The 53,593-nt window shown below is 63.5% G+C and carries 46 protein-coding genes; 22 read left to right on the top strand and 24 right to left on the bottom strand.

What is annotated here, in order from left to right; translation table 11 throughout:
* Positions 1 to 248: 248 nt before the first annotated feature.
* The 6 genes from ACE3OO_RS19530 to ACE3OO_RS19555 are packed head-to-tail and all read right to left on the bottom strand — an operon-like array spanning position 249 to position 5,906.
* Positions 249 to 857, bottom strand: a complete 609-nt coding sequence (locus ACE3OO_RS19530) for an ABC-type transport auxiliary lipoprotein family protein (protein WP_374305612.1) — start codon at positions 855 to 857, stop codon at positions 249 to 251.
* Positions 854 to 1,873 carry an MlaD family protein gene (locus ACE3OO_RS19535; protein ID WP_374305614.1) on the bottom strand — a complete coding sequence of 340 codons (1,020 nt, stop codon included), beginning with the start codon at positions 1,871 to 1,873 and terminating at the stop codon, positions 854 to 856. Before ACE3OO_RS19535 ends, ACE3OO_RS19530 begins: the two co-directional genes overlap by 4 nt.
* 23 nt (positions 1,874 to 1,896) lie before the next feature.
* Positions 1,897 to 2,754, bottom strand: a complete 858-nt coding sequence (locus ACE3OO_RS19540) for an ABC transporter ATP-binding protein (protein WP_374305616.1) — start codon at positions 2,752 to 2,754, stop codon at positions 1,897 to 1,899.
* A gap of 3 nt (positions 2,755 to 2,757) precedes the next feature.
* Positions 2,758 to 3,567, bottom strand: coding sequence for an MlaE family ABC transporter permease (locus ACE3OO_RS19545; RefSeq protein WP_374305618.1), 810 nt, complete (start codon positions 3,565 to 3,567; stop codon positions 2,758 to 2,760).
* Positions 3,568 to 3,596: 29 nt separating this feature from the next.
* Positions 3,597 to 3,932 carry an STAS domain-containing protein gene (locus ACE3OO_RS19550; protein ID WP_374305620.1) on the bottom strand — a complete coding sequence of 112 codons (336 nt, stop codon included), beginning with the start codon at positions 3,930 to 3,932 and terminating at the stop codon, positions 3,597 to 3,599.
* A 3-nt stretch (positions 3,933 to 3,935) separates the two neighbouring features.
* Positions 3,936 to 5,906, bottom strand: a complete 1,971-nt coding sequence (locus ACE3OO_RS19555) for a SpoIIE family protein phosphatase (RefSeq protein WP_374305622.1) — start codon at positions 5,904 to 5,906, stop codon at positions 3,936 to 3,938.
* A gap of 131 nt (positions 5,907 to 6,037) precedes the next feature.
* Here ACE3OO_RS19555 and ACE3OO_RS19560 point away from each other — a divergent pair, with 131 nt between their 5' ends.
* A complete protein-coding gene (locus tag ACE3OO_RS19560; RefSeq protein ID WP_374305624.1) occupies positions 6,038 to 6,763 on the top strand; it encodes a response regulator transcription factor in 726 nt (241 codons plus the stop codon).
* Here the strand turns inward: ACE3OO_RS19560 and ACE3OO_RS19565 are convergent, their stop codons facing one another.
* On the bottom strand, positions 6,764 to 7,216 hold the full coding sequence (locus ACE3OO_RS19565; RefSeq protein ID WP_374305626.1) for a MarR family winged helix-turn-helix transcriptional regulator: 453 nt from the start codon (positions 7,214 to 7,216) through the stop codon (positions 6,764 to 6,766).
* A gap of 221 nt (positions 7,217 to 7,437) precedes the next feature.
* Here ACE3OO_RS19565 and ACE3OO_RS19570 point away from each other — a divergent pair, with 221 nt between their 5' ends.
* Entirely contained in the window at positions 7,438 to 7,863 is a 426-nt protein-coding gene (locus ACE3OO_RS19570; RefSeq protein ID WP_374305628.1) for an organic hydroperoxide resistance protein, read from the top strand.
* A gap of 122 nt (positions 7,864 to 7,985) precedes the next feature.
* Here the strand turns inward: ACE3OO_RS19570 and ACE3OO_RS19575 are convergent, their stop codons facing one another.
* Positions 7,986 to 8,864: a sugar phosphate isomerase/epimerase family protein gene (locus ACE3OO_RS19575; RefSeq protein WP_374305630.1), complete on the bottom strand. Its 879-nt coding sequence runs from the start codon at positions 8,862 to 8,864 to the stop codon at positions 7,986 to 7,988.
* A 295-nt stretch (positions 8,865 to 9,159) separates the two neighbouring features.
* Between ACE3OO_RS19575 and ACE3OO_RS19580 the strand changes: the two genes are divergently transcribed.
* Positions 9,160 to 9,471 (top strand): hypothetical protein, encoded by a 312-nt coding sequence (locus tag ACE3OO_RS19580; protein ID WP_374305632.1) that lies wholly within the window; start codon positions 9,160 to 9,162, stop codon positions 9,469 to 9,471.
* 28 nt (positions 9,472 to 9,499) lie between these two features.
* Here the strand turns inward: ACE3OO_RS19580 and ACE3OO_RS19585 are convergent, their stop codons facing one another.
* Positions 9,500 to 13,261: a PAS domain-containing protein gene (locus ACE3OO_RS19585; RefSeq protein ID WP_374305634.1), complete on the bottom strand. Its 3,762-nt coding sequence runs from the start codon at positions 13,259 to 13,261 to the stop codon at positions 9,500 to 9,502.
* A 243-nt stretch (positions 13,262 to 13,504) separates the two neighbouring features.
* On the opposite strand from ACE3OO_RS19585, the gene ACE3OO_RS19590 reads away from it, so the two are divergent.
* Complete coding sequence (locus ACE3OO_RS19590) at positions 13,505 to 15,172, top strand: MFS transporter (RefSeq protein ID WP_374305636.1); 1,668 nt, start codon at positions 13,505 to 13,507, stop codon at positions 15,170 to 15,172.
* A gap of 129 nt (positions 15,173 to 15,301) precedes the next feature.
* Here ACE3OO_RS19590 and ACE3OO_RS19595 read toward each other — a convergent pair whose 3' ends face one another.
* From ACE3OO_RS19595 to ACE3OO_RS19615, 5 genes are all read right to left on the bottom strand, one after another.
* The gene (locus tag ACE3OO_RS19595) at positions 15,302 to 16,114 is read right to left on the bottom strand and encodes an isocitrate lyase/phosphoenolpyruvate mutase family protein (RefSeq protein WP_374305638.1); all 813 of its coding nucleotides are present in this window, start codon (positions 16,112 to 16,114) and stop codon (positions 15,302 to 15,304) included.
* A 14-nt stretch (positions 16,115 to 16,128) separates the two neighbouring features.
* On the bottom strand, positions 16,129 to 16,656 hold the full coding sequence (gene ogt / locus ACE3OO_RS19600; protein WP_374305640.1) for a methylated-DNA--[protein]-cysteine S-methyltransferase: 528 nt from the start codon (positions 16,654 to 16,656) through the stop codon (positions 16,129 to 16,131).
* Positions 16,643 to 18,220 carry a DNA-3-methyladenine glycosylase 2 family protein gene (locus ACE3OO_RS19605; protein WP_374305642.1) on the bottom strand — a complete coding sequence of 526 codons (1,578 nt, stop codon included), beginning with the start codon at positions 18,218 to 18,220 and terminating at the stop codon, positions 16,643 to 16,645. The genes ogt and ACE3OO_RS19605 overlap by 14 nt, the downstream gene beginning before the upstream one ends.
* Positions 18,221 to 18,288: 68 nt before the next feature.
* The gene (locus ACE3OO_RS19610; protein WP_374305644.1) at positions 18,289 to 18,669 is read right to left on the bottom strand and encodes a hypothetical protein; all 381 of its coding nucleotides are present in this window, start codon (positions 18,667 to 18,669) and stop codon (positions 18,289 to 18,291) included.
* A 73-nt stretch (positions 18,670 to 18,742) separates the two neighbouring features.
* The gene (locus tag ACE3OO_RS19615) at positions 18,743 to 19,648 is read right to left on the bottom strand and encodes a DMT family transporter (RefSeq protein ID WP_374305647.1); all 906 of its coding nucleotides are present in this window, start codon (positions 19,646 to 19,648) and stop codon (positions 18,743 to 18,745) included.
* A gap of 234 nt (positions 19,649 to 19,882) precedes the next feature.
* On the opposite strand from ACE3OO_RS19615, the gene ACE3OO_RS19620 reads away from it, so the two are divergent.
* From ACE3OO_RS19620 to ACE3OO_RS19640, 5 genes are all read left to right on the top strand, one after another.
* Positions 19,883 to 21,079: a hypothetical protein gene (locus ACE3OO_RS19620; RefSeq protein WP_374305649.1), complete on the top strand. Its 1,197-nt coding sequence runs from the start codon at positions 19,883 to 19,885 to the stop codon at positions 21,077 to 21,079.
* A gap of 111 nt (positions 21,080 to 21,190) precedes the next feature.
* On the top strand, positions 21,191 to 22,867 hold the full coding sequence (gene ettA / locus ACE3OO_RS19625) for an energy-dependent translational throttle protein EttA (RefSeq protein WP_374305651.1): 1,677 nt from the start codon (positions 21,191 to 21,193) through the stop codon (positions 22,865 to 22,867).
* Positions 22,868 to 22,975: 108 nt separating this feature from the next.
* Positions 22,976 to 24,001: an HlyD family secretion protein gene (locus tag ACE3OO_RS19630; protein ID WP_374305653.1), complete on the top strand. Its 1,026-nt coding sequence runs from the start codon at positions 22,976 to 22,978 to the stop codon at positions 23,999 to 24,001.
* On the top strand, positions 23,998 to 26,739 hold the full coding sequence (rbbA, locus tag ACE3OO_RS19635; protein WP_374305654.1) for a ribosome-associated ATPase/putative transporter RbbA: 2,742 nt from the start codon (positions 23,998 to 24,000) through the stop codon (positions 26,737 to 26,739). The genes ACE3OO_RS19630 and rbbA overlap by 4 nt, the downstream gene beginning before the upstream one ends.
* 3 nt (positions 26,740 to 26,742) lie before the next feature.
* Positions 26,743 to 27,885 carry an ABC transporter permease gene (locus ACE3OO_RS19640; protein ID WP_374305655.1) on the top strand — a complete coding sequence of 381 codons (1,143 nt, stop codon included), beginning with the start codon at positions 26,743 to 26,745 and terminating at the stop codon, positions 27,883 to 27,885.
* Positions 27,886 to 27,888: 3 nt separating this feature from the next.
* Here the strand turns inward: ACE3OO_RS19640 and uvrB are convergent, their stop codons facing one another.
* Positions 27,889 to 30,078, bottom strand: a complete 2,190-nt coding sequence (gene uvrB / locus ACE3OO_RS19645) for an excinuclease ABC subunit UvrB (protein ID WP_374305657.1) — start codon at positions 30,076 to 30,078, stop codon at positions 27,889 to 27,891.
* A gap of 72 nt (positions 30,079 to 30,150) precedes the next feature.
* Positions 30,151 to 30,912 carry a glutathione S-transferase family protein gene (locus tag ACE3OO_RS19650; RefSeq protein ID WP_374305659.1) on the bottom strand — a complete coding sequence of 254 codons (762 nt, stop codon included), beginning with the start codon at positions 30,910 to 30,912 and terminating at the stop codon, positions 30,151 to 30,153.
* Positions 30,913 to 31,011: 99 nt separating this feature from the next.
* Here ACE3OO_RS19650 and ACE3OO_RS19655 point away from each other — a divergent pair, with 99 nt between their 5' ends.
* On the top strand, positions 31,012 to 31,713 hold the full coding sequence (locus ACE3OO_RS19655) for a helix-turn-helix transcriptional regulator (RefSeq protein ID WP_374305661.1): 702 nt from the start codon (positions 31,012 to 31,014) through the stop codon (positions 31,711 to 31,713).
* A 104-nt stretch (positions 31,714 to 31,817) separates the two neighbouring features.
* Entirely contained in the window at positions 31,818 to 33,557 is a 1,740-nt protein-coding gene (locus tag ACE3OO_RS19660) for a SulP family inorganic anion transporter (RefSeq protein ID WP_374305663.1), read from the top strand.
* Here ACE3OO_RS19660 and ACE3OO_RS19665 read toward each other — a convergent pair.
* On the bottom strand, positions 33,541 to 34,416 hold the full coding sequence (locus ACE3OO_RS19665) for a DUF2189 domain-containing protein (RefSeq protein ID WP_374305665.1): 876 nt from the start codon (positions 34,414 to 34,416) through the stop codon (positions 33,541 to 33,543). The genes ACE3OO_RS19660 and ACE3OO_RS19665 overlap by 17 nt on opposite strands.
* A 295-nt stretch (positions 34,417 to 34,711) precedes the next feature.
* On the opposite strand from ACE3OO_RS19665, the gene ACE3OO_RS19670 reads away from it, so the two are divergent.
* Positions 34,712 to 35,452, top strand: coding sequence for a TerC family protein (locus ACE3OO_RS19670; protein ID WP_374305667.1), 741 nt, complete (start codon positions 34,712 to 34,714; stop codon positions 35,450 to 35,452).
* Between the two features lie 106 nt (positions 35,453 to 35,558).
* On the opposite strand, the gene ACE3OO_RS19675 is transcribed toward ACE3OO_RS19670, so the two are convergent.
* The 3 genes from ACE3OO_RS19675 to ACE3OO_RS19685 form a co-directional block, all read right to left on the bottom strand.
* Entirely contained in the window at positions 35,559 to 36,629 is a 1,071-nt protein-coding gene (locus ACE3OO_RS19675; protein ID WP_374305670.1) for a patatin-like phospholipase family protein, read from the bottom strand.
* 104 nt (positions 36,630 to 36,733) lie between these two features.
* Positions 36,734 to 37,651 carry an EAL domain-containing protein gene (locus ACE3OO_RS19680; protein WP_374305673.1) on the bottom strand — a complete coding sequence of 306 codons (918 nt, stop codon included), beginning with the start codon at positions 37,649 to 37,651 and terminating at the stop codon, positions 36,734 to 36,736.
* A 156-nt stretch (positions 37,652 to 37,807) separates the two neighbouring features.
* Entirely contained in the window at positions 37,808 to 39,238 is a 1,431-nt protein-coding gene (locus tag ACE3OO_RS19685; RefSeq protein ID WP_374305676.1) for a PLP-dependent aminotransferase family protein, read from the bottom strand.
* Positions 39,239 to 39,360: 122 nt separating this feature from the next.
* Between ACE3OO_RS19685 and ACE3OO_RS19690 the strand changes: the two genes are divergently transcribed.
* From ACE3OO_RS19690 to msrP, 4 genes are all read left to right on the top strand, one after another.
* Positions 39,361 to 40,254 (top strand): DMT family transporter, encoded by an 894-nt coding sequence (locus ACE3OO_RS19690; protein WP_374305678.1) that lies wholly within the window; start codon positions 39,361 to 39,363, stop codon positions 40,252 to 40,254.
* Positions 40,255 to 40,389: 135 nt separating this feature from the next.
* Complete coding sequence (locus ACE3OO_RS19695) at positions 40,390 to 41,592, top strand: pyridoxal phosphate-dependent aminotransferase (RefSeq protein ID WP_374305681.1); 1,203 nt, start codon at positions 40,390 to 40,392, stop codon at positions 41,590 to 41,592.
* Between the two features lie 140 nt (positions 41,593 to 41,732).
* Positions 41,733 to 42,203 (top strand): Dps family protein, encoded by a 471-nt coding sequence (locus tag ACE3OO_RS19700; RefSeq protein WP_374305683.1) that lies wholly within the window; start codon positions 41,733 to 41,735, stop codon positions 42,201 to 42,203.
* 148 nt (positions 42,204 to 42,351) lie between these two features.
* Positions 42,352 to 43,326 (top strand): protein-methionine-sulfoxide reductase catalytic subunit MsrP, encoded by a 975-nt coding sequence (msrP, locus tag ACE3OO_RS19705; protein WP_374305686.1) that lies wholly within the window; start codon positions 42,352 to 42,354, stop codon positions 43,324 to 43,326.
* On the opposite strand, the gene ACE3OO_RS19710 is transcribed toward msrP, so the two are convergent.
* The gene (locus ACE3OO_RS19710) at positions 43,323 to 44,354 is read right to left on the bottom strand and encodes a LacI family DNA-binding transcriptional regulator (RefSeq protein ID WP_374305688.1); all 1,032 of its coding nucleotides are present in this window, start codon (positions 44,352 to 44,354) and stop codon (positions 43,323 to 43,325) included. The two genes, msrP and ACE3OO_RS19710, sit on opposite strands and share 4 nt — an antisense overlap.
* 114 nt (positions 44,355 to 44,468) lie before the next feature.
* On the opposite strand from ACE3OO_RS19710, the gene ACE3OO_RS19715 reads away from it, so the two are divergent.
* From ACE3OO_RS19715 to ACE3OO_RS19730, 4 genes are read left to right on the top strand one after another with little or no spacing between them, the layout of a single operon-like run.
* The gene (locus ACE3OO_RS19715; protein WP_374305690.1) at positions 44,469 to 45,479 is read left to right on the top strand and encodes a sugar ABC transporter substrate-binding protein; all 1,011 of its coding nucleotides are present in this window, start codon (positions 44,469 to 44,471) and stop codon (positions 45,477 to 45,479) included.
* 30 nt (positions 45,480 to 45,509) lie between these two features.
* A complete protein-coding gene (locus ACE3OO_RS19720; protein ID WP_374305692.1) occupies positions 45,510 to 47,069 on the top strand; it encodes a sugar ABC transporter ATP-binding protein in 1,560 nt (519 codons plus the stop codon).
* Positions 47,066 to 48,061, top strand: a complete 996-nt coding sequence (locus tag ACE3OO_RS19725) for an ABC transporter permease (RefSeq protein ID WP_374305694.1) — start codon at positions 47,066 to 47,068, stop codon at positions 48,059 to 48,061. The genes ACE3OO_RS19720 and ACE3OO_RS19725 overlap by 4 nt, the downstream gene beginning before the upstream one ends.
* Positions 48,062 to 48,070: 9 nt before the next feature.
* The gene (locus tag ACE3OO_RS19730; RefSeq protein ID WP_374305696.1) at positions 48,071 to 48,907 is read left to right on the top strand and encodes an N-acyl homoserine lactonase family protein; all 837 of its coding nucleotides are present in this window, start codon (positions 48,071 to 48,073) and stop codon (positions 48,905 to 48,907) included.
* Positions 48,908 to 48,973: 66 nt separating this feature from the next.
* On the opposite strand, the gene bioD is transcribed toward ACE3OO_RS19730, so the two are convergent.
* Positions 48,974 to 49,759: a dethiobiotin synthase gene (gene bioD, locus ACE3OO_RS19735; RefSeq protein WP_374305698.1), complete on the bottom strand. Its 786-nt coding sequence runs from the start codon at positions 49,757 to 49,759 to the stop codon at positions 48,974 to 48,976.
* Here bioD and bioB point away from each other — a divergent pair.
* Complete coding sequence (gene bioB / locus ACE3OO_RS19740) at positions 49,758 to 50,738, top strand: biotin synthase BioB (RefSeq protein ID WP_374305701.1); 981 nt, start codon at positions 49,758 to 49,760, stop codon at positions 50,736 to 50,738. The two genes, bioD and bioB, sit on opposite strands and share 2 nt — an antisense overlap.
* Complete coding sequence (locus ACE3OO_RS19745; RefSeq protein WP_374305704.1) at positions 50,731 to 52,020, top strand: adenosylmethionine--8-amino-7-oxononanoate transaminase; 1,290 nt, start codon at positions 50,731 to 50,733, stop codon at positions 52,018 to 52,020. The genes bioB and ACE3OO_RS19745 overlap by 8 nt, the downstream gene beginning before the upstream one ends.
* A gap of 13 nt (positions 52,021 to 52,033) precedes the next feature.
* Here the strand turns inward: ACE3OO_RS19745 and ACE3OO_RS19750 are convergent, their stop codons facing one another.
* Both ACE3OO_RS19750 and ACE3OO_RS19755 read right to left on the bottom strand, forming a co-directional pair.
* Complete coding sequence (locus ACE3OO_RS19750; RefSeq protein ID WP_374305706.1) at positions 52,034 to 52,402, bottom strand: hypothetical protein; 369 nt, start codon at positions 52,400 to 52,402, stop codon at positions 52,034 to 52,036.
* Between the two features lie 133 nt (positions 52,403 to 52,535).
* On the bottom strand, positions 52,536 to 53,593 hold a 1,058-nt coding region (locus tag ACE3OO_RS19755; protein ID WP_374305708.1), incomplete at its 5' end, for a glycosyltransferase.

Here is a 53,593-nt window from a genome sequence, read left to right on the forward strand (position 1 = left end):
ATTTCCAGCTTCATGTCGCCCTTGGTCGTCGAGATGGTGCAGTGTTTCAGGCTCTTGATCTTTTCGGGTGAGAGATCGTGCACCTTGAGGTCGCCGCGGGACATGGTCTTCTATTCCTTTCAGGACAGTCCGCCACCCCTTTGGGGCAGCCTTTGGAGCCGAAGCATTGCCGGTGGGCAATTGGATAATGCCGGGCCTATCTATGGCGATTGGCGCCTCAATTCAACTGCCCAATTCAACTACCCAATTCAACTACGCTGAGCGAGGTCGACGGCGAATTTGGCGAAGATCTCGTTGAGCCCGGCATTGAGAGCGTGGACGGCATCATCGATATTGGGCCCGCTCGCATCCTTGGCAACCTCATAGATGCCCGAGGCGACGATGGCGTCGGTGGATTTGTCGATCAGCGCCAATTCCAGAGCGATGCTGCCGCCGTTCTTGGCGCCGTCCAGCTGCTCCAGCCGCTTGATGCGGCCTTCGACCCGGAATTGCGCATTGACGCGCAATTCGCTGGGCACCACATCGCCGGCCGCCTTGGCCGCGCGCAGATAGGCTACCAGCTGATCGCGCAGCATGGCCGGGGGCGGGTCGGTCCAATAGGCATAATTGCGCTGCTCGAGCTTCATGCCGTTGTCCTTGGTGAACAGCAGCGGCCGTTCGCCCATGACGCCCTCGGCCTGGAACAGCGGAATCTCGACCACGCCATCGATCGGCTTTTCGACCACCGCCGGCTCGGCGCTGGCGATGAGGCGGAAATACTGCTCCTTGGGCACCGGCGGGGCGGAACCGAAGCAGCCGCTCAAGGAAAGAGCGAGGCCCAGGACCAGGGCCGCGCGCGAAAACATCTTCAGGCTCATTGTTCGTCCCCGCTGCTGGGCTTCAGGCCCTTATCCGCTTCCGGATTGCTGCCCGAAAGCAGCAGGCCCGGATTCTGCCGGATAAGGCGGCTGAACTCGTTCATGTTGCGTGTGGTTCCGTCGAGATTGTTGGTGATCGAATCGATGTTCTGCGCCACCGCGCGCAGGATGTATTCGAGATCGGCCACGGATTTGTCGACGCCTTTGCGGTTGTCGGCGACCATGCCCTTGATCTCGTCGGCCACCGCGGTGATGCGGGTGCCCAGCGACTTCAGGTCCTCGCTTGCTACCTCGGCATTGGCCGTCGCCTTCTCGATATGCGAAAGCGAGTTGTCGATGGCGCCGATATTCTTGTCGGAGAGCAGCTTGTCGACCTTGGCCATCTCGGCATTGATCTGGGTGGTGAAGGTCTCGACATTGCTGACGATGGTCGGCGTCTTGTTGTTCACTTCGCTGGCGATGGAATTCAGCGATCCCATCAGCTGCTGCAGATTGGTTTCGGTCGTGTTGCCGATGCGGTCGATGATCTCGCCGATGCGGGCGACCAGGGGTTTGAGCGAGGATTTGGAAAGATCGCCGATCTCGCCGGCCACCTGGGCCATCAGCGAGAACATGTCAGCAGCCTGGCCACCGGCGATCTCGCCGCCCGGCGCGATGGTGCTGGCGGCCAAGCCGCCATTGATCTCCAGCGTCTTGCCGGCGAGGAAGCTCGAAGCGGCGACGCGGGCGATGGAATCCTGCCGGAATTTCCAGCCTTCCTTCACGGCGATGTGGAGGCGGAAGCGGTACTTGCCGTCGTTATATTCCGGCGTGATCTCCTCCACCTGGCCGATGGGGAAGCCGGCAAAGCGCACGACGGTACCGTATTTGACGTCGGTCACATCGTCGAGCACGACCGAATAGCTGTCGGTGGGTCCGGTCCGGCCGGCCAGCATGGACAGGCTGACCACCAGGGCCACGATCATCGCGGACACAAAAATGCCGACGGCCGTGTAATTGAGGAAGTGATTACGCATGGGTCTTCAATCTCCCGGAAATCTCAATCGCCGGCAAGGCGGCGCAAATATTCGGTTGGATCTATCTCGGCCTGCTCGGACCGGCGGTGCAGCAGGTTCTGCACCCGTTCATTGGTCGAATTTCTGACGGCATCGACCCGGTCCGAGATCAGGATATGGCCCTTGTCGAGGATGGTGATGCGGTCGGCGATCTTATAGGCGCTCTCGACGTCGTGGCTCACCACCACGACCGAGATGTCCATGGCATCGCGTAATTTGAGAATGAGGTCGTCGAGGGCCGAGGAAACGACGGGATCGAGGCCGGAGGACGGTTCGTCGAGAAAAATGAGCTTGGGGTCCATGACGATGGCGCGCGCGATCGAGGCGCGCTTCATCATGCCGCCCGATAGATCGGCCGGCATCAGATGGCCGAAACCGGAGAGGTTGCACACCTCCAGCTTCATATTGGCCATGATGTCCATGGTCCGCTCTTCAAGGTCGGTGAGTTCGCGCAAGGGCAGCTTGACGTTCTCGGCGACACTCATCGAGGAAAAGAGGGCGCCGAACTGAAAGGCGACGCCGATGCGGCGCTTGAGATCGAGCAGCTGCATGCGCGAAAGCGCACCCATGTCCTTGCCGAGCAGCTTGATCTTGCCGGGCAGCGGCGGCATCAGGCCGACCAGATGACGCAAAAGCGTGGTCTTGCCGGAGCCGGACCCGCCCATGATCACCATGATCTCGCCTTCGCGCACGTCGAGATTGATGTCGAAGAGGACCTGGCGCGCGCCGAAGGACCAGTCGAGCTTGTCGACCTCGATCACTTTCTTGCGCGCGGCGATCTCCTCGGCGCTGGGGCGGTTGGCCTGGTTGACGGCTTCGGCTGAGAGGGCTTGGTTCGTCATGGGCTATTGCGTCGTCATATAGGCGAAGATCATGTCGGCAACGACGATGAGCGTGATGGAAATGACCACCGAGCGCGTCGTCACCTTGCCGACCCCTTCGGCGCCGCCCTGCACCATCGACCCGTTCACCACGCCGACAAGCGCGATGATGATGCCAAAAAGCGTCGCCTTGCCCAGGCCATGCCAGATGTCGCCGGTCTTCAGCACATCGATCGTATCGTTGAGATAGGCACCGAAAGATTGGTTGAGTTCGGCCGACACATAGAGGCCGGCGGCGAGGATGGAGACAAGATTGGCCCACATGGCCAAGCACGGCATCATCAGCACCAGGGCGATGAGCACCGGTGAAACAAGGAAGCGCACCGGATTGATGCCCATGACCTGCAGCGCATCGACTTCCTGGTTGATGCTCATGGTCGCAAGCTTGGCGGCGATGGCGGAGCCGGAACGGCCGGCGATGAGAATGCCCATGATCATCGGGCTGAATTCGCGCACGACGGAAAGGGCGATGCCGATATAGGCGTAATGCTCGGCACCAAAAAGGCCGAGGGAATAGAGGCTCTGGATCGCCAGCATCAGGCCGATGGTGGCGGCGAGCAATGTGGCGATGGGCAGGGCCGCGACACCGAACTGCATCATGCCAGCGAAGGTCGCGGTGATGCGTACCGGCTGGCGATAGCGCCAGCCTGTCACAGTCCAGTAGATCGCCTCGAAGAAGATCGCCGCGGCATAGCCCATCTCGTCGAGCCCGGCGATGGTGCGCCGGCCGATGCTCTCGAAGATTTTGGCGGGGATCTTGGCGGGATTGGCCATCTGTTGCGATCTCGCTTAACGATTTCCCGTCACGGCCGCGCTGCCAGCGCTGCGGCGACGTCGGCATGGATGGCAAAGACCTTGTCGAGGCGTGCCAGTTCCAGCACGCGCAGGGCGCGCGGGCTCACTGAGACCAGCGACAGCTCGTTCTTCTGCTTCCGGGCGACCTGCAACCCTTCGACCAGGCTGGCGATGCCGGAGGAATCGATATAGGTGACGGCGGAGAGGTCGATGAGCAGGTCTTTCTTCTGCTTCAGGTTGGCAAGCAGGGCCTTCCGCACCTCGCTGGCGTTTTCGAGATCGATTTCCCCTTCCAGGGCAATCACGATCTTACCTTGTTCTTCCTTGATGCTGGCCACCGACATCCCCTATTTCCCACCCTTGCTGCCCGTCGCATTGTCGCCCGTTGCTTCGCTACCGGTCGCATCGTCAACTGCCGCTTCGTCAACCGCCGTATCGTCAACCGCTGGGCGGCGCCGTTTGACAAGTTCCAGCAGGTTCCCCTCGCCATCCGGCAGGGGGATGAAGCTGGCATCGTCCATGATGGCCCGGATGAAATGCGTCCCCAATCCACCGGGTCTGAGCTCGTCGAGCGGCCTAGGTTCTATCTTACCGGTATCGACGCGTGGTGCAAAATCGCGCAAACGGAGCATGATTCCGTCCGGCAGACGATGCACCGCCAGTGTGATTTCGCCCTTTGCCTGCCCGCCATAGGCGTGAACCATGATGTTCTCGATGGCCTCGCCGGCCGCCAGGACCAGATCCTGTATCTCGTCCTCGGCGAACTGGCAGGCCTTGGCGGCGGCCTCCAGGGCCGGGCGCATCAGTTTGAGACGGCTGGGATCGGCCGGAAAGGAGAGGCCGAACAGGAAATCGCCTTCCGCCGGCACCGCCATTTCGGTCGGGTGCTCCCGGTTCCAGGATTTGCCGGCCGATTGGTCGTCGATGGCGAGCAGGGTCAGATCGTCCTTGGCGTGCCACCCGCCCTGGTCGAGTTCCGCCAGCACCATATCGAGGCGCTGCCGCAGGGTGCCGCCATGGGCGTATTCAAGGAGCTGGTTGAGCCCGTCGACGCCCAATTCCTCCTCGCCATAGCGGAACTCGGTCAAGCCGTCGGAAAAGGCGACGAAGAGCCCGCCATTGAGGTTGATCTCATGATCGACGAAATGCGTCTCGCGCAGGATGCCGAGCGGCGGCGCTTCCGGCATGACCGTCTCGTAGAGATGGTCGGGGAATTTGATGAGCGGCGGCAGATGCCCGGCATTAGCAAAGCGCAGCAGGCCGGTCGAGGGCTCATAGAGGCCGGCCACCATGGTCACGAACATGCCGCGGCTGGTCGTTTCGCAGATCTCGCGGTTGAGGATGGAAAGAAGCCGCGCCGGATCGCGGATGGTCTTGCCGAGGCAGCGGAACAGGCTTGCGGTCTTTGCCATCAACAGGGCGGCGTTCATGCCCTTCCCCGACACATCGCCGAGCGCAAAGGCGATGGTCCCGTCGGGGAGTTCGAAATAGTCATAGAAATCGCCGGAAACCTCGCGGATCGGGCGATTGATGCCGCAGATCGGCAGGTCGTCATCTTCGCCGGGGAGCAGGCTGCGCTGGATTTCCGAGGCCAGTTCCAATTCGCGCTTGATGCGTTCCTGTTCCAGCAACTGGTCGGCGAGGCGCGCGTTCGAAATGGCCAGGGCCGCTGCATTGGCCATGACCTGCAGCATGTTGGCGTCCTGGCCGGCTTCCCCGTCGAAGGGCTTGCCGGACCGTTTGTTGAGGACCTGCACCGCGCCGATGAGCTTTTCACCCACCCGCATCGGGGCGCAGAGGATCGAGCGCGTGATGAATCCGGTACGCTGGTCGGCGGCCTTGAAGAAGTTCTTGTCCTCATAGGCGTTCTCGACCACCAGCAGCCGGTCCTCGGCCACCGCGCGGCCGACGATGCCCTGGCCCATGGGGACCTGGAGCCCGTCGATCTTGACCGGGCCGACGCTGGCCCGGCAGACCAGCATGGTCCCGCTCTCGTCGAGCAGGAACAGGGAGCCGGCCTCGGTTTCCAGCAGCTGGATGATGCTGGAAAGCGCCTGTCCCACGGTCGCGTCGACATTGAGCGAGGCGGCAAAGGATCGGGCGAGGCTGGCCGCAAAATTAAGTGCGCCGGTATCGGTCTCGGAACTGCTCATCCCGCCCATGCCCCGTTGACCGGCGGAAATGCCATGCTGATCATCAAACTGCCTATACTGTCGCCGAACCGGCGGAATTTCTTGTGGCCGGCACTCTAGCCCGCGCCCTTCGACCGCAGCAACAGCGCCGCCCCGGCAAAGTGGCCCGGATGAGAGGGCCGTCACACTGTTTGCAAGACGCTTCCCATTTCCATGACGCTTCCGATCCAGGCCGGGATGTGTATGCTGGCCCCATGGAAGGGCACCGCCAGAGTGCCAGATGTTCAAGAAGCTGACGGTTGGGGGGAAACGGCGGCATGGCAGCCAAGCTCCATGATCCGGGATCGGTACCGCAGGAATCAGCATCACCGGGGGCCGGTCTCGCTTTCGTCGTGGCCGACGATCATCCCATGGTGCGTGACGCTCTGGCCTCGGCCCTGAAAGGGGCCTTTCCGGATGCCAGGATCGGCTTTGCCGGGACCCTCGCGGAAACCCAGGCGGCGATCGACGCGGCGCCGGACACCGATCTGGTCATTCTCGATCTCGATATGCCGGGCATGCTGGGGCTCGCCGGTCTTGCCGCCCTGCGCGCCCAGCATCCATCGCTGCCCATCGCCATCGTTTCGGCCACCACCAATTCGGCGGCCATGCGCCAGGCGGTGGAAATGGGGGCGGCCGGCTTCATTCCCAAGCTCGCCGCCGCCGACCGGTTCCTCGATGCCGTGCGGGCCATTCTGGCCGGTGCCGTCTCCCTGCCCGACGAGGCCAAGGACGAGGCGCTGGCCAGCCGCGACCGCGATCTGGCACAGCGTGCCGCGCAGCTGACGCCGCAGCAGCACCGCGTGCTGTCGCTGCTCGCCGAAGGCATGCCCAACAAGCTCATCGCCTATGAAATGCAGATCAGCGAACCGACGGTGAAGGCCCATGTCACGGAAATTCTCCGTAAACTGGGCGTTACCTCGCGCACCCAGGCGGTGATCCTGGCGCAGCGCCTGTCGCTGGAACCGGTCACGAAGCCCTTGCCGGCCGCGACGGAAGAATAATCAGCCGGCGGCAGCGCCGACGCGGTCGCGGATTTCCGTGAGCTGGTCGCGCAGGGCAATAATCTCGGCGATCGGTTCGCCGATCGCCTCGGCGAGGCGCTTGGGGATCCCCTCGGCCTTGGCCCGCAAGGCGCGGCCGGCCTCAGTTAACATCACGCGCACCTGCCGTTCGTCGCCGCTGTCGCGGATGCGGGTGACGAGGCCGGCGGCATCCAGCCGCTTCAGGAGCGGGGTCAGGGTCCCGGAATCGAGCTGCAGCCGGGCGCCGATCTCCTTCACCGTCACGTCATCCTCCTCCCACAGCACCAGCATGACCAGGTATTGGGGATAAGTGAGGTCGAGCGGCGCCAACAGGGGCTTATAGGCCCGGGTGAAGGCATGGCTGGTCGAATAGAGCGCGAAGCAAAGCTGCTTGGAGAGGCGCAGCATGTCTTTGTCATCAGCTTGCTTCATGTCCGGTCCTTGATCCTGTGCCTCCCTAATCTAATTCCCCGCACCGGCGCAGGGAATAGCTTGTGTAAAATTAAATTGCGCAATTCAGGTATGCGGATCGTACATGCAAAATTAAATTGTGCGCAATCGAATTTGTGCCAATATCCCCCTCATCGGCGGCGGGCAATCCAGCCCAGCCGGGGAGCCCGAAAGAAGACAGGGCAGAGGAAAGGAAGCAGATCATGAGCGTCAATGTTCTCTACCGCACCAAGGCGACGGCAACCGGCGGCCGCGACGGCAAGGCTTCGACGGCGGACGGCACCTTTGCCGTGACCCTCGCGACACCCAAGGAGCTGGGCGGCGCCGGCGGTCCCGGCAACAACCCGGAACAGCTCTTCGCCGCCGGCTATTCGGCCTGCTTCATCGGCGCGATGAAGTTCGTCGGCGGCCAGGAAAAGATCAAAGTGCCGGCCGATGCCAGCATCACCGCCGAAGTGGGCATCGGCCCGCGCTCGGAAGGCGGCTTCGGCCTCACTGTGTCACTCGACATCTCGCTGCCCGGTCTCGATAAGGCGACCGCGCTGGCGCTGGTCGAAAAGGCACACCAGGTTTGCCCGTACTCGAATGCCACGCGCGGCAATATCGATGTGAAGCTCAATGTGATTTAAGGCGGCGCACTCCTAATCGTCATCCTCCGCGAAGGCGGAGGACCCACGAGTTGTTTTCTTAATCGGCATAGAAACTCGTGGGTGGTCCGCCGACGCGGACCATGACGATTGGGTGCGATTAATTACCCCCGCCGCGTCTGCGCTTCCTGCGCCGCTTTGAGATTGGCGCGGATGAAGTCGCGGGCATGGGCGGCGAGATCGCTGCTGTCTTCCCAGAGATTGCGCCAGATGGCGAGAATGCCGGAAAGCTGCTTGTTGACCACGGTCGATGAGAAGCTCTCGAAGGTGATCGGGCCTTTGTAGCCGGCACGCGCGAGGCCGCGGAAGATCTTGTCGAAATCCACCGTGCCGGCGCCGAGATAGCCACGATTCGATTCACCGATATGGAAATAGCCCAGATGTTCGCCGGTGGCGACGATGGCCTGCTCGATATCGGCTTCCTCGATGTTCATGTGATAGGTGTCGAGATGCACCTTCACATTGGGTGCGCCGATGCGCTTGCAGAAATCGACCGCCTGCGCCGCCGTGTTGAGGACATTGCTCTCATAGCGGTTGACCACTTCAAGCCCGATGGTGATGTGGCTCTTCGCTGCCTCGGCGCAAATCCGGCGCAGGATTTCGGCCGAGTTTTCCTTGCCCCGCTCGGTGGTGGGGTCGGCGTATTTCATGAAGCCGGAATAAAGAATACCGCACATATGCGTAGCACCCATGTCGCGGGTGACGCCGAGCGCATCGCGCAGCAGCTTCTCGCCACGCTGGATCTTGTCCGGGTCCTCGCTGGAGATATCGGCGCTGCCGTCGAGGCCCAACGAGACGGTGATGCCGAGACCGTTGGCTTCGGCGACCCGCCGGGTATAAGCGGGGTCGATGGTGGTGGGGTCGAGGGCCGGGATTTCGATGATGTCGTAACCCAGGGCCGCCGTGCGCTCGATTGCCCGGCTCGCCTCGGCATGGCTCCAGCCGCCGACCCAGACCAGGGCATGGACGCCGATCTTGTTCATTTCACCATCTCCCCTCGAATCCACAGATTTGCTGGTAACGCCGTGATGGGAAACTAAGCACCCCGTTTGGGCCTGACCAGCCACTATCGCGATTTGCGTAATTTTCTTTCGCCTTTGGGCCGAGATTGGCCAGTTTCGATTTCGAGCTATCTCGCTTTCGCAATGTTGCAATGCGAAAGAAATATTGAAAATCGCACACCATCAGCCATATAGTCGCTACTGCAGTGCAGCAATCGGCGACTTCAGAAACGCCGGAGCACGGGAGGAAGATATCCACGCTTTTAGGAGGTCTTCCATGTGGCCCTATACCGACGATGAAAATGTCTGGCTCACCGAAAAGCCGGCATCCCGGGTGAAAACCCCTACCTTTGACGCCGACCTGCCGGGCTATTACCGGCCTGAAACGGCACTTGCCGACAGCATCGACTATCATCGCCAGCGGGCGCATGAATTGCGCAACGAAGCGATCGGCCATTTCTTCGGTGGCATCGCCGGCGAAGCGGCCGTGATGTTCCGCCAGCTCGGTCAATTGACCAGTGGCCATCATGGCAAGGTCGAGGCAGCGATCAACGAATTGCGGAAGTCCGCGACCCCGCGCAGTGCCTAAGGGATTGGGCGCTTAAGCAATTGGGCGCTTAAGCTACCGAACGCTGCGAGCGCTGAGCGATCAGCGCGCGCAGCCGTGCTGGCTTCACCGGCTTGTGGAGCACGTCGAGACTCAAGGCCTTGGCGCGCGCCATGACGATCGGATCGCGGTTGGCGGTGATGAGGACCGCCGGCAGCGCATCGCCCCAGGCATCGCGCAATTTGGAAATCTCCGTGATGCCGTCCGGCTGGTCGTCGCCCAGATGAAGATCGATCAGTAGCAGGTCCGGCGGGCCATCGCGCCCGGCCGACGCTGTCAGGGCCAGATCCGCACTGGCGGCGGTAATGACATCGCACCCCCAGCTTTTCAGCAGCACATCCATGCCTTCCCGCACCTGCTCCTCGTCATCGACGCAGATGACGAAGGGCGCCCGCTCCATCGTCTGGGCGCCGGCGTGATCGGGCTGCGAATCCTTGAGGCTGGCAAGATCGGCCGCCGCCAGCGGCAGGTCGATGCTGAAGGCGGCTCCCTTGCCCGGCGCCGACACCAGGCCCCGCTTGTGCCCCAGCATGCGCGCGATGCGATCGACGATGGCAAGGCCCAGCCCTAAGCCCCTTTCGCCACCGACGCTGGCGGGCTTCAGGCGGATGAATTCCTGGTAGATGTTGTTCTGCTGGTGCGTAGCGATGCCGGGGCCATTGTCGCAGACTTCGATGCGGATCATGTTGCCGACGCGACGGCAGCCCATCAGCACGCGTGGCCGCGCACCTTCTCCCCGGCCGTAACGGATGGCGTTGGACAGATAGTTCTGCAGGACGCGGCGCAGCAGCGCCGGGTCGGTCGTGACCCAGGCCTTGGCAGGTACGATGCGCAGCGTCATGCCGTTGCGCTCGGCCAAGGGCGCGAAGGCATCGGCCAGGGATTGCAGCAGCGGACCCAAGGGGATGCTGCGCGGTTCCGGCTTGATGGCGCCGGCATCGAGCTTGGCGATGTCGAGGAGCGCGTCGAGCAGCGCTTCGACCGAAGAAAGACCCAGATCGACCTTGGCCACCAGTTCGTCGGCGACATGACGTTCGGCAAGCGCCGCGACGAAGAGGCGCGCCGCGTGCAGCGGCTGCAGCAGATCGTGGCTCGCCGCGGCGATGAAGCGGGTTTTGTCGATATTGGCTTCCTCGGCCCGGGCGCGCGCCGTTTCCAGTTCGGCCGTCCGGGTGGCGACACGGCGCTCCAGGCTTTCATTGGCGATGCGCAAGGCTTCCTCGGCCCGGCGCCGCTCGGTGATGTCGACATAGAGCAGGAAGAAGCCCAGCACATGGCCGCTTTCGTCGAAATGCGGGATATAGGTGCCGCGCGCCACCTCGATCTTGGCGTCGTTGGTGGGGAAGTCGATCTCGAAGACCTGCACATTGCCGGCGAGAACGGCATCGATATGCGGCTTCAATTGCTGATAGCGCGCCTCGCCCAGGACCTCGCGCACATGGCGACCCTCGGTCGCGGCGGCGCCATCCTTCAGCGAGGCCTTGTAGGAGCGGTTGGTGAAGCGATAGGTCTCGTCGCGGTCGATATAGGCGATGAGCACCGGCACATTGTCGGTGACGATGCGGGTGCGCCGCTCGCTGTCGCGGAGCGCTTCTGCTGCGCGCACGCGGGCCGTCACGTCATTGGCGGTGACGATGACACCGCCGCCCGCCAGCGGGTCGACGCGCAGTTCCGTGACCGAGCCGTCGCCGAGCTTGATTTCGCGCAGTGCCACCGGTGCATTTTCGAGCGCTGCCGCCAGCGAAGGGATGTGCGCCGGCAATGTCGCGATGTTGACGCCGACGGCCAGCAGGTCCCGTTCCAACCCGCTGAGGATTGCGAAACGGTCGTTCCAGACTTCGAGCTTCCCCGTCGCGTCGAAGACCGCGAGGCCCAGTCCCATATGATCGAGCGTGCGGCGCAGCAGATCGGCGTTGTAGCGGATGGCGGCTGTCGCCTCGTCGAGCATTTCGCGGATCGAGCCCGGCATCCACAGGCCCTTGCGCCGCGCCGTCGTCACCACGACGCGTGCCGAGGCGGCGCCGATGGTGCCGGAGAGCAGCCGCTCGGTGAATTCGACCGCGGCGGCGCCGGAGAGATTGAGCTCGCCGAAGGCTTCGTCGGCGCGTTCCGGCCCGATGAAGCGCGCCGCCAGCTCCTTCAACTGGTCCAGTTCCGTGCGTGCCTGCGAAACGGGCCTGCTGCGATTTCGCTCGTCGTCGTCGCCGCAGAAGGCCGCCGCCTGTTGCCGGTCGCGCGCCATCGGCTTGGCCAGCAGCGAGCCCACCACCAGCAAGGCGACATTCACAACCATCGCCACCACAAAGCCGCGCAGCAGCGGGTCGAACCAGACCAGGGGCCCGATCGGCGGCAGCGTCGAGGCTTCATGCGGCTGGATGGTCGGCCACAGGATCGCCCAGAACCAGACGGCGAAGCCGCCGAGCAGGCCGGCGATGACGCCATAACGATGCGCGCGCCGCCAATAGAGACCGATGAGCAGCGGCGGCGCGAAGTTCGCAACCGCGCAGAAGGAGATGAGCCCGATCGTCACCAGCGGCAACAGGCCCGCGATGGTGCGGTAATAGGCATAGGCCGCGAGCAGGATGACGATGACGGCGAGGCGCCGGACCAGCAGCCCCAGCTGGCCGAGATTGGCTCCTTCCTCCTGCCGGCGCCGCAGCAGCCAGGGCATTACAAGCTCGTTGCCAACCATGCCTGAGAGCGCCATGCAGGCCACCGCCACCATGCTGGTGGCGGCGGAAAGACCGCCGAGGAAGATGAAGGCGGTGAGCCAGTCCGCGCCAGCCGATTGCGGCAAGGTGAGAACGAAGAAATCGGGCACATGGCTGGCATCCAGGCGGGCCAGGCCCGCCATCGCGATCGGCACCACGAAGATATTGATGGCGACGAGGTAGATCGGAAACATCCAACGCGCGGTCAACAGGCTCCTGGGGTGGTCGTGTTCGACCACGGCGACATGGAACTGGCGCGGCAGGCAGAGAAAGGCAAAGCCGGAAAGGACGGTGAGCGCCAGCCAGTTGGCGTCGATCTCGGGATTGAGGATGTGGCTGGCCGCGGGCAGGCTCCTGGCTTCGGCGAGCAGGGCGCTGGGGCCATCAAAGACGGACCAGACGATGAAGATGCCGCCGGCGAGCAGGGCGCAGAGCTTGACCAGGCTTTCCAGTGCGATGGCCAGCATCATGCCGCGATGCTGTTCGCTGGCCTCGACATGGCGCACGCCGAACAGGATGGTGAAGGCCGCCATCATCAAGGTGATGATGAGGGCGGTGTCCTGCCAGATCGGCACATGCAAGGTGCCGCTGCCGGCAAACTCCCCGGCGCCGACCTTGCCGGACAGCGCTTCGAAACTGAACGAGACCGCCTGCAGTTGCAGCGCTATATAGGGCATGGCGCCGACCACGGCGATCAGGGTGGCAATGACGGCGACGGCGCGCGAGCGGCCATAGCGGGCGCCCAGGATATCGGCGATCGAGGTGACGTTCTGTTGCTTCGCAAGTGCAACAATGCGCGCCATCACCGGCCAGGCGAGGATGATGACGAGGGCCGGTCCCACATAGATGAGCGCAAAATCCAGCCCATTGGTGACGGCACGGCCGACGGAACCGTAAAAAGTCCAGGATGTGCAATAGATCGCCAGCGACAAAGCGTAGATCAGCGGACCCAGCTTGCCGCGCGACCAGTTCGCAGCCTTCCGTTCGCCGGCATGGGCGATCAGGAAGAGCAGGCCGAGATAGGCCAGCGACAGAAGAAGTGTTAGGCTGCTTTGCGACATTTCCAACAATTAATGCATGGGCTTAAGCGGACTGTCCATTGGGCCAAGGTCGCCCATACCAAAGTCTGGGGTCCATTCGATCCCACGAGGGCTTAAGAGCGAACCTGGACTTTGGTGCACAGATGTCTGTCGCGCGTTTCGAGTCGAAGAAACGCGGCGGGCGCATCGAAGACGAACAGCAGGGCTCGCAAGTGAAGCCGGGAAATCGGCACCGGGTCGTAACTTTTATGGGGAGAATGCAGCATGTCAGCAGTCGCTGAATCGGCTGGTCGGGCGGGGAAGGAACCGTCGGACGTCAAGACGGTGGTCTTTGCCTCGTCTCTTGGTACCGTGTTCGAATGGTACGATTTCTATCTTTATGGCTCACTCGCTGCGATCATCTCGAAGCAGTTCTTCTCGGGCGTCAACCCGACAGCGGCCTTCATCTTCGCGTTGATGGCCTTTGCCGCCGGCTTCGCCGTACGTCCCTTCGGCGCCGTCTTCTTCGGTCGCCTCGGCGATATGGTGGGACGCAAATATACCTTCCTGATCACCATCTCGATCATGGGTATCTCGACCTTCATCGTCGGCTTGTTGCCAAGCTATGCCTCGATCGGCATCGCAGCACCCATCATCCTGGTCGGCCTCCGGCTGCTGCAGGGTCTGGCGCTGGGTGGTGAGTATGGCGGTGCCGCGACCTATGTCGCCGAGCATGCGCCGGCCGGCAAGCGCGGCCTGCACACCAGTTGGATCCAGACCACGGCGACCTTGGGCCTGTTCCTGTCGCTGCTGGTGATCCTCGGCACCCGCACCATTATCGGCGAAGAAGAATTCGCCGCCTGGGGCTGGCGCGTGCCGTTCCTCATCTCGCTGCTGCTGCTGCTGATCTCCGTCTGGATCCGCTTGAAGCTCAGCGAATCGCCGACCTTCCAGAAGATGAAGGAAGAAGGCAAGGGCTCGAAGGCGCCGCTGACCGAAAGCTTCGGCAAGTGGAGCAACCTCAAGATCGTGCTGCTCGCTTTGTTCGGCCTGACCGCCGGGCAGGCCGTGGTGTGGTATACGGGCCAGTTCTACGCGCTCTTCTTCCTCACCCAGAGCCTCAAGGTCGATGCGACCACGGCGAATCTGTTGATCGCCGTCTCGCTCGCCATCGGCACGCCGGGCTTCATCCTGTTCGGCTGGCTCTCCGACAAGATCGGCCGCAAGCGCATCATCATGGCGGGCTGTGCCCTGGCCGTGCTGACCTACTTCCCGGTCTTCAAGGCGATCACCCACTACGCGAACCCGGCTCTTGAAGCGGCACAAGCTTCCGCGCCGGTGACCGTCGTGGCCGATCCGGCGAGCTGCTCGTTCCAGTTCAACCCGGTCGGCACGTCGAAGTTCTTGACCTCTTGCGATATCGCCAAGAGCTTCCTCGCCAAGGGTTCGGTGAACTATGCCAATGAAGCCGCCCCGGCCGGTACCGTGGCGCAGATCAAGATCGGCGACACGGTCATTGACAGCTTCGAAGGCAAGGGTCTGCCGGCTGAGGAAATGAAGGCCAAGACCGAAGCCTTCACGGCGGCCATGACGGCAGCGGTGGCGGCGGCGGGCTATCCGGCCAAGGCCGACCCGGCCCAGATCAACCATGTGATGACCACGCTGCTGCTGGTCTATCTGGTGATCCTGGTGACCATGGTCTACGGCCCGATCGCGGCCATGCTGGTCGAACTGTTCCCGACCCGCATCCGCTACACCTCGATGTCGCTGCCCTATCACATCGGCAATGGCTGGTTCGGCGGCTTCCTGCCGACGGTCAGCTTCGCCATGGTGGCGGCGCAGGGCGACATCTATTACGGCCTCTGGTATCCGATCGCCATCGCGGCGATGACCTTCGTGGTTGGCATCTTCTTCATCCACGAAACCAAGGATCACCGCATGGAAGTCTGGTGAGAAATCACCGGAACTAAGTTCCCCCTCCGGGCCCTGCCGCAAGGCGGAGCCCTCTTCTTTTCCGGTGTGCCCTGCCGCAAGGCAGGGCCCTCTCCTTTTCCGGCGCACTCCGCCGCAAGCAGCCTTTGCCTACTTCTTGAAAAGGCCGTTGAGAGTCCCGGAATCAAGCGCCCCCTCGCTGAGCGCGGCCGAATTGCCCTCAGCCAGGAAAGCCGATGCGGCGGCGGCAGCGCGGCCATAGGCGACCTTGGAAAGGCCGGCACCGGCACTGAGGCGCCGCACGCCGAGCGCAGCGAGCTCGGCCGCCGATGGAAGTCCCGGCCAGGCCAGCACATTGAGCGGCCGGTCGATGCCGGCAGCCACCGTCTTGATTTCATCCGCGGCAACGATGGCGGGCACGAAAATGCCGCTGGCGCCGGCATCGCGGTAGATTTTCGCCCGGCGCAGCGATTCCGCGACACGTTCCGCCGGCGGTACCAATTGACGCAGATAGACGTCGACGCGGGCATTGATGAACAGGTCGATGCCGAGGCGCTGGCCGGCCTCCCGTGCCGCGCTGATCTTGGCGGCGAGCAGATCCGGCGGGTTCGAGCCATCTTCGATATTCATGCCGATGGCGCCGGCATCGGCCACCTGTGCCACCGCCTCGGCCACTTCCGCCGCATCGCGGCCGAAGCCGCTTTCCATGTCGACGGTGAGCGGCACGGTGATGGCGCGGGCGATGAGGCGGATGGCGTGGACGAGTTCGGATAGCGGCACCGCATCGCCGTCGGGATAGCCGAGGCCCCAGGCAAAACCTGCACTGGTGGTGGCGATGGCGGTGGCGCCGAGGCTTTCGATCAGCCGCGCCGAACCGGCGTCCCAGGCATTGGCGAGTTTGAGAATCTCGGGGCCGCGATGCAGGGCATGGAATTGCCGCGCGGCGTCGGGTCGGATGGGCATGGAGAGACTTCCTTCTAGCGGATGGAGGTTTCGTGGGCGAGCAGCCAGCGCTTGCGGTGCAGGCCGCCACCATAGCCGGTGAGCGAGCCGTCGGAGCCTATCACCCGGTGGCAGGGCAGGACGATGCTGATTGGGTTGGCGCCGTTGGCAAGCCCGGCCGCGCGGACCGCCTTCGGCCTGCCGATGCGTGCGGCCATGTCGGCATAGGAGATGGTCTTGCCGCAGGGGATGCGGCGCAGCTCCCGCCACACCGATTGCTGGAAGTCGGTGCCGCCGGTATCGACCGGCAGGCGGTCGATGGCATGGAGATCGCCCTTGAAATAGGCGCGGAGTGCTGTGGCAAGGCCGCCCGGGTCGCGCCGCTTCGCCAGCGTATAGCCGGCCTTCCCGCAATAGCGGCCGAGCAATTGCAGCATCCGTGGCTCATGGTCCCGCCAGTCGATGGCGCGCAAGCGGCCCATGGCGTCGGCAATGATGACAAGTTTGCCGATCGGTGTCGCAATGTGGTCGATCTGGAGAGGGAGCGGTTCAGCGGATGGCATGCGCGGCATCCGCTTTCGCGGCCAGGATGGCCTCATCGGCGGCCCATAGATGCTGTGCCGCATAGGCGCGCCAGGGGCGCCAATTCTCTGCCATGCGCAGCAATTCCTGCGGTGTCGGCCGCGTTCCACCGGCCGGGGTCGCCCCTCGCAGGATGCCGATGTCGCTGGCCGGGAAGGCATCGGGTTCGCGCACGACGCGCAAGGCGATGTAATGCGCCGTCCAATCGCCGACCCCCTTGATCGCGCAGAGCTTGGCGATGGTATCGTCGATGCTGCCGGCGGCGCGGAATAGGTCGGGGTCGTGGAGCGCTGCCTCGGCCATCGCCTGCAGCGTGCGGCGGCGCGCAGACGGCATGCCGAGGCTGCCGAGATCGGCGCTGGCAACCTGGGCGGGAGTTGGGAAAGTGCGGGCAAGTCCGTCAGGGCCACCTGCCGGCGTCGGCATTGCGCTGCCGCAGATGCCGACCAGCCGAGCCGCCAATTGCCGCCCGGCCGTCACCGTCACCTGCTGGCCGAGGATGGCGCGGATGGCAAGCTCAAAGCCATCCCAGCCGCCGGGCGCGCGCAGGCCGGGCCGCGCTGCTATCAGCGGCGCCAGGCGCGAATCATGGGAAAGATGTGCTCCGATCAAGGCCACATCGGCGCCCAGGTCGAAGACCCGCCGAATACGCGCGACGATGGCGGGCAGCGCGCGCACGCAAGGAAAGCGGATGGTGGCGAGCAGGCTGTGCTGCACGCCGTCATGGGCGATCTCGACGCTGCCAAAGGCCTCGCCCATCTCGATGCTGCGTGCATAGCGATCGCCGTCCACGCGCTCGATCCCCGGAATAGCGCGGGCGGCAAGGTAGGAAAGCATGAACGGCCAGTCATATGGCGGCCGGTAGCGCAGCCTAACGATGACGCCGCTCGCAGCAACCGACCCCGCAGGCATGGCGGTCACGGCCTTGCGGCGCAGCGCACCGGGCGGCCGGTCATAAAGCTTGCGGAAGGTTTCGTTGAAGCGGCGCACGCTGCCGAAGCCGGCGGCCAGCGCCACCTCTGCCATGGGCAGGCGCGTTTCGTGGATGAGCTGCTTGGCGAAATGGATGCGTCTTGTCTGTGCCACCGCGATGGGCGACGCGCCGAGATGTTCCTGGAACAGGCGGCGCAATTGCCGATCTCCCAAGCCAAGGCGCGCTGCCAATTGCTCGACACTCGCCTCGCCGTCCAAGGCCCCTTCCGCGATCAAGGCGAGGCCGCGATTGACCGTGTTGGAGGTACCGTGCCAGGCGCCAAGTTCCGGTGCCGTTTCCGGCCGGCACCGCAGGCAGGGGCGAAAACCCGCTTCCTGTGCCGCTGCGGCGGTGGGATAGAAACGGCAATGCGCGAATTTGGCACTGGGTGCCGGGCAGATGGGCCGGCAATAGATCCCCGTCGATGTCACGCCGACAAAGAAGTGGCCATCGAAACGCGCATCGCGCGCCTTGAGGGCGCGGTAGCAGATGGCAGGATCGAGCGCCGTCGGAGAGGGGGGCCGAAGGCCCCCCTCATCCTCGGATGCGGGCGTGAGGTCGGTAAATTCCATGCCCGGATATTGCCATCCCGGGAGCGCCTGCGCTCGCGGTTTTCGGACATGGTCAGGTCCGGCAAAGATCAGTCGATGATCTCGTACGGAACCTGGATCTGCGAATTGCGCGCAAAGAGCACGCAGGTCAGGTGGTCCTTGATGCACATCCGGTTGGTTTCATTGACCGGCCCGCCACCCTTGGCGGAGCAGCGGTCATATTGGACCGGGCAGTACATATAGCGCGCCCCGCGCGCCACATCGCCGTCCATGGCGACGAGGAAGACGCCGGGCGTGCTGCCGCCCAAGGTCGCGAGATATTCCTGATAATAGGACCACACCTGCTTGGTGACCTTCAGCGTCTTGCCGGGCGGGTAGCGGAGGTCACCGGGACCAGAAGCGCAGGCGGCAATAAAGGTTGCCGCGCAAACAAGTGCCAGCAGTGATTTCCCCAGACGCGCGACAAGCATTTCATCCCCCGGTTTTTGCCCGTTATGGAGATACCGCGGAACGAATATGCAATCAATAAGTTTTGGCCGATCCTCAGGAATGCTCGCCGGAGACGCTCGCCGGCAATTTACGCACCCGTTCCCGGTACGAAATATAGATCGCACAGGCAATGAGGATGCCGACGCCGACAAAAGTCCAGCGATCAGGGAAGTCGCCGAAGAAATACCAGCCGGCGGCCACCGCCATGATCATTTCGGCATAGGCGAGCGGCGCCAGCAACGAGGCCTCGGCATGGTCATAGGCCTTCACGATCAGGAAATGGCCGAAAGTGGCGATCGCCGCCATCAGCACGAAGAGCAGCCATTGGTTCAGTGTCGGCATCTGCCAGACGAACGGGAGCGCCACGCTCATGATGACGGCGCCGACGATATTGGTATGGAATGTCGTCACCATGGCATGGGTACGGCCTGACATCTTGCGCGTCAGCAGCATGTAGATGGCGAGTGACGTGCCGGCGGCAAGCGCCATCAGCATGCCGGGGTCGAAAGCCTGGAAGCCCGGGCGAATGATGATCAGCGTGCCGACAAAGCCGATGACGACAGCGACCCAGCGGCGTATGCCGACCTTCTCGCCCAGCATGACCGGCGACAGCAGGGTGATGATCAGGGGCTGCACGAAGAAGATCGCCAGCGTGTCGGCGATGGGCAGCGTTTTGAGGGCCCAGAAGAAGAAGAACGTGGCACTGCACAAAAAGAGGCCGCGCAGTCCGTGGAGTACCGGCGGGTTGGGCGCCAATCCGCGCACCCCCACCAGGCGATAGGCCAACGGCAGGGTCAGCATCATCCCGAAGAAGAGGCGCGCCCAGACGATCTCGACCACCGGCACGCCCTGGCGGCCCAGAGTCTTGGCGCAGACATCGAGAAAGGGCAGCACTCCCATGGCGGCCAACATCAGAAAGATGCCGAGAAGGGGCTTTTGGGGATGCATACGCGTCGACATGATACCGGTTCACCTGCAATGGCCGGCGAGCCCGGTCCAGATCTGGGGGCAAGATAGCGGCGCCTGCTGCGAAGGTGTAGCGCCAAATCCGATGGCTGCCGGTGCGTGGCTTTTGATCACTGTTTCGCTTCACGTTGTCAGGAACGCGCCGCGCTTATCAAGAGTATGATTGACACAGAATGCTTGCCTTGATAGCAATTCATCCGTTCACTATGTGTTCTGGTGATGTGAAGGATGATCAAGGGACGATTTCTGGCCGGCTTGTTAATGCTTCTGGTCCTGGTCCAGCCGTTTTGCATGCGTGCCGCCATGGCGGAGGAATTCGCCTGGGAAATTCATGTTCTCAATGCGACCGAGATCGATCTTTCCGGCGGCATCGGCAAGGGCATCGCTGCGGAATTCGCCAAAGTGGTGGCGGCCAACCCGAGCCTGCGTCTGGTCCATGTCAATGTCGGCCGCGGCGGCTATCTCAAGGAGGCCTGGGCGCTCGCCGACATGATCGCGCGCAAGAAGATGGACACTTATGTGCCGGCCCCTTGCGTGGCAGCGTGCACGATTGTCGTCTCCGGCGGCGTCAATCGCTATCTGCGCGCGGGCGCGAAGCTGGGCTATGCGAATTATGAGGTGCCGCCGCAAGGCCTGCTGACGCCGGAACAATGGCAATCGCTCTACAAGAGAGTCTTTCCTGCCGATTTCATCGAGAGAGCCGTTCAGGCGAGCCTGGACAACATCTGGACGCCAAGCCCGGATGAGTTGCTGGCGGCAGGCGCCATTACCGACATTGTGAGCGGGGAGCAGTTTGCAGGCGCGCCACAGCCGCAATCGACCGGCGGCATCGAGCAGAATCTGTTGAGCCTGCGCATTTTCCGGGTGCTCAAGAAACTTGAGCCACAACAATTCGCCAAGATTGTCAAAAAGCTGGAGCAGGGCGCGGCCCAAGGCGTTCCGGTCGAGGAACTGCGCAGGGTCGGTCTTGAATGGACCAGTGCCTTGCGCGGCAAATATATTCCTTATGCCGACGACACCGCCGTCCTGGCACTCATTCAGCATGTCATCGCGGAAGCTGATGCGATTGCCGCCGTGGACAAGGCGGGCTGTGTCGCCGTCTTGAGTGGCGGCAAAGTCGACGGTGCCGAGAAGGCCATTCATTTGATTCCCACCGAAATGCGCCAGCAGGAATCCGAACTGCTGGCGGACGTCTTCGAAAGTGCGGATTCGGCGCGGCCCTTGCCGGAGCTGGTCAGGACAGACGCTCTGTTTGAGACGGTGCTGGACCGCATGGGGGCGGATGCAGCACTTCTGGATCGCGTCGCCGAGCCCGGTTTCGACCCGGAAACGGGCTGCCGCGTGGTGACTGGCCTTTATCGGCAAGCGCTCGCCCTGCCGCCGGCAGAGAGCGCTGCCCTGCTCAAATCCTGGTATCTGCAATAATCGGGCGCTGCCCAGCCCCTTCCACCCACCCCGTCAATCGTCTAAGAAAGCCGCGCCCCTGGCCTCCGGGCTGGGCGAGAGGCGAGAAATTCGGGTCGGTCGGAGCAAAAAATGGCGGCGTATCAATATATTTACGTGATGAAGGGCCTTTCCAAGGTCTATCCCGGCGGCAAGAAGGTGCTGGACAATGTCTGGCTCTCCTTCCTGCCCGGCGCCAAGATCGGCGTCCTTGGCCATAACGGCTCGGGTAAATCGACGCTGCTGAAGCTCATGGCCGGCATCGATACGGAATTCAACGGCGAGGCCTGGGCCGCGGATGGCGTTTCGGTGGGCTATCTCGCCCAGGAGCCGCATCTCGATCCCAAGAAGGACGTGCTCGGCAACGTCATGGAAGGTGTCGGCGCCACGGCAAAGCTCCTTGAGGAGTTCGAATCCGTTTCCAACGCGATGGCCGACCCGGATGCCGATTTCGATGCGCTGCTGGCGCGGCAGGCCGAGTTGCAGGAGAAGATCGACGCGGCCGATGCCTGGGACATCCAGCGCACGGTCGAAATCGCCATGGACGCGCTGCGCTGCCCGCCGTCGGATGCAGATGTGACCAAGCTTTCCGGTGGTGAACGCCGCCGCGTGGCGCTCTGCCGCCTGCTGCTCTCCAATCCCGACATGCTGCTGCTCGACGAGCCGACCAACCATCTCGATGCGGAATCGGTCGCCTGGCTGGAGCAGTTCCTGCACAAATACAAGGGCATGGTCGTGGCCGTGACCCATGACCGCTACTTCCTCGACAACGTCGCCGGCTGGATTCTGGAGCTCGACCGCGGCCAGGCGCTGCCCTTCGAAGGCAACTACTCCAGCTGGCTGGAACAGAAATCCAAGCGCCTGGAACAGGAATCGAAGGCGGAGAGCTCGCGCCAGCGCACCCTCGACCGCGAACTCGAATGGATCCGCCAGGGACCGAAGGCGCGCCAGGCAAAATCCAAGGCCCGCATCGCGGCCTACGAAACGTTGCTCGCCCAGCAGAACGAGAAGTCGCAGGAAACCGCGCAGATCTATATTCCGGCAGGACCGCGTCTGGGTGATCTGGTTATCGAAGCGGAACATCTCAACAAGGGTTTCGGCGACCGGCTGCTGATCGAAGACCTCTCCTTCCGCCTGCCGCCGGGCGGCATCGTCGGCGTCATCGGTCCCAACGGCGCCGGCAAGACCACGCTGTTCCGCATGATCACCGGTCTCGAAAAGGCGGATGGCGGCACGTTCAAGGTCGGCGAGACGGTGAAGCTCGGCTATATCGACCAGTCGCGCGACAGCCTCAACGCCAACAAGACGGTGTGGGAGGAAATCTCCGACGGGCATGACGAAATCGAGCTCGGCAAGCGCAAGATGCCGAGCCGCACCTATGTCGCCGGCTTCAACTTCAAGGGCACCGACCAGCAGAAGAAGGTCGGCCAGCTCTCGGGCGGTGAACGCAACCGCGTGCATCTGGCGAAGATGCTGAAGCAGGGCGCCAACGTGCTGCTGCTCGACGAACCGACCAACGATCTCGACGTCGATACCCTGCGGGCGCTCGAAGAAGCCTTGCTGGAATTCGCCGGCTGCGTGGTCGTGGTCAGCCACGATCGCTGGTTCCTCGACCGCATCGCCACGCATATGCTGGCCTTCGAAGGCGACAGCCATGTGGAATGGTTCGAGGGCAATTACCAGGATTACGAGGCGGATCGCCATCGCCGCCTCGGCACCGATGCCGATCAGCCACACCGCATCAAATACAAGCCGCTGATCCGCAGCTGATCCGGTCAAATTTGATTCATATCAAGGTGCTTGCCGCCGCGTCTGGGCATGAGAAGATGGGGTCGGGTTCCTGACCCGCATCTTCTTGTCCAGAGCGGCGGTTTTGCCATGCGCCTTTCGACCATCCTTGTCATCCTTGTCCTCATCGGCGGCGCTGCGGCCGGCTATGTGTTCTGGCAGGAGCGCCGAAGCGAGGCGGCCCTCGAGGGCTTCGCTGTCGCCAATGGCCGCATCGAGGTCGAGCGGGTGGCGGTCGCCACCAAATATGCCGCGCGCGTGGCGGGTATCCTGGTGGATGAAGGCGATATTGTCTCCAAGGGCCAGGTCGTGGCGGAAATGGATACCGCTGAATTGAAGGCGGACCTTGCCGAGGCGCAGGCGAATGAGCGCCAGGCGCAGGAAGCCATCGGCCAGGCCCGGGCCGAGATCGGCATCCGCCAGGCGGACCTCGAATTGGCAGAAATCGAATTGAAGCGCGCCGTCACGCTGGAGAAAAAGAATGCAGGCCCGGTGGCCGAGGTCGAGCGCCGGCGGGCGCAGCGCGATGTCGCCATCGCCGCGTTGAAAGGCGCCGAGGCCGGTGTCGAGAATGCCAAGGCGGCGGCTCTTGCCGCGGCGGCACGGGTCGAGCGCCTGCAGACGGTGATCGCCGACATGACCCTGCGCGCACCGACCGACGGTCGTGTCGAATACCGCCTGGTGAAGGCCGGCGAGGTGTTGGCGGCGGGCGGACAGGTCGCCACCCTCCTCGATCTTGCCGACGTGCATATGGTGGTGTTCTTCCCGACCGCCGTGGCCGGTCGCGTGGGGCTGGAATCGGAAGCGCGCATCGTGCTCGACGCGGCGCCTGAATTCGTCATCCCTGCCAAGGTCAGCTTCGTCGCCGCCGAAGCGCAGTTCACGCCGAAATTCGTCGAGACGAAGACCGAGCGCGACAAGCTCACCTACCGCATCAAGGTGGCGATCGATCACGATCTGCTGGTCAAGTATCGCGACTATGTGAAAGCGGGCCTCACCGGCAATGCCTATCTCAAGGTCGATGCGGCCGCCACATGGCCCGACTTCCTGGCGCCCAAACTGCCACCGCCGTCCAATGGGGCGGTGGACGCGGCACAGGGAAGCACAACACCGTGACCGACCAGACGCCCGAGCCGGCCGTGCGGCTGCGGGGTGTCCAGCACCGCAACAACCGGCATTTCGCGCTTCAGGATATCAGCTTCGAGATTGCCGCCGGCAGCACGGCGGCGATCATCGGACCGGATGGGGTGGGCAAATCGACCCTGCTCTCCCTCATCTCGGGCACGCGCCGCATTCAGCAGGGCGATATCGAGATATTGGGCGGCGATATACGCCGCCGGCGCCACCGCAATGCCATCGCCGAACGCATCGCCTACATGCCCCAGGGACTTGGCAAGAATCTCTACCCGACCTTGTCCGTGGCCGAGAATATCGACTTTTTCGCCGGCCTCTTCGGCCTGCATGGTGCAGCGGCCAAAGCGCGGCGCGAAAGGCTGTTGATCGCAACTGGCCTCGACCCTTTCCCCGACCGGCCGGCCGGCAAGCTCTCGGGCGGCATGAAGCAGAAGCTCGGCCTTTGCTGTGCGCTCATCCACGATCCGGATCTCCTCATCCTCGACGAGCCGACGACCGGTGTCGACCCCCTGTCGCGCCGGCAGTTCTGGCACCTCATCGACGAAATCCGCGCCGAGCGGCCCGGCCTCACTCTTATTGTCGCGACCGCCTATATGGAGGAGGCCGCCCGTTTTGCGCAGCTGATCGCCATCGATGCCGGGAAGCTCCTGGCGGCCGGACCAACCCAGGAGGTGCTGCGGGTGGCGGGCGCGGCTACTCTGGAGGAAGCCTTCGTCACCCTGCGCCACCGTGCCGGTCTTTCAGGGCTGGCGACACGCGCGGAGACAGGCCTGCTGCCGCCGCGCAAGCAATATGACGGGGCGCCCGCGATCGAAGCCACGGAACTCACCTGCCGCTTCGGGGATTTCACCGCCGTCGACCGGGTCAGTTTCCGCATCGAAACGGGCGAGATTTTCGGCTTCCTCGGCTCCAATGGATGCGGCAAGACCACGACGATGAAGATGCTGACGGGCCTGCTGCCGGCCAGCAGCGGCTCGGCCAGCCTGCTCGGCAAGCCCGTGGCGGCGCAGGACCGGCAGTCGCGGCTCAGCATCGGCTACATGTCGCAGAGCTTCTCGCTCTATGAGGAATTGTCGGTCCGCGCCAATCTCGACCTCCATGCCAGGCTCTATCAGGTGCCGCGGGCCGACCTCGCCGCAGGCATCGCCGACGCGCTGAAGCGTTTCGACCTCGAGGACATCGTCGATCGACTGCCACGCGATCTGTCGCTCGGCCAGCGCCAGCGCCTGCAATTGGCGGCGGCCTGCCTGCACAAGCCCAAGGTGCTCATCCTCGACGAGCCGACCTCCGGTGTCGATCCTGAGGCGCGCGATGCCTTCTGGCAGCAGATCGGCCATCTTGCGCGTGAAGAGGGGGTGACGATTTTCGTCTCCACCCATTTCATGAACGAAGCGGCGCGCTGCGACCGCATCTCCTTCATGCATCGCGGTCGCACCCTGGCCGTGGGCGAGCCGGCATCGCTCGCGGCTCAATATGGCAGCGGCGATCTCGAGGAAGCGTTTGTCAAACTGATCGAGGCCGATGAAGGTTCGACGCCGCAGGCCGCTATGCCTGCAGCAGATACAGTGCCTGTCGACACGGGTATCGCGACCAGCAGCCCGTTGCGCCGCATTCTGGTCTTCGCCCGTCGCGAGGCGCTGGAACTCCGCCGCGACACCGTGCGCCTCGCCTTTGCGCTCCTGGCGCCGCTCTTTCTCATGGTCTGTTTCGGTTTCGGCATGTCCTTCGATGTCGAGGATCTGCGCTATGCGGTGCTGGATCGCGACCGCTCGCTGGAAAGCCGCACCTTGATGGAAGGCTTCGGCGGGTCGCCCTATTTCTCGGAAACGTCGCCGATCCGGGACTTCAACGCCCTCGACCAGCGCCTGCGGTCGGGTGATGTGCAGGTGGCAGTCGAAGTGCCGCCGGATTTCGGCCGTGATCTGTTGCAGGGGCGTACGCCGCAGCTCGGCGTCTTCATCGATGGCAGCTTTCCTTTCCGCGGCGAAACGGCCCGGGGCTATGTGCAGGGGATCGCCCTCAAACAGGCGATGGAGCGGGCGCGCCAAACGATCGGCAAGTTTCCCGATCCCACGGCATACGAACTGGTGCCGCGCTTCCGCTACAACCAGGACTTCAAAAGCGTCGTCGCCATGGTGCCCGGCATCATGATGCTGCTCCTCGTGCTGATCCCAGCCATGCTGACGGCGCTGGGCGTCGTGCGCGAAAAGGAGCTTGGCACCATCGCCAATCTCTATGCCTCGCCGGCCGGGATTGGCGAATATCTTGTCGGCAAGCAGCTGCCTTATATCGGCATCGGCTGTATCGCCTTCCTGCTGATGACGCTGCTCGCCATTCCGGTCTTCGGCATCTACCCCAAGGGCAGCCTGCTGGCCTTGGCCTTGGCCGTTCCACTCTACCAGATCGCCACCACCGGTTTCGGCCTGCTCATCTCGGCCTTCTGCTCCAGCCAGGTGGCAGCGATATTTGCAGCGGCGATCCTCTCGATCATCCCAGCGGTCAATTTTTCGGGACTCATGTATCCGACGGCGACGCTGGAGGGGGCCGCGAAATGGATTGGGCTGGGCTTTCCTTCCTCCTGGTACCAGACGGTGAGCCTCGGCGTCTTCACCAAGGGATTGGGCTTTACCGCGTTCACCAAGGAATATCTGGCCCTCGCGGCCTTCGGCCTGGGCTTTCTCATTCTGGCGCGGCTCTGCGTCTCGAAGCAGGAGCGCTGAACCATGGCCGCTTCGCCTCTCGTGCGCTGGTTCATCAATGTCTACCGCCTCGGCCTCAAGGAAATGATCGCATTGGCGCGCGATCCGGTGCTGCTGGGTCTGATGATCTTTTCCTTCACTTTCTCGATCTATTCGGTGGCGCACGGTGTCCGCACCGAGGTACGCAATGCCGCCATTGCCGTGGTCGATGGCGATGGGTCGCAGCTCTCCCGGCGGATTGTCGAGGCGTTGCAGCCGCCTTACTTCCTCAAACCCCAACTGATCGATCGCAGCGCCGTGGATGTGGGGCTTGATCGCGGCCTTTTCACCTTTGTGCTCGATCTGCCGCCGGGCCTGCAATCGGACCTCAGCGCCGGGCGCGAGCCGACCATCGGGCTGGCTGTCGACGCCACCGCCATGACGCAAGCTGGTGTCGGCACCACCTATATCAGCAACATCGTCGACCGCGAGATCACGGCTTTTCTTGAACAGAGCAGCACAGTCTCGCTGGTGCCGGTCGAGGTCGTGATCCGCGCTTATTTCAACCCCAATCTCGATTCCACCTGGTTCATGTCGGTGATGCAGGTGGTGGAGAACGTGACCATTCTCTCCATCATTCTGGTGGGCGCCGCGGTCATCCGCGAACGCGAGCGCGGGACCATCGAGCATCTGCTGGTGATGCCGATCACGGCCAGCGAGATTGCCGTGGCGAAGATCTGGGCCAACGGCCTCATCATCCTCATCGCCGTCTTTCTGTCGCTGCACTATGTCGTGCAGATGCTGCTGGGTGTGCCGATCCTGGGCTCGATCCCGCTCTTCTTAGGCTCGGCTGCGATCTATCTCTTCGCCACGACGTCGATGGGCGTGCTGCTGGCTACCGTCGCCAACTCCATGCCGCAATTCGCCATGATGGCCATTCCATGCTTTGTGGTGATGAACCTGCTGTCCGGCGCCACCACGCCCTTGGAATCCATGCCGCAATTCTTTCAGGTGGCGATGAAGGCATTGCCTTCGACGCATTTCGTCGCGGCCTCGCAGGCGGTGCTCTATCGCGGTGCCGGCATCGACATCATCTGGCCGCAGATGATGCTGATGGCCGGGCAGGGCAGCATCTTCCTCGCCTTGGCCCTCCACCGCTTCCGCGCCATGCTGGCCCGGCAGAGCTGAGGGTCACTTCCGCCGGTTCTTCTTGTCCTTGAAGCGGGGGGCGACACCCGGGCGGCCGGCGCTGGAACGGGCGCGGGGGCGATCTGGTAAGGGTTTGCCGGCGGCATCGAGGCCGCCTTTGACGCCGCCCAGCGTGGTCGGGATTTCAAGGTCGATGGCTTCCAGCCGCTTGATCTCGTCGCGGTAGCGGGCGGCTTCCTCGAATTCGAGATTGCCGGCGGCCTCACGCATCTTCTTTTCCAGCTCCGCCAGCGTCGCCTTGAGATTGTGGCCGAGGAGGTGCTTGTCACCCAGCACGCCGGTATCGACCGTCACATGGTCGGATTCATAAACCGACTGCATGATGTCGCTGATATTCTTCCTGACCGATTCCGGCGTGATGCCATTGGCGGCGTTATAGGCCTGCTGCTTCTCGCGGCGCCGGTTGGTTTCCGCGAGTGCATATTCCAGGCTGTCGGTCATCTTGTCGGCATAGAGGAGCACGCGGCCGTCGAGATTGCGCGCGGCACGGCCGATGGTCTGGACGAGGCTGGTGCGCGAACGCAGGAAGCCTTCCTTGTCGGCGTCCAGGATGCAGACCAGGGCGCATTCCGGAATGTCGAGGCCTTCGCGCAGCAGATTGATGCCGACCAGCACATCGAAGGCGCCAAGGCGCAGGTCGCGGATGATCTCGATGCGCTCCAGCGTTTCGACGTCGGAATGGATATAGCGCACGCGCACGCCGGCTTCGTGCAGATATTCGGTCAGATCCTCTGCCATGCGCTTGGTCAGCGTCGTGATCAGGACGCGCTGGCTTTTTCTGGCTGCTTCCTTGCATTCGGCGACGACGTCGTCGACCTGGGTCTCGGTCGGCCGCACGATGCAGACCGGATCGATGAGGCCGGTCGGACGAATGACCTGCTCGACAAAGACGCCGCCGGTCTGCTTCAATTCCCAGGCGCCCGGCGTTGCCGAGACCTCGATGGTCTGCGGGCGCATGCGTTCCCATTCTTCGAATTTCAGCGGCCTGTTGTCCATGCAGGAGGGCAGGCGGAAGCCGTACTCGGCTAGCGTCGACTTTCTGTGCCAGTCGCCCTTGAACATGCCGCCGATCTGCGGGATCGAGACATGGCTTTCATCCGCCACCAGCAGCGCGTCGCTGGGGAGATATTCGAACAAGGTCGGCGGCGGCTCGCCGGGATTGCGGCCGGTGAGATAGCGTGAATAGTTTTCGATGCCGGCGCACACACCCGTGGCCTCGATCATCTCCATGTCGAAATTGACGCGCTGCTCCAGGCGCTGTGCCTCAAGGAGCTTGTTCTGCGCGCCCAGTTCCTTCAGCCGCCCCTTCAATTCTTCGCGGATGAGCTTCACCGCCTGCTGCAGGGTAGGCTTCGGGGTCACGTAATGGCTGTTGGCGAAGATCTTGATCTCGGGCAGTTCCGCGGTCTTCTGGCCCGTCAGCGGGTCGAATTCGACGATCGTCTCGATCTCGTCGCCGAACAGCGACAGGCGCCAGGCGCGGTCTTCCAAATGGGCGGGGAAGAGTTCCAGCACGTCGCCCTTGATGCGGAAGGTGCCACGGAAGAAGGCGGTCTCGTTGCGCTTGTATTGGAGCTCGATCAGCTTGCGGACCAGCGTGTTGAATTCGACCAAATCGCCGGGCTTAAGCGTGATGGTCATGGTCGAATAGGTTTCCGGCGCACCGATGCCGTAGATGCAGGAGACCGACGCCACGATGATGACGTCGCGCCGCTCGAACAGAGCGCGCGTCGCCGAATGGCGCATGCGGTCGATCTGCTCGTTGAGCGAGCTTTCCTTCTCGATATAGGTGTCGGTCCGCGGCACATAGGCCTCGGGCTGGTAGTAATCGTAGTAGCTGACGAAATACTCGACTGCGTTCTCGGGGAAGAAGCTTTTCATCTCGCCATAGAGCTGGGCGGCCAGGGTCTTGTTCGGCGCCAGCACCAGGGCCGGGCGTTGCACCGCCTGGATGACATGGGCGATGGTGAATGTCTTGCCCGAACCGGTGACGCCCAGAAGCACCTGGTCGCGCTCATGCGCATTCACACCCTTGATGAGCTCGGCGATCGCCTGCGGCTGGTCGCCGGCCGGGCGGTAGTCGGAGACGAGCTTGAACGGCTTGCCCGGCAGGTTCTCCGTGGCGCCGATGGGGCGTTCCTCAATGACGGGGTCGGATTGCAGCGGTTTCATGCGACCGTTTATAGAACGAAGGGGGAAAGAGGGGTAGAGATATGATCTCCACCCCTCCTCTTCAATGCGCCCTTACGCCGCCTGGCGTTGCGTCACGAAATCCGGATAAAAGCGCGCCGTCATCCGCGCCAGATAGGGCTTGAGATTGCTGCAGGATTCCGCCGCCTTGCGCAGGTCGGTATCGAAATAGGGCGTCATCACCGTGGCCAGCATGCCGAAGGCCGTGGCGTCGGCGCCGCAGGTCGTCTCGCCCAGCAGATAGGGCTTGTCGCCGAGGAGCTGTGAAAAGCTGTAGAGCGAGCGCGTGCCGAGGAAGAGGATGTCCTCGTCCGAATGCCGGCCGATGCCATGCCCGTGCAGGCGCTGCTTCACCTCGGCCACGGTGTCGGCGCGGAGCTTTTCGCGGATCGCCTCCGGTGCGTCGTCGAAGAAATGCGCCGGACCCTTGGCGAAATTGACCGGATCGAGCCAGCGATATTTGGTGGCGGCCCAGCCGAGATGGTCTTCCAGCATGCGCTCGACCGCCCAGGCCAGCGCCCGCTGCTGCACATCGTAGCCGGCATCGAAATCGACGCCATAGGACCATTCGAGGTGCTGGCGGATAAAGGTCGAATCCGCAACGATCGCCGCCCCGTCCTTGATATAGGGCAGCTTGCCCTTGGGGGCGGCGGGGAAGCCGGTGAAATCCTTCTCGTAAGGGAGGCCCGCCATCTTCAATTGCACCTCGGTCTTCATGCAATAGGGGCTCGCCTCCGGCAGGTCGAAGCCCGGGCCGAAGGTATAGAGGATGATCGGGCTGGTCGGCTGAGTTTTGGTCGGCTGGGTCGGGGTCATCGTGGGGCCTCTCGTTTTTCTCGTTGGCGATGAGCAAGCTTTACTGCCACCCTGCTGCCAGCCTAGTGTCAGCAGCGACAGAACGGATAAGGAATATCCATGCGCCGCGCCGACCGCCTGTTCCAGATCATCCAGATCCTGCGCCGGCACCGGAAGCCGCTGACCGCCGATGCGATCGCCGCTGAACTGGAGACCTCCAAGCGCTCGATCTACCGCGATATCGCGACATTGATGGCCCAGCGCGTGCCGATCCGCGGCGAAGCGGGGGTCGGCTATGTGCTGGAAGGGGGCTACGACATGCCGCCCTTGATGCTGACGGCCGACGAGATCGAGGCGGCGGTCCTGGGCGCGCAATGGGTCACCAGCCGGGGCGACCCGGCCCTGGCGCGGGCGGCGCAGGACCTCATCGCCAAGGTGGCCGCCGCCGTGCCCGAGCGCCTCAGGCCCATCGTGCTGGAACCGGCCAGCCTCAGCTCACCCAGCCGCGCCATGCCGGTCGACAAGGTCGATGTCGCGGGCATCCGCGCTGCCATTCATGGCGGGCGCAAGGTGACGCTCGATTACCGTGACGAGCAGGACCGTCCTACCCAGCGCCGGGTCTGGCCCATCACCATCGGCTATCTGGAAACCGTCCGCATGCTGGTGGCCTGGTGCGAATTGCGCCAGGATTTCCGCCATTTCCGCACCGACCGCATCCAGCAGGTCGAGGTGCTGGAGGAACGCGTGCCGGAACGCCCCGCGGTGTTGCGCGCCAAATGGCGCAAAACCGTGCGGGACCACCCCCGGCGCGACGCTGGTTGAAGCGGGCCGGGTGACGCGGTGCGGCAGCTTGGTTCTTGACACCCGGCTTCAACACTAACTAAGTGTAGTTACAGTTCGGCCCTGCAAAATGAGGGAAGCCCATCGTGAACACCGTCCACAAACCCAGTTTCGTTGAACTTTTCACGCCGAAACTGGTGACCGTGCTGCGCGAAGGCTACCGCCTCATCGATTTCCGCGCCGATGCCATCGCCGGGCTCACCGTCGCCATTGTCGCCTTGCCGCTCTCCATGGCCATTGCCGTGGCCTCGGGCGTCACGCCGGACCGGGGCCTCTATACCGCCATCATCGGCGGTCTTTTGATTTCGGCCCTGGGCGGCAGCCGCTTCCAGATCGGCGGGCCGGCCGGCGCTTTCATCGTGCTGGTGGCGGCGACCGTCGCCATACACGGTGTCAACGGGCTGCTGATCGCCGTGCTGCTCTCCGGCGTCATCCTGCTCGCCACCGGCCTGCTGCGGCTCGGCACTTTCGTCAAATACATTCCCTATCCGGTGACCATCGGCTTCACCGCCGGCATCGCCGTCATTATCTTCGCAAGCCAGGTGAAGGACCTGATGGGGCTCAGCCTGCCGGATGGTGAACCGGGTGAGCTTGTCCACAAGGTTCCGGCACTGGCCGCCGCCTTGCCGAGCTTCAACCTCGCCGCCTTCGCGCTGGCGCTGGTGACGATCGTCCTCATCGTCGGCTTCCGCCGCTACAAGCCGAGCTGGCCGGGCCTGCTCATCGCCGTGGGTACCGCTTCGGTCGGCGCGGCGGTGCTGGGCCTGCCGGTCGAGACGATCGGCACCCGCTTCGGCGGCATCCCCAACATTCTGCCCTGGCCGTCCTTGCCGGCGATGACCTATGACAAGGTCGTCGAGATGTTGCCGGCGGCTCTGTCCTTTGCCTTGCTCGGCAGCATCGAAAGCCTGCTTTCGGCGGTGGTCGCCGACAGCATGACCGGAAGGCGCCATCGCTCGAATTGCGAATTGATGGCGCAGGGCATCGCCAACATCGCCTCGGCCCTGTTCGGCGGCATCTGCGTCACCGGCACCATCGCCCGCACCGCGACCAATGTGCGCGCCGGCGCGCGGGGCCCGGTTGCCGGCATGCTGCACGCCTTGTTCCTGCTGCTGTTCATGCTGGTGGCAGCACCCCTGGCTTCCTACATCCCCCTGGCGGCCTTGGCCGGCGTACTGGCGACGGTTGCCTGGAACATGGCGGAGAAGCACGCCTTCACGGCACTTCTGCGCGCCTCGCGCGCCGATGCGCTGGTGCTGATGGCGACCTTCCTCGTCACCATCTTCAGCGACCTCATCAACGGCATCCTGACCGGCTTCTGCCTTTCGGCCCTCCTCATGCTGCACCGCATGTCGCAGGCGGTGGGCGTCGAGACGGCGACCCAGCCGCTCTTTGCGGAGGATCAGGCCGACGAGGTGGAGGGGACCACGCGCGAGCGCTATCAGCCGGCGGCGGGCATGGACCGCGACATCATCATCTGCCGCATTTCCGGCGCTTTCTTCTTCGGCGCCGCGGCCAGCGTGGGAGCAGCGCTTGATCGCATCGGCGCCCAACCGAAGGCGGTCATTGTCGATTTCAGCGCGGTGCCGATCCTCGATTCAACCGCCGCCGCCACCATCGAGGCCTATCTTAGCAAGGCGCATCGGCGCGGCGCCGCCATCTTCATCGCGGCGGCCGATGCGTCGGTCCGGCACACGCTGAAATCCTTCGGCGTCAAGCGGCCGATGGTGCGCTTCTCGGCCGACCTCAAACATGCCTTGACCGCCGCCCGGGCGGAAATCCACCGGGTGGCGATCCATGGCGCCGCGCCTACGCCCGCGGCATGATCACCGCGCGATAGAGGTGCCAGGTCGCATGCCCCAGCACGGGGATGACGACAATGAGTCCGGCGAAGAAGGGCAGCGACCCTAAGAGAAGGCTGCCCGTCACGATCACACCCCAGACCGCCATCGGCACCGGATTGACGGCAACCGCCCGGACCGAGGTTTCGATGGCTACACCGACCCCGACATCGCGCTCAAGCAGCAGCGGGAACGAAACCACGCTCACCGCCAGCGTCAGGCAGGCGAACAGGAAGCCGACACCGCAACCGACAGCGATCAGCTTCCAGCCCGGAGTGGTCATGAAGACGTCATGGATGAAGGCCGCCATGGAGAGCGGCTGCTCCGGTCCCAGGATCGCGGTATAGAGGGAGGATGCCGTGGCCATCCACAGGACGAAGATGGCGCAGAGAATGAGGCCCAGCAGCACGATGCTACCGATGGCGGGTGACTCGAGCACGCCGAAGGCATTGCGCCATGTGACCTCGACGCCCATTTCGCGCTGCCGGCTCATCTCGTAAAGGCTCAGCGCTGCAAAGGGGCCGACCAGGGCGAAGCCCGATGCCATCGGGAAGAGCAAAGGCAGCATGTCGTAGCCGAAGGCGACGCGTGCCATCACCAGGCCGATGACGGGATAGATCACGCACAGGAAGAAGACGTCGGTGCGATAGGCGCCGAAATCGCTCCAGGCGCGCTGGAATATCTCGCGAAAATCCGAGACGGCAATCGGGCGCACGATGGGTGGGCGTGCCACCGCCTCGTCATGCGGCTTCGTTGCGGAATGGCTCAGTGTCTCCAGGGCCTCGGCCCCGTGCTTGATCTGGTCCCAGCCCCATTCCAGGGGATTGCGGATCGTCGTCGCCATAATGCGCCTCCTCGATGGTCGGGCGAGGGGGGCGGTCCGCGTCATGGAGAGCCGGTTGGTGAGGGCGCCGGACATGACCGAACCGCGACCCAGACTCGAAAAGTGACACGTGAATGCAACGCCGTCAGCATACGCCGATCGTTCCACCTTGTCTTGTAACACGCGGCAAGCATTGACTTTTCGGGCAGGCTCCCTATCTCTCGCCCCTTATTGCGTGCTCGTCTCCGCTTGGCCGGAGATCTGGGCGCCAGGGGAATTGATAAATAATTCAATGATTTGAGGATTTGACGCGCCCATGCTCGACCTGCTGACCGATCCCAATGTGATCCTGAGTTTCCTGACCCTGGCCGCTCTCGAGATCGTGCTCGGCATCGACAATCTGCTGTTCGTGCAGATCGTCGCCAGCCGCTGCGCGCCAGAGAAGCAGATGATGGCCCGCCGGGTGGGCCTCTTGCTGGCCCTGGGCACACGCCTGCTGTTACTGGCCTCGATCGCCTGGGTTGCATCCCTGACCGCGCCGATCTGGACCTTCGACTGGTTCGGGCCGGAACATCTCTATGACCTTTCCTGGCGCGACGTCATCCTGCTGGGCGGTGGCCTCTTCCTGCTGGCCAAGGCGACGACCGAGATCCACCATCACATCGAAGGTGCCGAGGGCGGCGCCAAGACCGGCAAGTATCTGAGCCTGGCGGCCGCGATCGTGCAGATCGCGATCCTCGATATCGTCTTCTCGCTCGACAGCGTCATCACCGCCGTCGGCATGGCCGATCACCTGTCGGTCATGGTGGCAGCCGTCATCGCGGCGATGATCGTCATGATCCTCGCCGCCGGTCCGGTCGGCAATTTCGTCGACGAACATCCGACCGTGAAGATGCTGTGCCTTTCCTTCCTGCTGCTGATCGGCGTGGCGCTGCTCGGCGAAGGTCTGCATTTCCACATCCCGAAAGCCTATCTCTACTTCGCCATCGCCTTCTCGGCCCTGGTCGAGTTCCTCAACATGTGGGCGAGGAAGAAGAAGGTGCGGGCGAAGGGATAGGGGGCGATTGGGTCTGAAGGCGACACCCCCCACCCAACCCTCCCCCTGAAGGGAGAGGGTTAGGGTGGGGGTGAGTTTCAGACCCGCTGTTCGCCTAAGGCAGACCTCACCCGAACTTGGCGGCGAGGTCCATGGTGCTTTCCCAGCCGATGCGCTCGAAGTTCTCGGTGACCCACTTATCGGCGGTTTCGTAGCCGAGCTGGTGAAGATGTTCGAGGAAGGCGCGCTCGGTGTTCATCTTGCTCAAGCTACCCATCTCGGCCAACTCGACTTCCGCGCTGATCTCATGGAAGCGCACGGCGGTGTAGCGGTCGTTCTGGAGCGCGCCGCTTTCGATCAGCCGGGTGATGGTGGCAAAGCCTTCCATCTCGCGCACCAGGCTTGAGTTGAACGTCATTTCATTGATGCGGTTGAGGATGTCGCGCGACGATACCGGCACATCGGGCCGGTTCATCGGATTGACCTGCACGATCACCACGTCAGATGAATCGCATTCGTGGATGAGCGGATGAATGGCCGGGTTACCGAGATAACCGCCATCCCAATAGAACTCGCCATCGACCTCGACCGCCTCGAAGAGTAGCGGCAGGCAGGCCGAGGCCATCAGCGCTTCGACCGAAATCTCCGGCGTGCGGAAGATGCGCGAGCGGCAGGTGCGCACGTTGGAGGCGGTAACGAACAATTTGACCTGCGGATGCGCGCGCAGATTCTCGAAATCAACGAGGTCGCGCAGCAGATCTCCCAGCGGGTCGTGGCGCAGTGGGTTGATCTGGCGCGGTGCCAGCAGGCGGGTGGCGAAATCGAGCCACATGAAGCTGGGGTCGCGGTCAACGTCCCAGCCGTCGGAAATGCCGGGTATGCCGCGCGGAATGCTGCGCGGCAGGGGATTGAGCTCGGAAACGCCCATCCAGAAGGCGTGCAGCGCGTCGATGGCGCCCTGGCGCTGGCCCTTGAGGAAACCATCGGCGAAGACCGCGGCGTTCATGCCGCCGGCGCTGGTGCCGCTCAGGCCGTCGATATAGATGCGGGGTTCGCTGATGAGGCGGTGCATGACGCCCCAGGTAAAGGCGCCATGCGACCCGCCGCCCTGCAAAGCAAGGCTGATATGCTTCACCCCCGGCTTGCGCGGCCGTGGCGTGGTCTCACCGGAATCGGGCGTCACTGCTTTACCGTCCATCGGAACCTGAAGGCGCTTCACAAATCTGGCGCGCCGTCATCATCAACCCGGATGGTTTATTTTTCGTGAAGCCCCCGAATGCCCCCGGCGCCGTCTCCGGCCGGTCAGCCGCGCAGCAGTTCCAGGAAGTCCTTTGCCGGCATGGGTTTGTGCCAATAGAAGCCCTGGCCGAGATCGGCGCCAAGGGCGCTGGCGCGGCGGGCGACGTCGGGGTTTTCGATGCCGACCATGACGATGCGCCCATTGCACTTCTTGGCCAGGCGCACGAGTTCGGCCACTAGCCCCGCGACCGGACCGCCATTGGCCGAGAGCGAGACGAAGCGGCGGTTGAGCTTCACCAGATCGGGGTTGAGCGAGGAGAGATATTCGCTGTCGCCGCCGCCGATGCCGAAATCGTCGATCGAGATGCGGAAGCCGCGCTGCTTCATGTCCCAGATGGCCGGGCGGATCTGCCGGTCGGCGGCATCGATCTCGTTCACCTCGATGGCCAGGCGATGCGGCGGGATGCCGGCGGCAGCCACCTTGGCGGCCAGGGCTTCGCGCTTGGTGAGATCGGAAAACTCGTCGGGCTCCAGATTGAGCGTCACGCAAAGCTCGCGCTCGGCGGTGAGCGCCGGCTTGAGGTCGGTGAGCACCATGTCGATGACACGCTGGTTGAGGATAGCGGTCAGCCCCAGCGCCTTGGCCATGGGCAGGAAATCGGCAGGCGAGATGGCGTCGCCCACTTCCGTCGTCCAGCGCAGCAGCGGCTCGGCGCCGATCACCGTGTGGTTGGCGTCCAGCGTCACGATCGGCTGGTAGGCCATGGAGAGGCCGCCTTCCTCGATCGCGCGGGTGAATTGCTTGGCAAGGGGCTCCGGCCGTTCCACGGCCATGGCCGCGACCAGGCCCATGATGATTCCGACCATGGCGCCGAAAGCCAGCAGCATGTTGGGATTGTTTGTACCGATGAGAGGCGCCGCCAAACCCAGCAGGAAGGCGATTACGAACACCAGCAGCTTTAATTTCAGTCGACCTGACATTGCTACTTACGGACCTTGCGATTTTGTGTCGTCCCCGGGGCCAAAGTGACGGATACAAGTACAAATGGTCAAGGGTGACAGAAAAACGTCACTGAATACCGCTCCGGTGGTAAAGGGCGCCCCGTTTTTCGGTCCAAACAAGCCGGTTTGGCGTTTTCAGGACAGTGCTGATTTCAGGAACGCAAATATCCGCGAATCCTGGCTTTGCGCCACGTTGAAGCGCAGGTGATGCGGCCAGGCCTCGCTGGGACTGAAGACGTTTCCCGGCGCCAGCACGATGCCGTGGTCCTGCGCCGCCACGGCGAAATCGGTGGCAAGCGGCGCCTTGCCGCCCCTGCCGGTTGGCAATGCCAACCACAGGAACATGCCTTCGCCCGATTCCGCCCCGTCGCCCATCCAGGGGACGAAACCCAGGGATGTCAGCTTGCGCGCGATCTGGAAGCGCACACGCGCCAATCGGTCGCGGATGCCGGCCACATGCTTGCGGTAGGAACCGTCGCTCAACAGCCGGTGCACCAACTGGGCGGATAGTTCATTGTTGCCGAAGCTCATGGCGAGCTTGAGGTCGGCGAGATCGGCGATGGTTGCTGGGGCGGCGGCCAGAAAGCCGATACGCGTCGCTGCCGACAGGGTCTTTGAAAAGCTGCCCAAGTGGATCACGCGCTGCAGCCCGTCGAAGGCGCCCAGGCGCAACGATGGCTGCGCTTCGAAATCGCGAAAGATATCGTCTTCGAGAATGCGGAAATCATGGCGCTGAGCGAGCGCCAGCAGGCGGTGCGCCGTGGCAAGAGCCAGCCTGGTCCCGGTCGGGTTCTGCAGCCCGGCATTGGTAAGATAAAGCTTGGGCCGGTGTGCTGCCGCCAACGCCTCCATCACCGCAAGATCCGGCCCCGTCGGTGTCATCGGTACCGAGAGCAGCTTGCCGCGCTGTGCGCGCACGGCGGCGTGGAAATTGAAATAGCCGGGATCGTCGACCAAAACGGCATCGCCTGGCTCGATCAGATAGCGGCAGACCAGGTCGATCGCCTGTGACGCGCCGTCCATCAGCAGCAGCCCCTCTGGCGTTGCCGGCACCTCTATTTCGTTCAAGCGCCGCGCCAGCAGATCGCGCAACGGGCGGAAGCCCAGCGGCACGCCATATTCGATGAGGCCCGTTTCCGGCGCCCGCGACAATGCCCTGAGAGCGCTCCGCAGGGCGGCATCGGGCAGCCAGTCGATGGGCAGCCAGCCACAGCCGGGCTTGGGCTGCTTGGGATCGAGGGTGAGGGACCGGCGCATCATCCAGATCGGGTTGACCCCCATCCGTGCATTGGGCAGCGGATCAAGCGACAGAGGCTTTGCCGCCTGCAGGCGCGGGGCCACAAAGAAGCCGGATTTCGCCCGCGCCACCACTAGCCCGTCCGCGACCAGCCGGTCATAGGCCGCGACCACGGTAAAGGGACTGACGCTGAGGCGCTGTGCCAGGCGCCGCACCGAGGGCAGTCTTTCGCCGGCACCCAATGCGCCGCTTGCCATGCGCCGGCCGAGCGCGCTGGCGATGCGGGAGACGAGCGGCCCGGCTTCACCGGAAAGATCGATGTCCATCATGGCACATCCAAACTGTATTGGTATTTGTACTGGTATAGATTGTTGAATTGTATCGGATGTGTGCCTGTCCGCGCCAGCATCGATTGGCGATCCTCGGGGTCTCCCAACCAGGACATCCGCCCATGACCGACGCCGCCCTCACGACCGCCTCTCCCATCAGCCTTCCGACCCGTGGCCTTATCTACGGGCTCATCGGCGTCATCATCTTCGGCGGTTCGCTGCCGGCCACGCGCGCCGCCGTCTTGACGCTCGATCCTTGGTTCGTCAGCGCCGCGCGCGCGGTGGGTGCTGCCTGCCTTGGCATCCTGTGGCTCGGTGCTGCGCGCCAGCCCTGGCCCAGCCGGCGCGATTTCTTCGGCCTTGCCGTGGTCGGGCTCTGCGTCGTCATCGCCTTTCCGGTGCTGACGGGCCTGGCCATGCAATGGGTCCCGGCCAGCCATGGCATTCTCTTCGTGGGTCTCATCCCGCTCGCGACCTGTCTCGTCGGCGCGCTGCTCGGCACGGTGCGGCCCAGGCGGCCGTTCTGGTTCTGGGCGGCCCTGGGTTCCATCTCGGTCGGGGCTTACGCGGTCTATCAGGGCGGCGGCGATTTCGAGCCGGCCGATCTCCTCATGGTGGGCGCCATCGTCGCGACCGGGATCGGTTATGCCGAAGGGGCCAGATTGTCCCATCACATGAAGCCCGCGGCCGTCATCTCCTGGGCGCTGCTGGTGAGCCTGCCGCTCACCTTGCCGGCGCTCGTTCTGACCTGGCCGGAATCGACCCGCAGCGTCCCCGTTTCGGCCTGGGTCGGGCTCGGCTATGTCACGCTGTTTTCCATGTTTATCGGCTTTCTCTTCTGGTACCGGGGCCTTGTGCTGGGCGGCACCGCCCGGGTCAGCCAGATTCAGCTGTTCCAGCCCTTCATCGGCTTAGGATTGGCTGCCGTCTTCCTGGGCGAGCAGGTGGGGTGGGGGCTGCTGGCGGGAAGTGTCATGGTGACAATTTCGGTGGCCAAGGCGCGGCGCTACGCCTGAGAGCGCAGACAAGAGCGCACATCATCGGCGACGCATTGCCGCCTTGCGTCCCGGAAGGGTCAATTTGGGTTGCCGCAAGCGGGGGTGGGGGCTATCTTCCGGCCGGATTTTTGCCCCCTGAAATGGTGACCTGAAATGGCTTTCCTTGCCGACCGCCTCGACCGCATCAAACCCTCGCCCACGATCGCCGTGACCATGAAGGCGCGCGAACTGAAGGCGCAGGGCCGCGACATCATCGGCCTTGGCGCCGGCGAGCCGGATTTCGACACGCCGGACAACATCAAGCAGGCGGCGATCAAGGCGATCAACGCGGGCGACACCAAGTACACCAATGTCGACGGTACCGACGCCCTGAAGAAGGCGATCATCGCCAAGTTCAAGCGCGAGAACAATCTCGACTACAAGATCGACCAGATCACGGTCGGCACCGGCGGCAAGCAGGTGCTCTACAACGCGCTGGTCGCCACCGTGAACCCGGGCGATGAAGTCATCATCCCGGCGCCCTATTGGGTCTCCTATCCGGACATCGTGCATTTGGCCGAAGGCACGCCGGTCGCGGTCGAATGCGGCCAGAACCACCAGTTCAAGCTGCAGCCGGAAATGCTGGAAGCGGCGATCACGCCCAAGACCAAATGGCTGATCCTCAATTCGCCGAGCAACCCGACCGGTGCCGCCTATACCGCCGCAGAACTGAAGGCGCTGGCCGACGTGCTGCTCAAGCACCCCCATGTCTGGGTGCTGACCGACGACATGTACGAGCATCTCGTCTACGACAATTTCAAATTCGCCACCATCGCCGAGGTCGAGCCCAAGCTCTATGAGCGCACGCTCACCATGAACGGCGTCTCGAAAAGCTATTGCATGACCGGCTGGCGCATCGGCTATGCCGGCGGGCCGGCGCCGCTGATCAAGGCGATCGCGAAGATCCAGTCGCAATCGACCTCGAACCCCTCGTCGATCAGCCAGGCGGCGGCGGTCGAAGCCCTCAACGGCCCACAGGATTTCATCGCCAAGCACAATGTCTCGTTCAAGGAACGCCGCGACATGGTAGTGGAGATGCTGAACAAGGCGAAGGGCCTGCATTGCCACAAGCCGGAAGGCGCCTTTTACGTCTATCCGTCCTGCGCCGGCACAATCGGCAAGACCACGCCGGAGGGCAAGAAGATCGCCACCGACGATGATTTCGTGACCTATCTGCTCGAAGCCGAAGGTGTTGCGGCGGTGCAGGGTTCGGCCTTCGGCCTTTCCCCGCATTTCCGCATCTCCTACGCCACCTCGACCGAAGCCTTGAAGGATGCCTGCAACCGCATCATCCGCGCCTGCGAGAAGTTGAAGTAGTCGATTGATATCCAGTCGGTGATCGACCTGCTCGATCACCGACTGCGACGTTTTTCATCTCTCGGATTGCCGGTAAAGCTTGCGATTGTCATGGTTTAGGCCCAAATTTAGACCTGAACAAACCAATGAGGATGGCAATCATGGACATCGATATCGGCATCTCCAAGAAAGATCGCAAAGCCATCGCCGATGGCCTGTCGCGCCTCCTGGCCGACACCTACACGCTCTATCTCAAGACCCATAATTTCCATTGGAACGTCGAAGGGCCGATGTTCAACACGCTGCATCTCATGTTCGAGACGCAGTACACGGAACTGGCACTCGCGGTCGATCTCATCGCCGAACGTATCCGGGCGCTGGGTTATCCGGCACCGGGCACCTACGCCGCCTATGCCAAGCTCTCCTCGATCAAGGAAGAGCAGGGCGTGCCTTCGGCCGAAGACATGATCCGCAAGCTGGTCCAGGGCCAGGAAGCCGTGTCGAAAACCGCCCGTTCCGTCTTTCCGGCGGCGGACAAAGCCGGCGACGAGCCGACGGCGGATCTCCTCACCCAGCGTATGCAGATTCACGAAAAGAATGCCTGGATGCTGCGCGCCTTGCTCAGCAAATAGTTTCGGGCAAGTAACGCCATTTTCTCAATGAGTTAGATCGGCGCGGGCGCACTCCCGCGCCGGTTTCGTTTCAGGCGTGGCAGATCCGCCTGTAATCTATCGCCTGCCTGCTGCGTATCTGCTGTTGAGGACGCATAAGGAGAAGGCGATGTGGATTCGTAAAAACCGTGGCTGGGAGTTGCGGGAATCGGCGCTGACGCCGGAGGGAGTCTTCCGTGGCCGCCGGCGGTTCCTGGCGGGTGCGGCGGGCGCCATTTTCGCTCCCGCCTTGTTGGCCTGCGAAAAGAAGGCAGCGGCGGAAGGCGATGCAACACCGGACCCCTCGGCCGGCCTCTATCCCGTCCAGCGCAACGCGAAGTTCACGCTCGACCGTGACCTCACGCCGGAAGGCGATGCCACCACCTACAACAATTATTATGAATTCGGTACGTCGAAGGATATCTCGGCCGCGGCGCAGGCGCTGCCGATCCGTCCCTGGGCCATCACCATCGACGGCATGGTGGGCAAGCCGCAGACCATCGCCATTGACGATCTTCTGAAGAAGATGCCGCTCGAGGAGCGCGCCTATCGGCATCGCTGTGTCGAGGCCTGGTCGATGGCCGTGCCGTGGAGCGGTTTCCCCTTGAGCGCGCTGGTTGCGATGGCCGAGCCGCAGGCCGGCGCCAAATTTCTGCGCTTCGAAAGCTTCATGAACGCCGATGCAGCACCCGGCCAGTCCGATCCGCTTTATCCCTGGCCCTATATCGAAGGCCTCACTTTGGCCGAGGCCACCAACGATCTGGCCTTTGTCGCCACGGGCATCTATGGCAAGCCGTTGCCCAAGCAGAACGGTGCGCCGCTCCGACTGGCGCTGCCGTGGAAATACGGTTTCAAATCGGCCAAGGGCATCCAGCGCATCACTTTCACCGACGAACAGCCGGTGGGCCTGTGGCAGGCGATCCAGGGCAGCGAGTATGGCTTCTATGCCAACGTAAACCCCGCCTTCTCGCATCCGCGCTGGAGCCAGGAATCGGAACGCGTGCTGGGGTCAGGCGAGCGCGTGCCGACGCAGATCTTCAACGGCTATGGCGCGTTCGTCGCCGGCCTCTATCCCGACCTTAACGACCGGAACTATTTCTTCTAGATCGCGACGGGTGCAGCAGCGGCAATGACCGGTGCGCAGCTTTCGCCGACCACGAGGGTCGGCTGGAAGACGACGTGGCGCGGCGGCTGGGCGGCACTGCTGTTGATGCGGCCGATCAGCAGGCGGAAGGATTCGTTGATCATCTCGTTGATCGGATGTTCGGTCCGCGTCAGGCGCGGGCGCAGGCCGCTGATGCCGGTAATCGTGTCGGTCGAGGCGATCGAGATGTCGTCCGGGCATTTGAGGCCAAGATCGGCGATGGCCCGCATGAGACCCAGCGCCATGACGCCGTTGGCGACGTAAAGTGCCGTCGGCCGGTCCGGCCGTTCCAACATTTCCCGCGCCATGGCATAGGCCACTTCCTCGCGGAACTCGCCCTGGCGGATGTGATGGGGCAGGGGTGTCACACCCCGCGCCTGCAGCGCTTGCATCATGCCCTCATAGCGACCGCGTCCCGTCGTGAGGTGCTGCGGGCCGATGATCGAGCCGATGCGCCGATGGCCGAGGTCGAGCAGGTAGTTGGTCGCCTGGCGTCCGGCGGATTCGTTGTCGATCGTCACCGTGTCGGAACGCTTGTCCTCGAAGACGCGGCCGAAAAGGACCGTTGGGATCGATTTCCCCTCATGATCGCGCTGCAGATGCTGCGCACTTTCCCCGACCGGCACCAGGACGACACCGTCGCAGGAAAGCTGGCGGATACGCGACATGATGCGTTTTTCCGCTTCCGGCTTTTCGTCGCTGTTGAAGACGACCAGCGAATAATCCCAGGCGGCCGCCGCCGCTTCCGCGAGGCAGACGATATGGCTGTAGAAGGGGTTGGAGAGATCCGCCACGACGATGGCGATGAGCTGGCTGCGGCCCCGGTTGAGGTTGCGCGCCGCGGTCGAGGGGGCATAATGCAATTCCTCGATGGCGGCCTGGACGCGCTTTCTGAGCTCGGGGCTGACATAGGCGGAATCGTTCACCACGGCGGAAACCGTCGCGATCGATACCCCGGCAGCCTTTGCCACATCCCGAATCGTTGCCATTTGCCTTCCAGCTAACCGTTTCGCTCAATCTAGCGCGGCGAAATTAAAAGTCTACCGATAGAATCCGCTTGATCGGAAGTCTGTCCTGCGTAATTCTGGCGAAACGGTTAGGACATGTTCGCCAAACAACAAGGCGGGCAGCCCCGGTTCCTGTGGGAGGGAAACATGAGGACGACAAGGTCTCTGAATAAGACTCTGACTCTTTGCGCGTTCGGCGCCGCTTTGACGTTCGGCGCCCAGATGGCGGCGGCGGACAAGCCGCTGGTGGGGATCGTCTCCATCGCCGCCACGGAAGCGAACAACGTTCGCTATATCAAGGGGGCGGAGGCCGCCGCGGCCGAACTCGGCTGGGAGGTCTCGGTCATCGACGCCGCCGGCAGCGCCGACCAGGCCAATTCCGGCATCCAGAATTTCGCCCAGCGTGGGGCGCACGCGATCATCGACATGGTGTTTCCCTTCTCCTCGATCGGCGCCGGGCTTGACGCCGCCAAGAGTGCCGGCATTCCGGTCGTGACCTGGGGCGGCGGTCTCGGTTCCACCGTTGCTGCCACCAACGGCTCCGGCGGCCCGATGGCCGAACCGATCGTCGAGATGATGGCCAAGGAAATGGGCGGCAAGGGCAGCGTCCTGGCCCTCACCTACCGGACCGGCGAAGTGTGCCGGAACCGCGAAGTGGTGATGGACCAGATCCTGGCGCAACATCCCGATATCAAGGTGACCAAGAACGAAGTGCGCATCCCCGGCTATTTCGAGGACGGCGCGCAATATGCCAATGCTTGGCTCACCTCGCATCCGGCCGGCTCCGAGCCGCTTGCGGTCTGGGGCTGCTGGGACGATCCGGCGATCGGCGCCATCGGTTCGCTGCGCGCGCAAGGGCGCGACGATGTGAAGGTCTATGGCATCAACGGCAATGCCCAGGCGTTGGAGAATATCCGCGGCGGCCATATGACAGCAACTGCCTGGCAGGACAGCTATAGCGAAGGCTATAACATGGTGAAGATGCTGGACGAGATCAAAAAGGCCGGCGCATCCTGGCAACCGAAGGCTGCGGAAGTGCCGGCGGTGGTGGTAACCAAGGACTCGGTCGAGCAGTTCATCACCGACCATCCCGACGCCATCAAGTAAGAAGAAGGGGGAGCCTCGCGCGCTCTTGCGATGAACAGTCTCACACCTTTCTCGCCGGAAAGCGCAGCGCTCCCCTTCATCTCGGCGAGCGGAATTCGAAAATCCTTCGGCGGCGCGCAGGCGCTCAAAGGCGTATCGCTCGACATCGCGCCGGGCGAAGTGCATGGGCTGGTCGGCGCCAACGGTGCCGGCAAGTCGACCATGATCAAGATCCTCGCCGGTCTGGTGCAGCCGGATGGCGGCGAGATCCAGTTCGACGGCAAGCCGCTCTCCATCGCCACGTCGCATGTGGCGACGGAACTGGGGATGAGCTTCATCCATCAGGACGTAGCCCTGGTCCCCAGCATGACGATCCTGCAGAACATCATGCTGGGCGTCGACAAGAAGACCCGCTTCGGTCTGGTCGATTGGAAGGCGATCGCGAGCGATGTGGCGCCGCTCGCCGCCCGTGTCGGCATCCGCGCCAGCCTTGATGCCAAGGTCGGCACCCTGTCGACGGCCGAAAGCTGGCTGGTCAGCATCTGCCGGGCCCTGGTACACAAGGCGCGCCTCATCGTCATGGACGAGCCCACGGCCTCACTCTCGGCCGATGAGAGCGAACGGCTGTTCGAGATCATCCAGGACCTGTCGCGCTCAGGCGTTGCCGTGCTCTACGTTTCGCACCGGCTCGATGAAATCCTGCGCCTGTGCGACCGCGTCACCGTCTTTCGCGACGGTGATTCCATTGCCCGCTTCGCCCGCTATGAACTGAGCCGCGCCGTGCTGGTCGAGGCCATCGTCGGCCATGCCGCCGCGGCTGAGACGCAGATCGAACGGCGGCAACCGGTGGGCACGCCCATACTGTCAGTAACGCGTTTGGCTCGGCACCCGAAAGTCAACGACGTGTCGTTCGATCTTTATCGGGGCGAGGTGCTCGGCATCGGCGGGCTGGTCGGTGCCGGGCGCACCGAGCTCATGCGCCTGATCTATGGGGTCGATCGGCTGGATGCCGGTAGCATGATCCTGGATGGCAGGCCCTTCGCGCCGCGGAGCCCTGCCCAGGCCTATAAGGCCGGTATCGGCCTGGTGCCGGAGGAACGGCGCAGCGAAGGCTTGCTGCTCGGCAAGAGCGTCGCCTTCAACCTGTCGCTCGCCAATCTGCGCAGCCTCGCTCTTTCCCCGCTGCTGCCGGTGATCAGTCCGGCCAGGCGCAACAGCATGGCTCTGCGGACGGTGGCCGAGCTCGCCATCAAGACTGCCGGAATTCATGTGCCGGTGGGGTCCTTGAGCGGTGGCAACCAGCAGAAGGTCGTCATCGGGCGCTGGCTGCGCCGGGGCCCACGCATCCTCATCCTCGACGAGCCGACGCGCGGTGTCGATATCGGGGCGCGTGCCGAAATTCATCGTCTCATTCGCCAAATGGCGGCGGACGGCATGGCGGTCCTGGTCGTCTCGTCGGAACCCGATGAACTGCCGGATCTATGCGACCGCGTGCTGGTCATGGCAGATGGCCGCATCGTCCGGGAACTGGCGGGCGAGGCGATCACGCGCGCCGCTATCGTCGGTGCAAGCTATCACCACAAGGCAGAAGAGAAGGAAGTGACGTCATGAGCGATCTTGCCCTCGGCAATCGCCGCCTTTCGCCGGACGCAAAGCGCGCGCTCAGCCTCTTTGCGCGTTATGCGACGATCATCGGCCTCGGTCTCATGCTGCTGGCCTTCTCGGTGCTGTCGCCCCAGGCCTTTCCGACGCTCGGCAATTTCACCAACGTCATCAACCAGGCTTCGCTCGCCATGATCATTGCCGGCGGCCTGACGCTGGCGGTCATCGTCGGCGAGCTTGACCTTTCCATCGGCTTTGCCGCGAGCCTTCATGGCGTGCTGGTGACGGGCCTCATCGTGCGTCACGGCTTGCCGATTCCGGCGGCGATCGCGGTCATCCTGCTGGCGGGGGCCCTGATCGGCGTGGTCAACGGCCTCATCGTCACCAAGGCCAAGGTCAATTCGGTCATTGCCACACTGGGCGTCGGCACCATTCTGGTCGGCCTCTCCTTTGCCTATTCGGCCGGCGTCCCCATCGTCGCCGGCGTGCCGGAAGCCTTCCTGCAATTGTCGCTGGGGCGCTGGCTGTTCGGTATCCCCAACAACATCGTCATCATGGTCCTGATGCTGGGCGGCCTGTGGCTGCTGGTGGAAAAGAGCGCCATTGGCCAGGAAATCCAGGCGGTGGGCGGCAATCCGGCGGCAGCGCGGCTCGCCGGAATCAATGTCGACCGCATCAAGATCCTAGGCTTCGTCCTCTCCGGCATTTGTGCCGCCCTCACCGGCACCTTGCTGGCCTCGCGGCTCGGCAGCGGTACGACGAGTGCTGCCGATTCCTACCTGCTCACCGCCTTCGCCGCCGTGTTCCTGGGCTCGGCCACCTTGCGCGATGGCGAGTTCCACATCGTCGGCACGTTTGTGGGCGCCCTCATCATCGCCTTCGGCTTCAACGGCCTCAACATTTTCGGTGCGCCCACCTATTCACAATATATTCTGCAGGGCGCCATCCTGATCATCGCAGTGGGGCTCTCCAGCCTCGGCCGGCAGATGGCGGAAAACTGAGGAAGAGCCATGAGCGCCGACAAGCATTGGGACGTCTATGTGATCGAATTCGCCCGGTCGAAGGACCAGCCGTTGGACGGGCTGATCAGCGGTGCGCATGATGACGGTGTCGTCGACCTGCCATTCTCCTTCGTCATGGCGCGGCGCGGCGACAAGGTCGTCCTGGTCGATACCGGCTTCATGCAGGAAGGCATCGGCGCCGAGATGGGTGTCCGCTTCGGCATTCCCGATTGGGTCTCGCCGCTGCGCATGCTGGGGGAACTCGGCGTGGCGCCGGAGCAGGTGACGGATATCGTCATCTCGCATGCCCATTTCGATCACATGGGTTCGATCGGCAAATTCCCCAGGGCGCATATCTGGGTGCAGAAGGCGGAGATCCTCTCCTGGATCGAGGCCATGGCCCTGCCGCCGCAATTCGGTTTCTTGACCGCGATCATCAATCCGGATGATCTCAGGAATGCCTTCGATGCTTCGGTGCAGCATCGCCTGACGCTCCTCGAAGGTGACCGGGACAATATTCTGCCGGGCCTCCATGTGCGCTTCGGGCAAGGGCATACGCTGGGCCAGCAATTCGCCATCCTGGAGACGAGCAAGGGCCGTCTCGTCATCTCCGGCGATTGCGTCTATGACGGGCGCAACATCAAGGGCCATAACAATGACGGCGTCTATGTGCCGCTCGCCAACGGGGTGGGCAGCATCTGGGAGCAGTTGAAGACGATGGACCGCATCAATACCGAGATCGCAGGCGATCTCGACCGGCTCATCATCCTCCACGACAGCAAACGCTGGCCCAAGCTTCCGATCATCAAGGAGATCGAGGGCTTCCGAATCCTGCGGGCGGCCTAGATGCCGGAAAAGCCCGCGGCGGCACGAGGTCGAAGCGGGCTTGGGCGCCGATAAGGACGATATCGGTCATAAGAGTTCTGCAAGTCGTGCGACATCGGCGTCACCGGCTGACCGGCGTAAAGCGAGAATGCGCTCACCCACTGCATGGCGGGCGAGGACCGCGACGGTCTCTTCAAGCGGCACCGGGCTCACCGTCGATTCATTGACGATGACGGCGTGGGCTTTGAGCCCATGCAGTTTCATCGCCGCGAGGGCAGCGAGCGTATGGCTGATGGTGCCGAGATAGGAACCGGCCACCAGCAGGATGGGGAGGCCGCAATCGCGCATCCAATCCATGACCGTATGCCGGTCGTCGAGCGGGACCAGCACGCCGCCGACACCTTCGATGATGAGGCGTCCGTCCTCCGGCATCATGCCGGCAACCGCGCGGCAGGTTTCGGCGAGCTTGGCATAGGGGATGGTCTTGCCCTCGCGCGCAGCCGCCATGTCGGGCGAGAGCGGGGCCGCAAAGCGCCAGGGCGAAATGAGATTGAGGCCGCCGGCATCCATCGGCGCGCCCATGGCCATCAGCAACTGCCCGGCATCGGAGCCGGCCACATCGGCAGGGTCGAAGCCGCTCATGACCGGTTTCAGCGCAGCGATGGCGCGCCCCTCCCGGCGCCAGTGGCGCAGCAAGGCGGCGCTGAGAAAAGTCTTGCCGATATCGGTGCCAGTGGCGGTGACAAAATACCCGGTCATAATTTGCGTGTTTTTCACTTGATCAGTTGCGGCGGACCCGTTGGCTTGACACCCTGGGGAGCCGAGCTTAGCGTCCGCGCCGACCGAGGTTAAGCAGGAAAGGCAGAACGACATGGACAAGCTGAGCGACCAGGATCTGCGTCACGACTGGCCGGTCGCCGAGGTGGAAGCCCTTTTCGCGCTGCCCTTCAACGATCTGATTTTCCGGGCGCAGGGTGTGCATCGCCAGCGCTTCGATGCCAACGAAGTGCAGATGTCGACGTTGCTCTCGATCAAGACGGGCGGCTGTGCCGAGGATTGCGCCTATTGCCCGCAGGCCGCGCAGTACCAAACCGGCGTCGAGGCCGACAAGCTGATGCAGGTGGAAAAGGTCGTGGGGGCCGCCAAGGCGGCTAAGGACGGCGGTGCCTCGCGCTATTGCATGGGGGCGGCCTGGCGCGAACTCAAGGACCGCGATGTAGAGGCGATCTGCGACATCGTGAAGGGCGTCAAGGATCTGGGCCTCGAGACCTGCATGACCTTGGGCATGCTGACCGAAAAGCAGGCGGATGCTCTCGCTGCTGCCGGTCTCGACTATTACAATCACAATATCGATACCTCGCCGGAATATTACGGCGAGATCATCAGCACCCGGACCATGCAGGACCGGTTCGACACGCTGCAGCATGTGCGCGACGCGGGGATGAAGGTCTGCTGCGGCGGCATCGTCGGCCTCGGCGAAGGTCGGCGCGACCGGGCCGCCATGCTGGCGACGCTCGCCAACATGGCGGAACATCCGGAATCGGTGCCGATCAACATGCTGGTCCAGGTCGAAGGCACGCCGCTCCACGGCACCGACAGGCTCGATCCGCTGGAATTCGTGCGCACCATCGCGGTGGCGCGCATCCTGATGCCGGCTTCGATGGTGCGCCTCTCCGCCGGGCGCGAGACCATGAGCGACGAGTTGCAGGCCCTGGCCTTCCTCGCCGGTGCCAATTCCATCTTCTGCGGGCCCAAACTGCTGACCACCGCCAACCCAGCCCAGCCCAGGGACGAAGCCCTGTTCGATAAACTCGGCCTGAAGCCGATGCCGGTGCAAAGGCATCATGCCTGAGATCGGCGGGGCGCCGGCCTGGCTGCAGGCCGGTTTCAAGCATCTGTGGCTGCCCTATGCGCAGATGCAGACGGCGCCGTTGCCGCTGCCGGTGGTGCGCGCGGAAGGGGTGCGCCTTCATCTCTCCGACGGGTCAAGCCTCATCGACGGTATCTCGTCCTGGTGGACCCAGGCCCATGGCTATAACCACCCGCATATCCGCGCGGCGGTCGCGGCACAACTCGAGAAGCTGCCGCATGTGATGCTGGGCGGCCTTGCCAATGAGCCGGCGATGGTGCTGGCAACGCGCCTTGCCAAGCTGGCACCGGGCGATCTCGACCATGTCTTCTTCTGCGAATCCGGTTCGGTCTCGGTCGAAGTGGCGATGAAGATGGCGATCCAGTATTGGATCAATCGCGGCGTCCGCGGCCGCACGCGCTTCGTCAGTTTCCGCCACGGCTATCACGGCGACACCATGGCCTGCATGTCGATCTGCGATCCGGACGAGGGCATGCACGGCCATTTCAAGGGCTACCTGCCCGAGCAGATCGTGGTGCCGCTGCCCGTCGACATGGCCGGCGAAGCGGCTTTCATCGAATTGCTGGCGCAGCGCGGTGACGAGATCGCGGGCATCATCCTGGAGCCGCTGGTGCAGGGCGCCGGCGGCATGAAGTTCCACGATCCGTCGGTGCTGGGCTTCCTGCGCCGCATCACGGAGGCGCGCGGTCAGCTGCTGATTCTGGACGAGATCATGACCGGATTCGGTCGCCTGGGGTCGATGTTCGCCTGCGAGCAGGCCGGAATCGTTCCCGACATCATGACCCTGTCCAAAGCCCTGTCCGGCGGAACCCTGCCGCTATCGGCAGCGATTGCCAGACAGCACGTCTATGCGGCATTCCTCTCCGAGCGCCACGAGACGGCGCTGATGCACGGCCCCACCTATATGGGCAATCCGCTGGCCTGCGCCGCGGCCAACGCCTCGCTGGATCTGTTCGAACGCGAGCCGCGATTGGCGCAGGTCGCTGCCATCGAGACGCAGATGCGCACTGAGCTGGAGGCGTGTCGTGGCCTTAAAGGTGTCGTCGACGTGCGTGTCAAAGGCGCCATCGGCGTCGTCGAACTGGACCGCGCCGGCGAAGGTGCCTGGCTGCGGCCGCATTTCCTCAAACGCGGCGTCTGGATCCGCCCTTTCGGCAACATCGTCTATCTGGCCCCGCCCTTCGTCATCGAAGAAACGGATTTGCGCCAGCTCACCAGTGCCGTCACCGAAGTGACGGCACTGTGGTCGCGTGAGCGAGCGTAACGAACAGCCCCACTCAATTCAGCGTGTCGCCGCCAGGAACCGTGGTCTTTGGCACCTTGGTGTCGCTGTTCTCGAGCTTGGTTCCCAGCAGGTCGCGCGAATCGATAGCGGCCAGGCGGCTGCCCCAGTTGCAGAAGGCCGAACCGTCGCTGTTGAACGAGCAACTCACCACTGTTCCGCTCGGCAGCTTGCAAGACAGGCCGCCGCCTTGCGGCTGGGTAAGCGTGCCGCCCATGCGCTGGCAGTTCGACACGAATTGAGCAGAACTGAGATTGACGATCGCGATACCGGCCATGGCTGCAGGTGCCGTCGCGACAGCGATGCCCAGTGCAATGGTGACTTTGAGAACCGTACCCAGACTGAAAAACGCCTTGTTCGACATTTTCGGTTTCCTCCATGTGTCCCCGCAGCGGGATATAGCGCGCATCCGGGGATTTCGAGCGAGGAAGGGGTCTTTAGTGACCGACCTCACACATTTTAAGTCGAAATAGATTGGATTTTAGAAAGTTTAACGCCTATCGCGTTGACGGCTTGATGCTGAGCAGGCCCAGTTTTGCCAGCCAGACCAGCCCGCGTTCGATCCGATCGCGGCGGGCGTCCGGCGCATCGGCCAGGATATCGGCGACGGTGACTGGGCCCCGTCGCTGCAGATCGGCGAGGATGCGCGCGCAATCGTCGGCGTCCGGCGCCACCGGCTTTACGAAGGAAATGAGCGGCGACTGCAGCAAGGCCTGCAGTCTGGCGCCATCGGCGCCCTGCGTCACTGCGACGATATGCTGGTCGCTCAGAATATCGCTGGGGTAGCTCGCAAAGCTGATGAAGGGGTCGAGGCGGGCGGGGTTGCCAGGTTCGCCGGCCTGTCGCGGGGCGTTCTCCGCACCGGCCGCGCGCAGGGCTCCAAGTTCATGCCACAAGGCCTGATAGCGCTTCACCACCGAGGCCCAGTCGAAATTTTCGACCGCCTGCCGGCGCGCCGCAGCACCCATGCGGCGGCGCAGGTCGTCGTCTTCGATCAGTTTCAGATAGGCGCGTGCCGTGGCATTGGGGTCAATGGCGACGAACTGGCTGGAGAAGCCACAATAGAGGTCATAGGTGTCGATCCCCGCAGCATGCCGGTCGGCAAGGTCGGCGCCGAGACCACCCCGCGGCATTAGGGTCGGCACGCGCAGGCCATCGACACCATCGCGTACCGTGTCCTTGTAGCCGTTCCAGTCGCTGACCACGCCGGGGAGACCAGCCGCCATCGCCTCAATGGGCGTGAGGCCGAAGGTTTCCTGGAAATTGTCCGAGAGCGAGGTGAAGAGATCAGCCGCCGCCCAGGCCTGGGCGCGGAGATCCGGCTTGCGCCCATCGAGGAAGACCGCCTTCACGCTGGGACAGAATTGTGCCGCACCGTTTTTGAACGCGTTCGCGATGAAATCATTGGCGAACCAGCCGGCCTGGATGAGGTGGATCTTGCGCTTGCCGCTTTTGGCCAGCGCTTGCGCGGCGCGCTCGAGGCCGAGATACATCGGCAAAGGATGTGCCTTGGCATGGAAAGAGAGCCGGCCGACGAACAGCACCGCGATATCGT

The organism is Ferrovibrio sp. (assembly GCF_041906005.1).
Classification (GTDB): domain Bacteria; phylum Pseudomonadota; class Alphaproteobacteria; order Ferrovibrionales; family Ferrovibrionaceae; genus Ferrovibrio.

Coding starts and splice junctions, on each gene's coding strand:
- ACE3OO_RS19570 (WP_374305628.1), top strand. CDS start 7,438: ATGAGCGTCAATGTTCTCTACCGCACCAAGGCGACGGCAACCGGCGGC.
- bioD (WP_374305698.1), bottom strand. CDS start 49,759: ATGTCGTTCTGCCTTTCCTGCTTAACCTCGGTCGGCGCGGACGCTAAG.
- ACE3OO_RS19720 (WP_374305692.1), top strand. CDS start 45,510: ATGAACAGTCTCACACCTTTCTCGCCGGAAAGCGCAGCGCTCCCCTTC.
- ACE3OO_RS19680 (WP_374305673.1), bottom strand. CDS start 37,651: ATGTCAGGTCGACTGAAATTAAAGCTGCTGGTGTTCGTAATCGCCTTC.
- ACE3OO_RS19725 (WP_374305694.1), top strand. CDS start 47,066: ATGAGCGATCTTGCCCTCGGCAATCGCCGCCTTTCGCCGGACGCAAAG.
- ACE3OO_RS19605 (WP_374305642.1), bottom strand. CDS start 18,220: ATGGAATTTACCGACCTCACGCCCGCATCCGAGGATGAGGGGGGCCTT.
- ACE3OO_RS19560 (WP_374305624.1), top strand. CDS start 6,038: ATGGCAGCCAAGCTCCATGATCCGGGATCGGTACCGCAGGAATCAGCA.
- ACE3OO_RS19655 (WP_374305661.1), top strand. CDS start 31,012: ATGCGCCGCGCCGACCGCCTGTTCCAGATCATCCAGATCCTGCGCCGG.
- ACE3OO_RS19650 (WP_374305659.1), bottom strand. CDS start 30,912: ATGACCCCGACCCAGCCGACCAAAACTCAGCCGACCAGCCCGATCATC.
- ACE3OO_RS19620 (WP_374305649.1), top strand. CDS start 19,883: ATGATCAAGGGACGATTTCTGGCCGGCTTGTTAATGCTTCTGGTCCTG.
- ACE3OO_RS19745 (WP_374305704.1), top strand. CDS start 50,731: ATGCCTGAGATCGGCGGGGCGCCGGCCTGGCTGCAGGCCGGTTTCAAG.
- ACE3OO_RS19545 (WP_374305618.1), bottom strand. CDS start 3,567: ATGGCCAATCCCGCCAAGATCCCCGCCAAAATCTTCGAGAGCATCGGC.
- ACE3OO_RS19585 (WP_374305634.1), bottom strand. CDS start 13,261: ATGTCGCAAAGCAGCCTAACACTTCTTCTGTCGCTGGCCTATCTCGGC.
- ACE3OO_RS19670 (WP_374305667.1), top strand. CDS start 34,712: ATGCTCGACCTGCTGACCGATCCCAATGTGATCCTGAGTTTCCTGACC.
- ACE3OO_RS19690 (WP_374305678.1), top strand. CDS start 39,361: ATGACCGACGCCGCCCTCACGACCGCCTCTCCCATCAGCCTTCCGACC.
- ACE3OO_RS19665 (WP_374305665.1), bottom strand. CDS start 34,416: ATGGCGACGACGATCCGCAATCCCCTGGAATGGGGCTGGGACCAGATC.
- ACE3OO_RS19530 (WP_374305612.1), bottom strand. CDS start 857: ATGAGCCTGAAGATGTTTTCGCGCGCGGCCCTGGTCCTGGGCCTCGCT.
- ACE3OO_RS19535 (WP_374305614.1), bottom strand. CDS start 1,873: ATGCGTAATCACTTCCTCAATTACACGGCCGTCGGCATTTTTGTGTCC.
- ACE3OO_RS19750 (WP_374305706.1), bottom strand. CDS start 52,402: ATGTCGAACAAGGCGTTTTTCAGTCTGGGTACGGTTCTCAAAGTCACC.
- ettA (WP_374305651.1), top strand. CDS start 21,191: ATGGCGGCGTATCAATATATTTACGTGATGAAGGGCCTTTCCAAGGTC.
- ACE3OO_RS19565 (WP_374305626.1), bottom strand. CDS start 7,216: ATGAAGCAAGCTGATGACAAAGACATGCTGCGCCTCTCCAAGCAGCTT.
- ACE3OO_RS19595 (WP_374305638.1), bottom strand. CDS start 16,114: ATGCCCATCCGACCCGACGCCGCGCGGCAATTCCATGCCCTGCATCGC.
- ACE3OO_RS19630 (WP_374305653.1), top strand. CDS start 22,976: ATGCGCCTTTCGACCATCCTTGTCATCCTTGTCCTCATCGGCGGCGCT.
- ACE3OO_RS19540 (WP_374305616.1), bottom strand. CDS start 2,754: ATGACGAACCAAGCCCTCTCAGCCGAAGCCGTCAACCAGGCCAACCGC.
- ACE3OO_RS19710 (WP_374305688.1), bottom strand. CDS start 44,354: ATGGCAACGATTCGGGATGTGGCAAAGGCTGCCGGGGTATCGATCGCG.
- uvrB (WP_374305657.1), bottom strand. CDS start 30,078: ATGAAACCGCTGCAATCCGACCCCGTCATTGAGGAACGCCCCATCGGC.
- ACE3OO_RS19580 (WP_374305632.1), top strand. CDS start 9,160: ATGTGGCCCTATACCGACGATGAAAATGTCTGGCTCACCGAAAAGCCG.
- ACE3OO_RS19675 (WP_374305670.1), bottom strand. CDS start 36,629: ATGGACGGTAAAGCAGTGACGCCCGATTCCGGTGAGACCACGCCACGG.
- ACE3OO_RS19695 (WP_374305681.1), top strand. CDS start 40,390: ATGGCTTTCCTTGCCGACCGCCTCGACCGCATCAAACCCTCGCCCACG.
- ogt (WP_374305640.1), bottom strand. CDS start 16,656: ATGCCATCCGCTGAACCGCTCCCTCTCCAGATCGACCACATTGCGACA.
- ACE3OO_RS19730 (WP_374305696.1), top strand. CDS start 48,071: ATGAGCGCCGACAAGCATTGGGACGTCTATGTGATCGAATTCGCCCGG.
- ACE3OO_RS19575 (WP_374305630.1), bottom strand. CDS start 8,864: ATGAACAAGATCGGCGTCCATGCCCTGGTCTGGGTCGGCGGCTGGAGC.
- ACE3OO_RS19590 (WP_374305636.1), top strand. CDS start 13,505: ATGTCAGCAGTCGCTGAATCGGCTGGTCGGGCGGGGAAGGAACCGTCG.
- ACE3OO_RS19685 (WP_374305676.1), bottom strand. CDS start 39,238: ATGATGGACATCGATCTTTCCGGTGAAGCCGGGCCGCTCGTCTCCCGC.
- ACE3OO_RS19550 (WP_374305620.1), bottom strand. CDS start 3,932: ATGTCGGTGGCCAGCATCAAGGAAGAACAAGGTAAGATCGTGATTGCC.
- ACE3OO_RS19700 (WP_374305683.1), top strand. CDS start 41,733: ATGGACATCGATATCGGCATCTCCAAGAAAGATCGCAAAGCCATCGCC.
- msrP (WP_374305686.1), top strand. CDS start 42,352: ATGTGGATTCGTAAAAACCGTGGCTGGGAGTTGCGGGAATCGGCGCTG.
- ACE3OO_RS19615 (WP_374305647.1), bottom strand. CDS start 19,648: ATGTCGACGCGTATGCATCCCCAAAAGCCCCTTCTCGGCATCTTTCTG.
- ACE3OO_RS19610 (WP_374305644.1), bottom strand. CDS start 18,669: ATGCTTGTCGCGCGTCTGGGGAAATCACTGCTGGCACTTGTTTGCGCG.
- ACE3OO_RS19640 (WP_374305655.1), top strand. CDS start 26,743: ATGGCCGCTTCGCCTCTCGTGCGCTGGTTCATCAATGTCTACCGCCTC.
- bioB (WP_374305701.1), top strand. CDS start 49,758: ATGGACAAGCTGAGCGACCAGGATCTGCGTCACGACTGGCCGGTCGCC.
- ACE3OO_RS19715 (WP_374305690.1), top strand. CDS start 44,469: ATGTTCGCCAAACAACAAGGCGGGCAGCCCCGGTTCCTGTGGGAGGGA.